The sequence below is a fragment of the Candidatus Regiella endosymbiont of Tuberolachnus salignus genome (assembly GCF_964020115.1).
GTDB classification, from domain to species: Bacteria; Pseudomonadota; Gammaproteobacteria; order Enterobacterales; family Enterobacteriaceae; genus Regiella; species Regiella insecticola.
This window is the reverse complement of sequence record NZ_OZ026542.1, coordinates 2,822,849-2,880,519: the sequence shown is the minus strand read 5'-3', so window position 1 is coordinate 2,880,519 and position 57,671 is coordinate 2,822,849. Positions and strand designations below refer to the sequence as shown.

The 57,671-nt window shown below is 43.4% G+C and carries 44 protein-coding genes and 5 pseudogenes (1 of these 49 cut by a window edge); 30 read left to right on the top strand and 19 right to left on the bottom strand.

The genetic code is table 11. The annotated features are described in order from the left end of the window. The 5 genes from AACL30_RS14340 to AACL30_RS14320 form a co-directional block, all read left to right on the top strand. A protein-coding gene (locus AACL30_RS14340) for a toxin TcdB middle/C-terminal domain-containing protein (protein ID WP_339057082.1) crosses the window boundary here: on the top strand, positions 1-236 show its 3' end. The gene continues 1,828 nt to the left of window position 1, outside the view; 236 of the gene's 2,064 nt are visible here — the last part of the coding sequence; the start codon falls outside the window, past its left edge; the stop codon is at positions 234-236. Further along, positions 233-3,142 carry an RHS repeat-associated core domain-containing protein gene (locus tag AACL30_RS14335; RefSeq protein WP_339057081.1) on the top strand — a complete coding sequence of 970 codons (2,910 nt, stop codon included), beginning with the start codon at positions 233-235 and terminating at the stop codon, positions 3,140-3,142. The genes AACL30_RS14340 and AACL30_RS14335 overlap by 4 nt, the downstream gene beginning before the upstream one ends. A gap of 248 nt (positions 3,143-3,390) precedes the next feature. Further along, positions 3,391-11,481, top strand: coding sequence for a neuraminidase-like domain-containing protein (locus AACL30_RS14330; protein ID WP_339057080.1), 8,091 nt, complete (start codon positions 3,391-3,393; stop codon positions 11,479-11,481). Positions 11,482-11,617: 136 nt separating this feature from the next. Beyond that, positions 11,618-13,480, top strand: coding sequence for an ankyrin repeat domain-containing protein (locus AACL30_RS14325; RefSeq protein WP_339057079.1), 1,863 nt, complete (start codon positions 11,618-11,620; stop codon positions 13,478-13,480). A gap of 101 nt (positions 13,481-13,581) precedes the next feature. Further along, entirely contained in the window at positions 13,582-14,091 is a 510-nt protein-coding gene (locus tag AACL30_RS14320; RefSeq protein ID WP_339057078.1) for a DNA-3-methyladenine glycosylase, read from the top strand. Between the two features lie 150 nt (positions 14,092-14,241). Here AACL30_RS14320 and AACL30_RS14315 read toward each other — a convergent pair whose 3' ends face one another. Continuing rightward, complete coding sequence (locus AACL30_RS14315; protein ID WP_339057077.1) at positions 14,242-14,916, bottom strand: helix-turn-helix transcriptional regulator; 675 nt, start codon at positions 14,914-14,916, stop codon at positions 14,242-14,244. A gap of 143 nt (positions 14,917-15,059) precedes the next feature. Here AACL30_RS14315 and AACL30_RS14310 point away from each other — a divergent pair, with 143 nt between their 5' ends. Further along, positions 15,060-16,364, top strand: a complete 1,305-nt coding sequence (locus AACL30_RS14310) for a cytosine permease (RefSeq protein WP_339057076.1) — start codon at positions 15,060-15,062, stop codon at positions 16,362-16,364. A gap of 26 nt (positions 16,365-16,390) precedes the next feature. On the opposite strand, the gene AACL30_RS14305 is transcribed toward AACL30_RS14310, so the two are convergent. The 3 genes and pseudogenes from AACL30_RS14305 to AACL30_RS14295 form a co-directional block, all read right to left on the bottom strand. Then, positions 16,391-17,278: a nitrilase-related carbon-nitrogen hydrolase gene (locus AACL30_RS14305; RefSeq protein ID WP_339057075.1), complete on the bottom strand. Its 888-nt coding sequence runs from the start codon at positions 17,276-17,278 to the stop codon at positions 16,391-16,393. A gap of 268 nt (positions 17,279-17,546) precedes the next feature. Further along, positions 17,547-18,435, bottom strand: a pseudogene (locus AACL30_RS14300) (tyrosine-type recombinase/integrase). A 113-nt stretch (positions 18,436-18,548) separates the two neighbouring features. After that, complete coding sequence (locus AACL30_RS14295; RefSeq protein WP_339057073.1) at positions 18,549-18,830, bottom strand: hypothetical protein; 282 nt, start codon at positions 18,828-18,830, stop codon at positions 18,549-18,551. A 58-nt stretch (positions 18,831-18,888) separates the two neighbouring features. On the opposite strand from AACL30_RS14295, the gene AACL30_RS14290 reads away from it, so the two are divergent. From AACL30_RS14290 to AACL30_RS14275, 4 genes and pseudogenes are all read left to right on the top strand, one after another. Beyond that, the gene (locus AACL30_RS14290) at positions 18,889-19,353 is read left to right on the top strand and encodes a hypothetical protein (RefSeq protein ID WP_339057072.1); all 465 of its coding nucleotides are present in this window, start codon (positions 18,889-18,891) and stop codon (positions 19,351-19,353) included. 36 nt (positions 19,354-19,389) lie between these two features. Continuing rightward, positions 19,390-19,725, top strand: a pseudogene (locus tag AACL30_RS14285) (ATP-binding cassette domain-containing protein); the annotation flags it as partial. Positions 19,726-19,817: 92 nt separating this feature from the next. Further along, on the top strand, positions 19,818-20,063 hold the full coding sequence (locus tag AACL30_RS14280; protein ID WP_339057071.1) for a type II toxin-antitoxin system Phd/YefM family antitoxin: 246 nt from the start codon (positions 19,818-19,820) through the stop codon (positions 20,061-20,063). Further along, entirely contained in the window at positions 20,060-20,446 is a 387-nt protein-coding gene (locus AACL30_RS14275) for a type II toxin-antitoxin system VapC family toxin (protein ID WP_339057070.1), read from the top strand. The genes AACL30_RS14280 and AACL30_RS14275 overlap by 4 nt, the downstream gene beginning before the upstream one ends. 158 nt (positions 20,447-20,604) lie before the next feature. Here AACL30_RS14275 and AACL30_RS14270 read toward each other — a convergent pair. The 3 genes and pseudogenes from AACL30_RS14270 to AACL30_RS14260 form a co-directional block, all read right to left on the bottom strand. Next, positions 20,605-21,417 (bottom strand): annotated as a pseudogene (locus AACL30_RS14270) (IS5 family transposase); the annotation flags it as partial. Positions 21,418-21,440: 23 nt separating this feature from the next. Next, entirely contained in the window at positions 21,441-22,403 is a 963-nt protein-coding gene (locus AACL30_RS14265; RefSeq protein WP_339056657.1) for an IS110 family transposase, read from the bottom strand. A gap of 187 nt (positions 22,404-22,590) precedes the next feature. Continuing rightward, positions 22,591-22,746 carry a hypothetical protein gene (locus tag AACL30_RS14260; protein WP_339057069.1) on the bottom strand — a complete coding sequence of 52 codons (156 nt, stop codon included), beginning with the start codon at positions 22,744-22,746 and terminating at the stop codon, positions 22,591-22,593. Between the two features lie 241 nt (positions 22,747-22,987). Between AACL30_RS14260 and AACL30_RS14255 the strand changes: the two genes are divergently transcribed. Next, positions 22,988-27,265, top strand: a complete 4,278-nt coding sequence (locus AACL30_RS14255; RefSeq protein ID WP_339057068.1) for a hypothetical protein — start codon at positions 22,988-22,990, stop codon at positions 27,263-27,265. Here the strand turns inward: AACL30_RS14255 and AACL30_RS14250 are convergent. Further along, positions 27,262-27,525: a hypothetical protein gene (locus AACL30_RS14250; protein WP_339057067.1), complete on the bottom strand. Its 264-nt coding sequence runs from the start codon at positions 27,523-27,525 to the stop codon at positions 27,262-27,264. The two genes, AACL30_RS14255 and AACL30_RS14250, sit on opposite strands and share 4 nt — an antisense overlap. A gap of 4 nt (positions 27,526-27,529) precedes the next feature. After that, positions 27,530-27,721, bottom strand: a complete 192-nt coding sequence (locus AACL30_RS14245; RefSeq protein ID WP_339057066.1) for a hypothetical protein — start codon at positions 27,719-27,721, stop codon at positions 27,530-27,532. On the opposite strand from AACL30_RS14245, the gene istA (AACL30_RS14240) reads away from it, so the two are divergent. From istA (AACL30_RS14240) to AACL30_RS14230, 3 genes are all read left to right on the top strand, one after another. Continuing rightward, a complete protein-coding gene (istA, locus tag AACL30_RS14240; protein WP_339056344.1) occupies positions 27,720-28,898 on the top strand; it encodes an IS21 family transposase in 1,179 nt (392 codons plus the stop codon). The genes AACL30_RS14245 and istA (AACL30_RS14240) overlap by 2 nt on opposite strands. Beyond that, positions 28,895-29,692 (top strand): IS21-like element helper ATPase IstB, encoded by a 798-nt coding sequence (gene istB / locus AACL30_RS14235; RefSeq protein WP_339058365.1) that lies wholly within the window; start codon positions 28,895-28,897, stop codon positions 29,690-29,692. The genes istA (AACL30_RS14240) and istB (AACL30_RS14235) overlap by 4 nt, the downstream gene beginning before the upstream one ends. Positions 29,693-30,301: 609 nt before the next feature. Then, complete coding sequence (locus AACL30_RS14230) at positions 30,302-31,552, top strand: inositol phosphate phosphatase SopB (RefSeq protein WP_339057065.1); 1,251 nt, start codon at positions 30,302-30,304, stop codon at positions 31,550-31,552. Here AACL30_RS14230 and istB (AACL30_RS14225) read toward each other — a convergent pair. Beyond that, entirely contained in the window at positions 31,549-32,346 is a 798-nt protein-coding gene (istB, locus tag AACL30_RS14225) for an IS21-like element helper ATPase IstB (RefSeq protein WP_339058365.1), read from the bottom strand. The two genes, AACL30_RS14230 and istB (AACL30_RS14225), sit on opposite strands and share 4 nt — an antisense overlap. Then, a complete protein-coding gene (gene istA, locus AACL30_RS14220) occupies positions 32,343-33,521 on the bottom strand; it encodes an IS21 family transposase (protein ID WP_339056344.1) in 1,179 nt (392 codons plus the stop codon). Before istA (AACL30_RS14220) ends, istB (AACL30_RS14225) begins: the two co-directional genes overlap by 4 nt. On the opposite strand from istA (AACL30_RS14220), the gene AACL30_RS14215 reads away from it, so the two are divergent. The 4 genes from AACL30_RS14215 (at position 33,520) to AACL30_RS14200 (ending at position 35,521) form a co-directional block, all read left to right on the top strand. Continuing rightward, positions 33,520-33,642 (top strand): hypothetical protein, encoded by a 123-nt coding sequence (locus tag AACL30_RS14215; RefSeq protein ID WP_339057064.1) that lies wholly within the window; start codon positions 33,520-33,522, stop codon positions 33,640-33,642. The genes istA (AACL30_RS14220) and AACL30_RS14215 overlap by 2 nt on opposite strands. Beyond that, entirely contained in the window at positions 33,588-34,073 is a 486-nt protein-coding gene (locus AACL30_RS14210) for an inositol phosphate phosphatase SopB (RefSeq protein WP_339058491.1), read from the top strand. The genes AACL30_RS14215 and AACL30_RS14210 overlap by 55 nt, the downstream gene beginning before the upstream one ends. Positions 34,074-34,162: 89 nt before the next feature. After that, entirely contained in the window at positions 34,163-34,291 is a 129-nt protein-coding gene (locus AACL30_RS14205) for a hypothetical protein (RefSeq protein ID WP_339057063.1), read from the top strand. A 192-nt stretch (positions 34,292-34,483) separates the two neighbouring features. Continuing rightward, positions 34,484-35,521 (top strand): hypothetical protein, encoded by a 1,038-nt coding sequence (locus tag AACL30_RS14200; RefSeq protein ID WP_339057062.1) that lies wholly within the window; start codon positions 34,484-34,486, stop codon positions 35,519-35,521. Positions 35,522-35,540: 19 nt separating this feature from the next. Here the strand turns inward: AACL30_RS14200 and AACL30_RS14195 are convergent, their stop codons facing one another. Beyond that, on the bottom strand, positions 35,541-42,311 hold the full coding sequence (locus AACL30_RS14195) for a TcdA/TcdB catalytic glycosyltransferase domain-containing protein (protein WP_339057061.1): 6,771 nt from the start codon (positions 42,309-42,311) through the stop codon (positions 35,541-35,543). Positions 42,312-42,881: 570 nt separating this feature from the next. Between AACL30_RS14195 and AACL30_RS14190 the strand changes: the two genes are divergently transcribed. The 3 genes from AACL30_RS14190 to AACL30_RS14180 all read left to right on the top strand — a co-directional run bounded on the left by AACL30_RS14190 (position 42,882) and on the right by AACL30_RS14180 (position 44,618). Then, positions 42,882-43,295: a type III secretion system chaperone gene (locus AACL30_RS14190; RefSeq protein ID WP_339057060.1), complete on the top strand. Its 414-nt coding sequence runs from the start codon at positions 42,882-42,884 to the stop codon at positions 43,293-43,295. Further along, a complete protein-coding gene (locus AACL30_RS14185; RefSeq protein WP_339057059.1) occupies positions 43,292-43,732 on the top strand; it encodes a hypothetical protein in 441 nt (146 codons plus the stop codon). The genes AACL30_RS14190 and AACL30_RS14185 overlap by 4 nt, the downstream gene beginning before the upstream one ends. A 133-nt stretch (positions 43,733-43,865) precedes the next feature. Beyond that, positions 43,866-44,618 (top strand): hypothetical protein, encoded by a 753-nt coding sequence (locus tag AACL30_RS14180; RefSeq protein ID WP_339057058.1) that lies wholly within the window; start codon positions 43,866-43,868, stop codon positions 44,616-44,618. A gap of 247 nt (positions 44,619-44,865) precedes the next feature. Here AACL30_RS14180 and AACL30_RS14175 read toward each other — a convergent pair whose 3' ends face one another. Then, a complete protein-coding gene (locus AACL30_RS14175; RefSeq protein WP_339057057.1) occupies positions 44,866-47,940 on the bottom strand; it encodes an FG-GAP-like repeat-containing protein in 3,075 nt (1,024 codons plus the stop codon). Between the two features lie 50 nt (positions 47,941-47,990). Beyond that, the gene (locus AACL30_RS14170) at positions 47,991-48,164 is read right to left on the bottom strand and encodes a hypothetical protein (protein ID WP_339057056.1); all 174 of its coding nucleotides are present in this window, start codon (positions 48,162-48,164) and stop codon (positions 47,991-47,993) included. Between AACL30_RS14170 and istA (AACL30_RS14165) the strand changes: the two genes are divergently transcribed. From istA (AACL30_RS14165) to istB (AACL30_RS14150), 4 genes are all read left to right on the top strand, one after another. Continuing rightward, positions 48,163-49,341 carry an IS21 family transposase gene (gene istA / locus AACL30_RS14165; protein ID WP_339056344.1) on the top strand — a complete coding sequence of 393 codons (1,179 nt, stop codon included), beginning with the start codon at positions 48,163-48,165 and terminating at the stop codon, positions 49,339-49,341. The genes AACL30_RS14170 and istA (AACL30_RS14165) overlap by 2 nt on opposite strands. Next, positions 49,338-50,135, top strand: coding sequence for an IS21-like element helper ATPase IstB (istB, locus tag AACL30_RS14160; RefSeq protein ID WP_339058365.1), 798 nt, complete (start codon positions 49,338-49,340; stop codon positions 50,133-50,135). The genes istA (AACL30_RS14165) and istB (AACL30_RS14160) overlap by 4 nt, the downstream gene beginning before the upstream one ends. A gap of 64 nt (positions 50,136-50,199) precedes the next feature. Further along, entirely contained in the window at positions 50,200-50,997 is a 798-nt protein-coding gene (gene istA, locus AACL30_RS14155; protein ID WP_339057055.1) for an IS21 family transposase, read from the top strand. Continuing rightward, entirely contained in the window at positions 50,994-51,767 is a 774-nt protein-coding gene (gene istB, locus AACL30_RS14150) for an IS21-like element helper ATPase IstB (protein WP_339057054.1), read from the top strand. Before istA (AACL30_RS14155) ends, istB (AACL30_RS14150) begins: the two co-directional genes overlap by 4 nt. Before the next feature lie 34 nt (positions 51,768-51,801). Here the strand turns inward: istB (AACL30_RS14150) and AACL30_RS14145 are convergent, their stop codons facing one another. The 5 genes from AACL30_RS14145 to AACL30_RS14125 all read right to left on the bottom strand — a co-directional run bounded on the left by AACL30_RS14145 (position 51,802) and on the right by AACL30_RS14125 (position 55,667). Then, complete coding sequence (locus tag AACL30_RS14145) at positions 51,802-54,069, bottom strand: phage tail length tape measure family protein (RefSeq protein WP_339057053.1); 2,268 nt, start codon at positions 54,067-54,069, stop codon at positions 51,802-51,804. Continuing rightward, entirely contained in the window at positions 54,066-54,371 is a 306-nt protein-coding gene (locus tag AACL30_RS14140) for a DUF1799 domain-containing protein (protein WP_339057052.1), read from the bottom strand. The genes AACL30_RS14145 and AACL30_RS14140 overlap by 4 nt, the downstream gene beginning before the upstream one ends. A 5-nt stretch (positions 54,372-54,376) precedes the next feature. Next, positions 54,377-54,688, bottom strand: a complete 312-nt coding sequence (locus tag AACL30_RS14135; RefSeq protein WP_339057051.1) for a phage tail assembly chaperone — start codon at positions 54,686-54,688, stop codon at positions 54,377-54,379. A gap of 9 nt (positions 54,689-54,697) precedes the next feature. Then, positions 54,698-55,360 (bottom strand): phage tail protein, encoded by a 663-nt coding sequence (locus tag AACL30_RS14130; RefSeq protein ID WP_339057050.1) that lies wholly within the window; start codon positions 55,358-55,360, stop codon positions 54,698-54,700. Between the two features lie 67 nt (positions 55,361-55,427). Beyond that, on the bottom strand, positions 55,428-55,667 hold the full coding sequence (locus AACL30_RS14125; protein WP_339057049.1) for a phage tail terminator-like protein: 240 nt from the start codon (positions 55,665-55,667) through the stop codon (positions 55,428-55,430). A gap of 16 nt (positions 55,668-55,683) precedes the next feature. Between AACL30_RS14125 and AACL30_RS14120 the strand changes: the two are divergent. From AACL30_RS14120 to AACL30_RS14105, 5 genes and pseudogenes are all read left to right on the top strand, one after another. Further along, positions 55,684-56,223, top strand: a pseudogene (locus AACL30_RS14120) (type I restriction enzyme subunit R domain-containing protein); the annotation flags it as partial. Positions 56,224-56,474: 251 nt separating this feature from the next. Beyond that, complete coding sequence (locus AACL30_RS14115) at positions 56,475-56,597, top strand: hypothetical protein (RefSeq protein ID WP_339057048.1); 123 nt, start codon at positions 56,475-56,477, stop codon at positions 56,595-56,597. Positions 56,598-56,612: 15 nt separating this feature from the next. Then, positions 56,613-57,224: an IS3 family transposase gene (locus AACL30_RS14110; RefSeq protein WP_339057047.1), complete on the top strand. Its 612-nt coding sequence runs from the start codon at positions 56,613-56,615 to the stop codon at positions 57,222-57,224. A 49-nt stretch (positions 57,225-57,273) separates the two neighbouring features. After that, positions 57,274-57,378, top strand: a pseudogene (locus AACL30_RS16600) (IS5/IS1182 family transposase); the annotation flags it as partial. After that, positions 57,365-57,646, top strand: a complete 282-nt coding sequence (locus tag AACL30_RS14105) for a transposase (protein ID WP_339057046.1) — start codon at positions 57,365-57,367, stop codon at positions 57,644-57,646. The pseudogene AACL30_RS16600 and the gene AACL30_RS14105, both read left to right, overlap by 14 nt. Positions 57,647-57,671 lie beyond the last annotated feature (25 nt).

Genomic DNA, 57,671 nt, shown 5'->3' with positions numbered 1-57,671 from the left:
CCTATTTTCTCAATACACACCGTTATATAAAAGATGAAATATTGCGTGAACTCGGTTTATACCAAACGCATTACTACGACGCGCTTGGACGGATGATAAAAACGCAAAACGCCAAGGGCGATTTTAACCGCACCACTTTTTTCGCTTGGTTTGTGATACAAGAAGATGAAAACGACACCTGGCATGAAATGGCGGCAGAAAACACCGTACAGACAACAGCCGGAGTCACATCATGAATAATGCTCAAAATAGCAATGACAAACCGGCGGTATTTAAAGATACGCCTCAATTAACCGTATTCGACAACAGCGGGCGAGTGGTACGCAGGGTTGATTACTACCGTGCCCAAACGACAGAAACCCTGCGAACCGATATTACTCACACCCATTACGATGCCTTTAAGCGTACCGCCCTGCAACGGGATCCACGTTTGTTCGCCGCTTGGCAGCAAGATGCAAACAGCCCTGCTAACATCCGCACGCATTTTTCTTTAAGTCAGCGCGAATTGGCGCATGATAGCCTCGATGCCGGACAGCAGATCCAATTATTTAATGATCATGGGCAACTGCATTGCAGTTGGGATAGTAACCAAATGAAGCGCCGCATGAGCTATGATCGCCTCGCGCGCCCTGAGGCGATTTTTGAAACCCAATCAGCAATAGCCGGATCCACGACGGCAACAGAAAAATGTGTAGAACGCTTTGTTTATCAAGACCATTGTCAATACAGTCATAAAGCCGATGAATTGAAAAACGCGCAAAATACCAATCAAATCGGCCAACTGATCCGTCATCACGACAGTGCGGGTGTGATAAAACGCGAAAAATTTACCCTCACCGGTCTGCCTAAAAAAGTAGTGCGACAATTTATCACGGCGACAGAATCGCCCTCTTGGCCAGCGATCCACACCGAGCCAAGCCCTTTAGTCGAAACCGAAAGTTATGTTACCGAGCGTAGTTACAATGCTCTGGGTGAGCTCATCGAACAAATCGACGCCAAAGGCCATAAGCAACGGTTTACATACAATAATAGCGGTCAGCTTATCAGCAGCACCCTCACCTTAACCGGTAATACGCTCAGCAAACTGCTGGTCAGCGATCTGGATTACAGCCCTTTTGGTCAACGGATCACTGAAAAAATGGGCAATGGGGTGATCACCCGTTTTGAATTTGAGCCTGAGACCCAACGCCTATTACGAACCTACAGCACACGAACAACAGACAACAAGCGGTTACAAGATCTGCATTATCGTTATGATCCGGTCGGTAATATTATTTCAATCGAAGATCAAGCACAGCTCAATCAATTTCATAACAATCAACAGCTGGTGCCGATACGTCACTATGGTTACGACAGTCACTATCAATTAACACAAGCCAGTGGTCGTGAAAGCAGCGCTAATCAGCGCCAAAATGCCCACTTACCCAATGCGATTCCATTCAACAGTAGCCCGGATAAAGTGAGCAATTATCAACGTCGTTACCACTACGATAGTGCCGGTAATCTTATCCGCTGGCATCACCAAGGCGCCGGATCTTACACCAACAAGCTGATCATCGCTCCTCACAGTAATCGTGCGCTGTTACAAAACGAGCAGGTCAGCATTGAGGCGCAGCAAGTTGATAATCAGTTTGATGCCAACGGCAATGCCAAACAATTGTGCTCACCAAGCTTGAGCGCGCCAACTCTTCATTGGGATCAGCGCAATCAGCTAAAAAAAATCACCTTACTGGCACGTAAAGAGCAGGCCGATGATGAAGAAATTTATCATTATGACAGTGCGGGGCAGAGGGTGAGTAAAATACATTCTTATCATCAAAGCAGCACGATCACTCACACCGATAAAGTGCGTTACTTGCCGGGCATTGAACTGAGAACACACAGTGCTAACAGCATACAACAAGTATTGCAGGTACTGACGTTATCCGCAGGAGAGCGTCAAATCAGATTGTTGCATTGGGAAAATGATAAAAATAAAACCGATCAACTACGTTATAGCCTCAGTGATCAACTCAATTCAAGCACGCTGGAATTAGATGAGAACGCACAACTGCTGACACGTGAAGAATATTATCCCTATGGCGGCACGGCGTTATGGGCAGCAAAAAATGACATCGAAGCGAAATATAAATTTGTACGTTACTCGGGTAAAGAACGTGATACCAGTGGACTTTACTACCATGGACGCCGTTATTATGCGCCTTGGCTAGGACGTTGGATTAATCCTGATCCGGCAGGAACCATTGACGGACTCAATTTATATCGCATGGCAAGCAATAATCCTATCCGTTATCGTGATCCTTCCGGTTTAAATACTAACAACGCTGTCCAAGAGATAAGCAAAGATTATTCCATTATCAACACTGGCACCGCCAATATGACGACAGCCAAAAGGGATAAAATTATTAACGCTTATCACGGAGCAAATCAGGTGGTGCAGAACGCACTCAATACCTTAAATGATGCCAGCCGAGAAAGCAGAGTGAATGCGGTATTTAACAGTTTTTTTGGCGCGCGCAGTAATCAGCAGCATGACAGTATAAAACAAGATTTAATTAAAAAATTAACCCCTCTCGGTAATATTAATATTACGACGGCACAGAATAACGCGGTAGAAATTGCTTCGAAGACCCGCTTCTTTGGCCTACAGAGAAATAATGATCATGTTGTTGCTATCGTACATGCTGATGATATAAAAGATAAAACCCATCGAATTTTTTTCAACCAATCCTTTTTTACCCGAACCAAGATTGACGCCAGTTCGACGATTATTCATGAAAATAGTCACTTAGTTTTAAAGACGCATGACTATTTTTACAACGCCGCCGCGGATCAAGGCGCACCTGATCTGAAGCCCGCGTTACAAAACCACTCAGTCACCCCAACCATTCAACAATGGGCAGAGGATATTAAATCACAAGGCCCTGCCATTACAGGAAACGGCGCGGCAAGATTTATCGCCCTCGCGCTTCCAGTGGGGCAAAATCCCGCAACCTACTCATTAGCCGACGCCATTGGGCGCTTTAAGAACGATTTTGATTTTAGACGCTTTATACATCTGAATAACGCGGAAAGCATAGCGCTCTTAGCGATGTCGCTAGCACCTGATCTTACATCGTATTTTTATCCCCTTCGCCCTTGAAGCCGCCGAGTTGTTGGCGGCGAGCCCTCATCCTCTGTCATGTGCTATCTGTACACTCCTGAAATTCGCTTGATTGCCGCCTTGCCGTAACTCGAAATTCATTGGGTATAGACTTCTTGCATATTAAAAATTGGAAATAAAGCAATAATCATGCCAAAATAAAATATCATCCAACTTATTGGTAATTATTAGACTTTTTTCAATACCTCATCGGTTTTGCCAAAAGTCTATTTTAACAAGGTACCATTGTGAAACGCTCACCTCCCCAACCAACAATAACCACTACCCTCAAAAATATTTACTTAAACTATGTGCCAGACTCCTTTATTTCTTTTTTACCGCCTTACCATTCTATTTTTGATAACACAATAACCAGCGATAACATTTTTAATGCGCTGGTGGATAATCAAGAATTTAAAAAAATCTGTACGGCAGGAGCCTGGCATCAAAAAGCCGAAAATATTTATCAAGATATCCTCAACGCACGAACACTTTTGCTACGTCATTATTTAGATGCTCCGACTCAAACAGGAGCGCGTCGATTAAAGCGTGCTGCGGCAACCCAACAGCGCCCATTAACCTATCAAGACTATTTTAATGAAGCGTCGAACCCATATTGCGATGCGGATGGCTTGGCGGCCAAAACCTCACCTTTTGCTTATTTAGTCGAAATTTATCGTTTTGCCATGCAAAAAATAGACGCTAAAAAAAGCACGGAAACCCTGTTAAGCCGCCGCCCTGATTTGGCTGATTTATCATTAGATCCGGCAAATGCCTACACCGAAATACCGCTGTTACAGTTAGCCAACGAAATAATAGAAAACAAAATTGCCCAACATTTAACACTGGCAAAAACGGATATTGCCTTCATAGAAAAAAAATTGGCAGAAACACAGTATCCCTTTGATTTACCTTTTCATCGTCCTTGGCAACAAATCACTGATCGCTTGGCGCATACCCCATCTCCACAAGGGGGGCACTTTTCATTTAGTCAACTGATCTATCAGATTGATCTTTGTTTTAACAACAGCAATATCACCAATGTATTACAAGCCTATACCGCTTTAAGCCCAGCACAATTACAACTATTGCGCGAGCCAGAATCAACAAAAGCGAGAGCAGATACGCAAAAAAAATATGGTGTGGAAGGGCTGCGGTTATTAAAAAATAGTGCGACCTTATATGCTCAAACCCACTTAAACGCCGATAAGCTGACCCAAATATTTTGCTTAGCCCCTTTCACTCCCAAGCGCTCAGCCTTATTAACCGCCACAGAAGCACTCACGCCTGAGCAATATGGGGCGGTGTATATTAATGCCGGTGAAAGAGAAGCTATGTCATTTAATAATGATAAAACCTCGATAGAACTTTTATCACTCACCCGCTCTGATCGCCTGAGCCGTTTTATTCGTTTACAAAAATGGAGCGGGTTAGCTTATGACAAATTAGATTGTTTGATTAGATTAACCGCCGCCGATAAATCAGCACCGGCGACCATAATCGCTGAAGATACCATGCGAGCGCTGGGACTTTTTCGCTATTTACAACAAACTTATGCCATCGATATAGATGTTTTTTTAGCCTTGATCGGGGAGATCAATGCCTATGCTATCGGTGAGGAAAGTTCACTGCTCGATCGTCTTTTGATCTCTCGACAGCCTTTAGATGATAAGCAAATATTCAACTACAGCGCCACCGATGGCACTGATGCAAAAATAATCCAACAACTGGCTACCGCATTCGCGCTGACAGAGCAGGAGTTACGTCTGCTCGCTGAGCAAGTACACAGGATCCAGGGAGCGCAGCAAATACCGGTTTTAGCCGACAATACGCTTAATTACTCGCTAGCGGTTATTTCTGCGCTCTATCGGCTGAGCATCGTTTCACGCTGGATGAACTATAGCCTTCCTCAGGGCTTACTATTAATGAAGCACATTAAAGTGCAGCAATCTACCTTGCTAGACATCATGGCTCGTGCAGTACCTGGCACTGAAGCCATTGAAGCGATTTTTAGCTATATAAAAACCGCCGAACAATTACAGCACTTACAACTGCCAGTAGAAACCGTGCATGTATTGGCGGTATTGCGCGGTGAAGCACAAGACACATTAGAAGCGCCGGTGACAGAAAAAATTATCGCCTTGGCTCGCGAGCTGGCATCAATAGATCCTCAGCGTAGTAGCGGCACACAGGAAAATGCCATCATCACTGTATTGAATAAATATTTAGCCCTGACGCCCGAGATGTTACGCCCCCTACTGCTGCTGATCGGCAGTAATAGCGCCACTTTATCGCTATTAGCACATCAAGCTCAGGCTGAAACCCCACCCACCACAAAAAATTGGCTCACTTTTGCGCAATGGATCTACAAGCTAACGCTAGCCAATTTATTGATCCAGCAACAACAAATTGATGCGAGCACATTAACCCTATTAGCGCAGACACTCCGCCAAAAAACCGAGTGGTTGCAATTGGCAAACTTAGTCGCGCTACAAAATTATATGAAGTGGCGTGCTGAGCGTGCTAAAAGTGATGACGATCTGCGCGCTTATTTCGATCCACAAAATCCCGCCAAAAATAAAAAAACCTTGCTTGCACGCTTGCTAGAGTGGGATGAACAAGAGCTCACGCAGGCGATAAAGGCACAATCCATCGACACAACAGAAACTTCTACACTGACATTGCTTACCTTCTCACAGCTGCTATCCGTGCGTAATCTGTTACAAAAAACAAAACTCTCGATCAACACCTTGCAAAAAATAGCCACTGTCTATGATCCAATGCGCTTTGAAGATCACCAAGCGCTGGCCGATAGGGTACTGAGCGCCGTGCCTCCAAACGCGATGATGGACGATCACGCACAGGAAAAATGGCGCGACGCCTTGGTGACTTATTATCTCGGTCAAAGGGTTGCTCAGCCTGCCACTGAAGGCGCTACCGCTGTCTCAACGCCAAAAGATCCGGATCAGTTATATCAGCATTTATTAATTGATAATCAAGTCTCTCATCAAATTAAAACCAGCCGGATAGCACAGGCCATCGCCAGTGTGCAGCAATACATTAATAGCAGTCTAGCTGAGCCTAGAGTGAGCACGAGCCTGTTATCTCATGCCGATCAAACCTATTGGCGCACCATTTTAAGTGAATATGCCCTCTGGGTTGCCAATATAGAGATACAAATTTATCCGCAAAATTACCTTGATCCGCATTTACGATCCAACAAATCGCGTTTATTTTCTGCTTTAGAGACACAACTTAATCAAAGTGAAATTAATGATCTTAGCGTACAGGAAGCGATACTAGGCTATTTAAATGAATTTGAACAAATCGCCAATTTAAAAGTGATCAGCGGTTATCTCTCTTCAGAGAGCGCTGAAAAAGCTGATTGTTATTTAATCGGTAAAACCCGCCTTGATCCGGCACAATATTATTGGCGTACTTTTCGGCTGGCCGATCTCAATCAACAGAACAACACCCTTAATCCCACCGCTTGGTGTGAGTGGCAAAAAATAGCGTTACCACTGAGCAGTGCGGTCAGTCAAAGTATCCGCCCGGTATTTTTTAATAATCGTTTGCATATCGCTTGGCTAGAAACGGATGAAGTGAAAGAAGCCGATGAAGACAATGGCAATACACTGCTAACGAAACAACGTTTGAGTATTAAAACCGCTTACAAACGCTATGATGACAGCTGGAGTGCACCCCATACTTGGCTCAGCGAAACCAAAGAGCACTTAAAACCATTGAAAGTGGGTGATACCTTTTATTATCAACTGACTTATCAGGCGACACAGGACATTAACGCTTTACAATTTACTTTGGGTACCCTACCTCAGGGAGTCACAAAAGATCCGCAAAAAGGGATTGAATATAATGATGAACATAGCACCCTTGATAGCAGTCGTAGCGATCTGGTGAAAAATAATTTTCATCCCTATTGGAAAAAAAACGAGGGAGACGAATCGGAGCAGGGTAACGAAAGGATTATTTTTTTAACAAAAGAACCCACCCAGCACACAGTAATAGAAATAAAAAAGGGTGAGAGGATGGTATTAAAAATACCGGTGATCCTCAACCAAGTAATCACCTTTGATAAATTAAATGCAGTAACAGTGGTGGTTACTGGGGAAAACTTTTTTATGAATGGGATGAAAATGGTGCCTCATTTTAAAAATCCCGAATTTCATTCTATTGTCTTTCATGATAATGCCAGTAAACCGAAAAATGTGTTTATCGGTATTTTTTTATCTGATAAGGGTAAAGCCGATTACCAAATTATGTTCGATAGCACTTATAACCTGATTAAAATAGACAATGATCACAGCGCTAATTATGCTAAAGCCAGTCATCAACTATTTAAAGACCATAAAATTTTACAGCATCAAATAAATTTCTATCGTTTTTTTATTCTCGCTGAAAAAATTACTGCTCAGACAAATAATGATGCTGTATTAGCAGCATTGATTAATATTAGTAAAGTCGAAATGATAGAAAATGAACAGGGAGAAACCGAAGCGCAGTTTTCATCACATGTTAATCAAGCAGCTAAACCCAATTCAACTTATACCCAACGCATTCGAATTTATCACGATGATAATAGTCAACCCTATTGGGAAACCGTCAGTGAAGAGACTGATAAAGAAAGTATTGGTTATCAATTTAAATTAATCCCCAATCAAAAAATATATCAATTTTTAATTGAACTGCAAGCAGATGGAAAACACGCAGAAAAAAAACTGCGTATCGAAGTCAATACAATTTTAGCCTCCGGCCAGACGCGGCTATCTAATATTTATATTGATGAAAATTATAATCCTGATTTTGGCACTACGGAATATCTTAATTTTGCGCATTCTGGATTACAAAAAAGCTATCAACCTATTCGGCTCAATACATTATTTGTTGAACAACTGATCAATCGAGCTAATATAAGTATTGATCATCTGCTTAATATGACCATTCAAACGGCACTATTAGAAGCGCCGTTATCATCAGGAAAACGTTTTGAAATTGAAAAAATAGAGATACTCCCGACTAAAAATAAAACCGGAGTCGGCGGTATCATCGCAAAATACATATTAATAAATCAAATTAAAATTTTGCCCAATGGACGTACCGGAAGTTTTTCTGTTAGGCTTATTCCTATTAATGCAGAATATTATGAAATAGATTCTATTATTGAATTAGAACTGCATTTTTTTGAAATAATAAGTTATTTCACTAGTTTTGAGCGCCTGTATGATGAAAAACTACGCTGGAGAATTAAAAAAATAAAAAACGACAGTTATCAAATCCTCTCTGGTAAAATTCCGGGTCATTTTCTACGACAAGATAAATTTTTTATTATGTTTAGTGGATTAGTGGTTTTAGAAAAACCCATTGAACCGGGTGATCGATTTACTAATTCCGAGAGAGTGAGTAAAAATTTAACAGCGGATGGGTATCAAGATCTGGCTGGTCTTTATTTGATAAAAGGGGATTCGACAGACATTGATCCCAATGTAAAAACATTAAATCAATACAGAATAAAAATAAGCTCAGGTCAAATACTTATCGATTATGGCAATAATGATAATCACGAAAAATATTTAAAAGTGGGAAAGATCAGCAATGAAAATAATACCAATTACAGCTGTAAAATTAAACGTTATTCTGATATTAACCATATTTGGGAGGTGGTAAAAGAAGAAACAGGTAACACCGCCCTAAATTACCACTTTCCTTTAAATCCTCATCAAAAAATATATCAATTTCAAGTAGAGATTTCGGATGGAAAAAATAGCGGATATCGACAACTTGATCTGCAAATTGATACCGTTTTAAAATCTGCCAAAGAACGCCTTTCTTATCTTAGTCTCCCTAAAAAGAGTAATATTATTCAGGACACACAAAGAAATCACTATATTAAAAATATACTCGCCAATATAGATAAATCGCTCCAAGATCCATCATCAACCTCTGATGAAACCGGTAGCATCGTTGAGCAAAAAAATGATCCGCAACCGATCGATTTTGATGGCGCCAATGGGCTCTATTTTTGGGAATTATTTTTTTATATTCCGTGGTTGATCGCCCAGCGCCTTAATGCTGAACAACATTATCAACAGGCTGAAAAGTGGCTGTGGTATATTTTTGATCCTTTAGCCATCGAACAAGAAATATCGCCTGCTAGCGCCTATTGGCGTGTACGACCTTTGGATAACGCCATCAATCAAGTTGATCACCAAATTATCAAGCCTTGTTATCTCAGCGATACCTCTGATCCTCATCGGCTGGCGCTAAATAACCCCCGCCATTATTGTAAGGCGCTTTTTTTAGCTTATATTAAAAACCTGATTGATCAGGCCGATGGATGCTATCGGCAATTAACGCGAGAAAGTTTAGAAAGGGCTAAACAGCTTTATTTTCAAGCCTTGAATTTGTTAGGTCAGCGGCCGAAAGCGCTTGAGGGGAACCACTGGCAAACTATCTTATTAAAAGATACCCTCACCCCAGCGGTGACACCCAGGTTATTACAATTAGAACAACAAGAAAGCCATCTTATTACCCCAAACCTAACATCGTCACCGCAGCCTTGTAGCACCACGTTAAGCGCTGCTTTGTTTAAATTGCCATTAAACAAGCAGCTGCTAAATCAATATTGGGATCCCATCGAAAATCGTCTGTACAATTTACGTCATAATTTAACGCTGGATGGTAAACCCTTATATTTACCGTTGTTCACTCGCACATTAGACAGCAGATCACCATTAGCATGGTGTGAAGAACAAAACCTGGGATCCACTTCCACCCAAGATTTGAGCAGCATCCCACATTATCGCTTTCAATTTGTGTTATCCCATGCTCAGCAAGGGGTAGAAATGTTAATACAATACGGCCATAGCTTATTGTCTATATTGGAGCGTCAAGATCAAAATGGGCTAGAACAGCTGCAACACACGCAATTATTAGCATTATCAGATTTCGCTTTAACCTTGCAGCAACAGGCGATTAACAGTGCCGAAGAGGCATTAGCCAATTTACAACTGAGTCGTCAAAGCGCGCAAAAACGTTACCAACACTATAAAAAGTTATACGAACAAAATATTTCTGCACTGGAAATGGCCAGTTTGACCGCCCGCGGGGCGGCAAGCGCCCTAGAGTTGACGACTATCCCTGTCACTCTCTCCGCCGCCATTGTTAAGATGCTACCCAGGATATATGGAGCGGCAGTAGGGGGCGGCGATCCGGCAGCATCGATAGAAGCGGTTGCTATTAATGCGACGAAAACATCACAGATGTTAATTCAAGGGGCGACGCTCAGTGAACTGTCGGCGGGATACCAACGACGCCGTGAAGAATGGCAGTTACTTTATCAGCTGGCGGAGAAAGAAGATCAGCAGATCAGCGGCCAGATAGCAATGCAAAAAATACACATTGAATCCGCTAAAACACAGCTCCAACAGGTTAAATTACAACAACAGCATATTCAGGCTACCTTGCGGTGGCTTAGCACCCGCTTTAATAACAGCAATTTATATCAATGGCTCAGCGGCCAACTCGCTACGCTTTTTTTACAAGTTTACGATGCCGTGATCGCGCTTTGTCTCACCACTCAGGCGGCTTGTCGCTATGAAATCGGCGATGACAGTATTGACCTTATTCAACCCGAGGTTTGGCATGATCGTTATCGTGGTTTGCTCGCTGGTGAAACGTTAAAATTGAATTTACTGCATCTTGAACAGCTTTATTTAAGTCGTAATGAACGCAGTATGGCGATCAGCAAAACCATTTCTTTGCAAACCTTGCTGGGCGATGAGTGGCAAACTCAGCTGACGGCACTTAAAGAAACAGGTGAGATCACTTTTTCGCTCAACCAAGCTTCGTTTGATAAGGATTATCCCGGTCATTATTTACGGCAAATTGCCTGGGTTTCCGTTTCGCTACCGGCGATAATCGGCCCTTATCAGGATATCCGTGCCATCCTGATGCAAACGGCTAACAGCTTGATGATCGAAGCCGATCCGAGTGCGGTTAAACAGTTACTGACCCCTACTCCTGGAACCCATCATGTTAAGATCAAGCAAGATCGCCGTGTTAACCAACAAATCGCACTCTCGAGCAGTTTAGATGATAGCGGTCTGTTTACCTTAAATTTTAACGATGATCGTTATTTACCTTTTGAAGGCACCGGCGCGATTTCAACCTGGATCTTAACCTTTCCTCTCCATGACAGTGATGAGCAACAAGCCATGTTAGCCAACCTCACTGATGTCATTATCCATCTGCGTTACACAGCTAAAGACGGCGGCCTGACATTTAGACAGGAGGTGATTTCTCAACTCAACGCATTACAATAAAAAAATGGGCGTCAATGGTTATCAACATTGGCGCTTTTCATCCTAACTCGGTGAAATAAACAGCAGTATTCTTTACCTATTGCCGGTCAGCAGGTTCGCTTCTACGCTTTTCATTAAACCCCCACTGAGGATTAAAATGATGAACAAGAATTTGGCTGATCATTACATTACTTTGTTTGACGATATTCGGGCGGGTAAAACAGATGCATTAGCAACACATTATGCTGGTGGGGGCAAAGGAGTGCAGAGAAAAGGCCAGACCCTGTTAATGTGTGCTATCGAGGCGAATAACAGTGCCGCGGTTGATATGATATTAGCCACTTCCGCCGGTCAATGGGGATTAAATAATCTGGTTGACCGGCAGGGTAATACCGCGCTGCATTACGCCTATGCTGCCAGTAATCAACAGTTCGTCGAGCGTCTGCTGGCCAAAGTGAGCGAAGCTACCCTCCAGCGCCGTAATATCGCCGGTCAATTGCCGGAAGACGGTGCAGTCATACAGACGCCGGTTATTGCTCAGGAGATTGCTACAGTCACTCCCCCTGCTTTGCCCACTTCACCGGCCAGTGGATTGAACTTTTTACTGGCACAAGATGATCTTAGCAATCGTATTAGTCATCTTTATCACGACCATAATTTATCTCCTGTAAGTTCTCGAAACTTTTTTAACGGACTCAAAAAACGCTATAAATTTGAAGTAGATAGAAATGCTGCAACAACTCAATGGATAGAGGATTTTATGTGGTTCTCCGCTGACGGCAAGTATGCTTTTCGCCCTCAGACATCCTTTGTTGATGAAGCTGGTATCAGGCCATTCTGGAATTTTATATCTGCACTAAGCCCGGACATCCCTGGGGCGGAAGAAGAAGGGCATCATTCTTTTAATGTTCATCCCAATCATCATGATCAAGGTAAAAAGTCAAATTCACAGTGGACGGCGCTGACTCCGGGTAAACTGGAAAAAGCCGATGAAATGGCAGCGGAATTAGGCATGGAAATAATCAAAACATTATCCGTCATTGAGGGAGGAAATATGCTGACGGGTCATCGCGCTGATGGTCGACCTTACGTAATCATCGGACGGGATGCAGTATTGCAAACAACCTTTATCAATAAACAGACTTATAGTGACGCTTTAGTCGATGATAAACTGAAAACATTTACACCCAAAGACGATGCCATCCATCGTATGAGTATCATGCTGAAAGCAGGAGGTTTCATCGATAAATCTCTTACTGAAGACGAAATAAAGAAAACTACCCGCCGTTTCCTGGCGATGAATGAAATTTCTAAGGATATCATCGCTGATGAATTGAATGTAAAAATTGAAGATTTAATCATTATTAGCCAGCCAGATTTCCATATTGACATGTATTTGCGCCCGCTGAAAGATGGGCGTGTACTGGTACACGATGATGAAGAAAGTCAAAAATTCATACGGCAGGTATTAGATGGTGATCAGAGTGGCCAATTAACCGAGTATCAAAAAGAAGGGTTGGAACGAACCTGGCTTGATTTGGGATCATTAAAGCAAGAAAGTAAAAAAGTGACTGAATTAATTCATCATCAGCTGGAAAAGGCTGGTTTGCAGGCAGTCAAAACCCCCGGTGTTTTTATGATACTAGGGGGACCAGGGCTGCCAATAAATTTTTTAAATGGCATCATGGGTACCAGTCCATCAGGTGAAATGTTCTATCTCACCAACGGCTCCAGTATTGAGCCGTTAAATCAGGCTTTTTCTGCATGGATACAAGAGAAGCAACCCGGACTCGAGACCCATTTTATTGACTCGGGGAATGCAGAAAGTATGTTGAGAAGTAAAGGTGGTCTTGACTGTATCACCCTTCATCATGGCACAGAAAATCTGGCTCAACAGATGGCGGCCTTTCCTGAGGGGCGTGTAAGTGTATCCTCTACATCGGCTCCAATAGCAGAAAAAACAGTAGCGCAATTGGCATCATACAGTAATAGTCTAGACAGCTCTGTGCGTGTTGCTTAATGATGACTGAAGTTTTTATAGCTAGAGTATAAGAAAGGGATGGCTTCATTTTCGAACGCCATCCCTTTTAGGCTTATAGCCAAATCAACCGGCGCTAAATAATGAACAATATTATTTTACCCAGACTTTTCTATGCACGTGACACGCTTCATGTTGCAAAAGCGTTATTAGGAAAAAGATTAAAGTTCCATGATTATCACGGCATCATTACTGAAGTAGAAGCCTATATTGGACAGGACGATCCTGCCTGTCATGCCGCCAAAGGCTATACTCCTCGTACCGCTGTTATGTTTGGCGCGCCAGGATTTTCCTATGTTTATCTTATCTATGGTATGTACCACTGTCTAAACATTGTCACGGAAGAAGAAGGGTTTCCCGCCGCAGTGTTAATTCGTGGTCTGGATTTAGTGGAACCGTTTTATCGTGCTATCGATGGACCTGGTAAATTATGCAAAACATTAAATATTTCAAAGAAAAATAATCATTATGATCTCACTGAAAATCATGAATTTTGTATTTACCATTCTGATTCCTGTCCCCCCTATATCGAAACAGCAAGGATCGGTATCAAAAAAGGGCTTGATAAGCTCTGGCGGTTTAAAGTTATATAATTGAATATTAAAAAGTAACACTGAATGTTTTCCCCGATTGATACTGAAAAAACGCGCAGAGTTTAAACTATAGCCAAATCAGTTTAATTTGATTCTGCTATATTGAATCGGCAGGTAATGAAAAACACAGTAATGTCGTGATAATGCTCTCTAACTGAGAAATTTTACTTCAGGAAACAAAAATTGAGGGGGAACATAACAATCAAGCCCTTCGTGATGGCAGTATTCTCTTAAGTGTTTTATTGAATGGCATTTTATTTTCTCGTATATATCCTGCAATTTGTTTTCTATCGTCCTCGGAGAACGATACATTTTTCTCGCGACTTCTTTGCTAGTAAGCCCCTGTAATGTGAAAAATATCACCATCAATTCTTTTTTTGTAAACAACTCGTTAGGGGGTTCCAGCATCAACACCGAAGGGGTCAAGCCCGTAATATATCGCTGGAGGGAAAAAAGACTGAGTTTTTTTCCATGATAAATCGTCCCTATCAGTTCATCCCGCTCATTATAGTAAGGACGTTTTTCAAATAAATAGGGTTGGAGTTTATGTTCGCTATGATAAAAATGCGTTTGAATGACCGGTATCAATTTTTGGCCTTGCATAACGCGTTTATCATGTTCTTGCAGTTTTGGTGCGAGCTCTGCAACGGGGTGAGGCAACTGACTGTCCAACAGCCCTTCAATCTTAAAATTTTTGGGAAGATTTAAATAATCCAAATTATTTGCATAGATAAACTCTGATTTTAGATCTTTTATTCCCCAGGGATCTTCTTCGTGTTCTAAAAATGAAATCAGTGAACCTAACTCTTTTTTTACATCACCCACAAACCCCCCATCCATCTCAATATTATTAGAGAGAGCCTTATACTTTATGCGCCTCTTCTTAAGAACTGTGGGTATAGTACATAATTTTTAACTATAATTCATAATAAATAATAAATATTAAAAATGGATGGAGACAATAATAAATGAATAAAAAAAGTACAGCCGATGATGACTACGCGACTACCCGTGTACCTATGACAGCACGTTTCAGTTTTATGACGGTTACCTTGATCCGTATAGGGCAATGGACTTCATTATCTCAATTTATGTTAGGGGCAATGTTAGGGCATGCGATGACTTTTGAGCAGGCCATGTTGGCGACGGTGTTAGGGAGCTTATTGTTAGAGTTTCTTAGTTTTGGACTGGGATTGGCGGGGGCGCGTGAAGGGTTATCTATCAGTTTGTTATCACGTTGGTGTGGGTTTGGACGATGTGGATCGGCGTTGATCGGGATCATGATAGCCATCAGTCTGCTGGGTTGGTTTGGTATACAGAATGCTATTTTAGCTAACAGCCTAGATTACGCGCTGAATAAACGGCTAGGCTTTGGTTGGTCTGCCGCCTTGGCCGGTATAACACTAACTTTGCTGGTCGCTCTTGGCTTTCGTGCCTTAAACTGGACAGCAAAAGTGTCCGTCCCTCTCTTTTCTTTAGTGATTGGTTGGATCTCGCTGGAATTAATGCAAAACCACAATATGTCCGATCTAATGACCAGTGTTCCTACTGGTGTAGCACTTAGCTTGGGGGCGGCAGTAACCGCTGTTACAGGCGGCTGCATGACAGGGGCATTTACCACCCCAGACATCAGTCGCTATTGCCAAAATGGAAGGCATGTCTTCTGGATGACGGTGATTTCTATTATCGTCGGAGAATTTATTGTTAACGGTATCGCAATCTTGATTGCCCATGCACTTAATACCTCTGATGTGGTCACCATTATGGGACAAACCGCAGGCTGGATTGGGTTGCTTACCGTTATTCTTTCGGCGGTTAAAATTAATGATATAAATTTATATTCTTCTACACTGGGCATCGCCAGCGCAGTGGAAGGAGTGACGGGGAAGAAATGGCGCTACACCTGGCTAACCATTCTACTGGGCATAACGGGCACCACCCTCTCTGTTATGGGGATCCTGGAACAATTTACCCCGTTTCTTATTCTGCTAGGGGTCGTTTTCCCCCCAATTATCGGTGTAATGTTGGTTGATTATTATATTTTACGCACGAGCCGCGCCCTGCTTGATACCACACGTATTACTGAGACACTACCCGCCGCCGGATCCACACCATGGGTAAATTGGCTTGCCATTGCAGCCTGGATAATAGGCAGTCTAGTTGGACTCACTGTTGAATGGGGCATTCCATCGCTGAATTCATTATTGGTTGCCAGTGTTTTTTATTGGATCACCGGCAGCGTCAAAAAAATCTGCCATGATAAAAATCAATGAGCCGATAGCACAGGTACTAAATAAAATCATTCACATCCACCTGCATTAACAGGCCAGCAAGGACAGATTATATTTATTTTTGGCGGATTTGTTTTTTCTGCTGTACTTTCAGAGAGAGAATATAGGTCTTTTCTTCGTTCCCTTAAATAAGGCACCTGTAATCTTGCTTTAGCCTGTAAATCAAGATCAACATCGACAAACATAAGCGCTTCACCCTTTTCTGAAGCTAATTTCAATTGTTGTCCACGGGGACCCATCAGCTGACTTCCCCCAAATAAGGTTATATCGCCTTCCTGCCCCCAACGATTGACCGCAATTAAATGAATACCATTTTCTAATGCACGGCTGGCACAATTGATATGCCAGATATCTTTGCTTTTTAAAGGCCATGCAGACGGGACAAAAATCAATTCTGCTTCTTTTAGCACAAAAAGCCGAGCCAGTTCAGGAAATCCGGCATCATGACAAATCATCACACCAATACGGCAAGTGGGTGTCTTAAATAGGGGGCAATGATTACCAGGGCTAAACCATTTTTTTTCATCTCCAGCTAAATGAACTTTACGAAATGTGCCCTCCCAGGTTCCCGTGTTATCAGGTAGCCAAACACCCGCAGAATTGTAAATTTTTCCCGCTGCCTCTCCACGTTCAACAAACCCACAAATAATTGTTAAATCCAGTTTTTTTGCTAACTCGCTGAACAGCTTATCGGTTACTCCCCCTTGTAATTCACTCAGTGTCCATAATTCTGTACCTAGTACATCAGGAGAATATCCAGTGGTGGCTAATTCTGGAAAACAAATAAACTTAGCCTGACCCTGTGCCGCCTTGAAACATAACTGCTCAAGATGCCGCAAATTTTCTTCTTTTTTACCCATTAATGCATTGGTTTGTGCCAAGGCTATAGTGATCATTATGAATAATCTTATTCCTGTAGTAAGCGTCAATTACCGCAATTGGATCCGACGTGCCAAAAGTACGAAAATCAGCGTTAAACCATTTTCAACAAATATAACAGCTTTTGCTTTGGTAGATTTTGTATAGCTACTGTGTTTTATTTACAATAAAAATCAATAAATTAAAATACAGAAGTCACAATCAATCGAAATCAGGTCAAAATGCCGAGCAAAGTATTTCGTATCCTAACATCTTACTTGATAACCTAAAAACCATAAATTGATATTAGATTTCATCCCACTCACTCCCTCTGCTATCACGGTATTTATCTGTCATAGTGGAGGATTTATGCCCCAGCAATTTTTGTGCAAAGTCCTTACCTCTGGCTTTACTGTGTAGCCTCGCGGATAAACTTCTTATTTCGTGAAATGAGGGCGGTGTACCTTGCCATGTCAAGCCTGATTTTTTTCTTGAATTTGTAAAACCTATCGAGAGAGAGCGGACTGAAGCAGGTTTTATTCTTTCCCACAAAGATATAATTTTCACTCTTTATTTGTCGCCGGCATTCATTAAGAACACCTTCAAGGCTCTTACCAATCACTTCCAGACTCAAGGTTAAGGGTATCGCCAATTTCATTCCTGTTTTTTGTTGCTTTATCCACCATTTACCATCATAAATATCGTGCCACCGCATCCGTTGGATATCTCCCACTCTTTGACCTGTGAGCAAGGCTAAATCCATACTCAGCGCTACCCACGGCTGCCGTTTGTTTGCCATCCCTAAATCTTCAAGTGATAAGCGTTCACGCTGTACCTGTACACGAGGGCTTTTTGTCGCTGTAGCCGGATTGGTCGCCAAATGCCCTTCTGCAATAGCCTCGTTAAACATATCGATCAACAAGCTGCGGATTAATTTGGCGGTGGAGGTTTTACCTTGATCGCTGTAACTGTTTATAAATTCAGCAATCTCTTTGGTGGTAAGAGTATTCAGCGTTTTATCAGCAAAAGCATGGGTAATGGCTGCTAATCTTGATTGGTAGTCTGCAAGTGTCTTAGGACGAAGGCCACGTTGATGCAATTTTTCTTTAAATCGGGTTATCCATTCTATCACTGACAGCGTGTTAACCTTGTTGATTCTGTCTACCAGGCTATGGCGCTGGTCAAAAATCTGCATATTCATTGCAACGGCTTCGTTGTTTGTGAAAACTGACATTCTCCATCACAATAACGGCATTATGGGGTATCTTAGGCAACAAATCCTGATTAATCCAGGCATGAAAAATATCGCTATCGATATTGCACTGGAAAGCAGGTGAGTAGAACGGCACCTTGCACTACGCGGTCTCGAATAGTGGGAATACTTAACATCCTGGATTGCCCTCCAGCTTTCGGTATCGCCCGTTTCCGATTCCTCAATGGGTAGTAGGTCTTGGAGAGTAAATCCTTCCTGATGGATTCAAGAAAGTTGTCTACCCCTGCGGATTCAATTTCTTCAAAGGTCACACCATCTACTCCTGGTGCCCCCTTGTTTTCTTTCGCCAGCTTATAGGAGGTACGCAACGTTTCCATCTTACCAACATGAACATAAATCCCCCAAAACCGCCAAGACTTATCAGCCTTCGCTTTGATGTATATCTTCCTTCTCAGGTTTATCTATGTATTTGGTAGTGGCAGTGCATTGTTTTCTATTTGGCAAGCATCGCAAAGTAAAAATATTATCCATAATAAAAATGGCGATAGCGAAAATAGTTTGTTATTGAGCATGAATAAAATCATCTTTAAAAAAAATGCTCCTCATCAGCCTAATTTATTAGATGAACTTTCTACTGACATTACCGGGACTCGCACTCAACGCCTTTCATTTATTATGAGCTGTAGTAATGTTGCTACATTAATTGGATTATTAGGAACCTTTGCCGGTTTATCAGTAACTATCGGCTCTACAGAGCGACCTCATTCAGGCAGGTATTGTTATGGCAAAACCCCCTGGGAAACTTGGATTGCATCAACAGAGTTAGTAAAAGAAAAACAACTCGATAATTTATTTAAACCATCGGACAGTCAGATTCATCTGACAAATTCCATGGCTTAGCTTGTGTCTGTCAGGTTAAGTTTGAGCTACTACAGTTTAACTAACTGTAATTTTGTCTTACAGCATCCGATGGGACTGCGTTTCCCGGTCAATTTTATGGCGCGAAATCTCTCTTCAGGGCAGCAACAGCAGCTCTTACTCGCACGTAGCCTCAGTAGCAGTGCCAGTATTTTTTTATGGGATGAGCCCACCTCAAACATTGACGAAAATACCGAGCGAAAAATTTTTGAAAACCTGGATGCTTTTATTAATGCTAAAACGCTGCTGATGGTGACGCATAGACGCAACCTAATAAAATATTTTGATCGGGTACTGGTGATGAAAAATGGGCGCGTTATCCGTGATTGTTCGCCAGAGAAATTGCTGTCGTAGTTAACTCGCTTGATAAGTAATAGGCTTATGGCGCTTGATTTTTTATTTTAGCCAGACTAGACTAAGCACTTATTTTTATAAGGAGATTTGTTATGCATACTGTCAATATGCTAGAAGCCAAATCAAATTTATCTCGTTTGATTAAAATCTTAGAGTACAGAAAGGAACGTGAAATCATCATTGCTCGAAATGGTAGACCTGTGGCAAAGCTCGTATCAATGGAAACATTAACTCATGATCAGCGTATTGGTGTAGCAAAAGGCGCCTTTGAAGTTCCGGATAATATTGATGCCTATGATGAAGAGGTTGCTAAATTGTTTCTTGGTGGCACATTTTGAATTTGCTGCTTGATACTCACATAGCGTTATGGGCGATTACCGATAACCCTAAACTTTCAACCAAAGCGCGTGAGATGCTTTTGGCACCACGTAGTATTGTATGGGTTAGTACAGTGAATATATGGGAAATTGCCATCAAACATAGCCTTGGCAGAGAAATGATGCCGATATCAGGCCAAGAAGCCGTACAATATTTTCGACGAGCAGGTTATCAATTTCTTTCTATTCATCCAGAACATGCTGCACTTGTGGAAAATTTAACAAATCATCATCAAGATCCATTTGATCGTCTCTTAGTCGCTCAAGCACTTGCTGAACCGATGCGACTGTTAACACATGATGCAACGGTAGCACGGTACAGTGATACTATTATTTTGGTTTGATGAATTATATGGAAACCCTGAAGAACCGATAATGAATGCTATATTTTGAGCTAATAGCGTTAATTCTTGACGTCATGTAATAAAAAAGGAAATTAATGCACTCTTTTTTTACGGTATAAGAGACGGCGGATACACTTTTTTTCAGTATCAATGGAAAATCAGGGGTTACAGAGCAGGATTTTTCTAGCGAGAAAGAGATTGGTCAAAGCAAATAAGCTGAATAACTGCGCGGTATTTTTTGCCAAGCCTTTGTAACGCACTTTTCTAAAGTTGAACTGGCATTTTAATACACGGAAGGGGTGTTCTACTTTAGCCCGGATTTTCGCGTTGAGACTTTGCTGATGCCGATGTTTTTCCCATCCCTGCTGCTCCTGCTCGGGCAAGGCCAATACCCTCCGTCGGGGGATGTGCCAGGTGACCACGCGATGTTGATGTTCGCGGCGTCGCATCACGCCTTTATAACCGGCATCACCATGAACAACCTCTTCTTGGCCGTGAAGAAGGTGATGAACTTGCGTCACATCGGCTACATTCGCCGAGGTTCCCACCAGGGAATGCACCAGCCCCGTCTGTGCATCCACGCCAATATGCGCTTTCATGCCAAAGTAGCACTGATTGCCTTTACGGGTGGCTTTCATGTCTGGCTCACGAGTATTTTGCCGGTTTTGAGTTGAACTGGGTGCATCAATAATCGTAGCATCGACAATGCTACCCCGTTTGATAAATAGCTGAAGCGAAGCTAAATGCGTATTAATTTCTTCAAACAGCGCTTCGCTTAAATGATGTTTTTCCAACCAATGACGAAAATGCAGGATAGTGGGATCGGAGGGAATCGCATCGACGGAGACACCGGTAAATTGACGTAATAAGGGGATGTCGTATAACGCTTCTTCCATCGATAAATCAGCATAATTAAACCCATTCTGTAAAAAATAAATCCGCAGCATCACTTCTAACGGTTTCGCCGGTCTGCCGCCTTTAGATACCGTCTTGCCTACGTCTTTGCAAGCGCTATTTTTTCATCAAAAGGGACGCCTGATTTCAGCACGCCATACGCCAGTTGAAGTAATTTGCGCATTGCAGCACAGACGCCTATTTTTCCTCCTTTATTGCGTTTTACCAACCGTTCCCATTGAGACTTTATTATTGGGTTATAAGTGATTGAGGTAAGGGCTGGCATGTATAGTGCTTTTCTGAGTTCTGTACACCCGATTTTTGAGAGACGGCTTCGTCCTTTAAATACGCCTGATTCGCACAGTTTCGGATTAAGCCCTGCGTAGGCTACCACTTGCTTGCTGCTAGTGAATTTTGATACATCACCGACAAACGCCAATAAAGTGGCACTCAATATTTCGCCTATACCGGGAATACTTTCCAAGAGCTGCTTATTTTTTTTCAGCTCGGGGGAGTCATTGATATGCTGTTTAATTTTTTGTTTTATCTCGCGTATTTGCTTTTCTAATGCACAGATACTTTCTGTCAAAAAAGGCTGGACGATTTCATCTGCGCCCTCTTTTCGGTTATATTCCATCTGTTTCATTTCGACTAAATGATTAAGACGACGTATCAGTGCAGTAAGCTGACGTTCATTTAACGGGGCGGGAAACCAGCGTGCGGGTGAATAAAGCGCGCAATAACGGGCAATCATCTTCGCATCCCCTTGGTCCGTTTTATTACGACTCAGCTCACTTTGAGCAAAGGCATGAATGCGGGCGGGGTTTTCCACACTGACCTCAACCCCGTTATCCACCAAAAAAGTGGCCAGTGGCAGACTGTAATGGCTGGTTGCTTCCAGACAAATGTGGCAGTCACCGTAAGGAAGTAGCCACTTCAGCAAGTCGCTAAAACCGGAGGGGGTATTATCAAACACTTTTGTTTTGTATTTTTTTCTTTCAATCCAGACAGCCACATCGAACTTTAATTTTGCTATATCAATACCGACGGGGGTTTTGTCCATCAGAGACACTCCAGACATGACAGTAAAAATCAGAGAATTCGCCAAGATCATCCTTATAAATAGGTGCTCGAAGCACAAGATACCGTTCGGTCTTGAAGGCGATGATGAATATGTCACCGGGGTTTTATCTATTCAACAAGCTTTAAGCTTAAGGACTTACCCAAACTCACCGGTGACATCGCGATGATCAGTCGGGGAGCATCAACCTTTGAAAGCTAATGATCAAGATATAAGGACTTGCCTTGGGGTAATGACGACTGAGTTTGGCCAGAATCTTTTCCCAGGGAACTATCCTATTCATTTGCGCTAAAAAGTCGCCTCGTCTCGTCGATTTCGTTTTCATTTCACTATTAACCTAAAAAAATTATTGCTAACAGAATAGACTACTTTTAGCGGTTTTTCAGGGTTTCCATATAGCCGAATCAGTTTAATTTGATTCAAGACGGAGGAGCGCAGACAGTACAAATAGTACGGCAAGCGACGACAACACAGAATCAAATTAAACTGATTTGGCTATACACATTTTTTACAGGTATATTCCGTGAGGTATCATGTAATATCAATCTTTGGGAAGGAACCCGAAAATGAACCCGACAATACCTCATTCGTCAGATCGCAGTCAAAGCGCTGACCCTATACAGCGCGCCGAAAAACTAAGCTCTGATCATAATAAAGACATTCAGCCAGATGAAACCCCTCTCCCCATTGTTATCGACAGTGCGCTGTTATGGGCGCAGTACTGTTTATTTTTTGATGCCACTAAATTAGCGCTATGTCCTATCGATAGCGCAGAAAGGAAAGCCTCAGTTGAGTTGGCGATCAAAAAACAGATTAAGCATTGGTTAGGTCTAGAGGATAAAACCTTAAATGAAATGGCATTGGAGCAATTATACGATGAAGCATTGCATTCAGTGGAAACCCTTTTTGACTGGGGCGATGATACGCCGGTCGCACGCTGGAACAAATGGAATACTCGGTTAAAAACCCTGATTGCGCTCCGTGCCGCTTTGCTAAAATTTTATGGTCATCATTGCCCGGTTGTCCGGCAAAGGGTAGCCGATGAAGGGGGTTTGGCAACCGATGCCGACAAAACACTACAAGAAAATTTTTTCCGCGCCCTGTCTCACGCCAGTTTTGATTTGGTTTATATTCAGTTTGCCAGGCGCGCTGTAATCGATCATTTTGATCTCACACTGACAAAGAAAAAACTGACCGGCGCTATGCAAATTTTTGCCGTGGTGAATCAAGCTGGAGGATTAGTGATCCCATGCGATTTTTTTCGTCATCTTGAGATGGCTAATCTCAGTGCATTACAACAACGGTATTTTGATTTTGCCGCGTTACTGGATTATTACCTATTAAAAAGGGATTGGTTCCTAGCAGATTTTTATAGCACCGCCGCAGTGGTACCGCTGCAAGATTTGCGTCAGCATTTTTTATCGCGTTTAGCAGAAGAAATCACCCTGCAACAAATTTTTGATAGCCTGTTACATCCCTTAGCCCCCGATATCGCTAAAATCAGGTACGACACCTTCGCTTTTGTTAACGCTAAGGGAAAAGATTTTAGCTATTTTACTCACCAGGCGATGGCAATAGCACAACAGCGAGGAATAAAACTCGCCCCTGAAGTGATTATTAATGCGCTAAAAAAATATTTCCATTCACTCGGCGAGTCCTGTCAGTTCCCTATCGGCAGTGTGGCACAGTCTTTACATTCTATTTGTCTGCGTTATGACGGTGTCTTTGGCCAGGACGCCTTGACGCCGCCTCTGACGTTAAAAAAACTCAAGCAACGCCTCGATGAGCATGAGCGTCGTTGGGCGCAGCATGGCGCTGAAATGATGAAGCCTTCGATTATGGCGGGACTGCATTTAATGCATTCACGCGCTGTACATTTTGTTGATCGCCTTTGGGGCGCGCGTTTGTGGGATGAGAAAATAAAAACACAAATGGCGGAAATTATCGCTGAGGATGGCGAAGAATGGGGCGCCTGCCAGCTGCCGTTTGCCGATCCACAACAACCTGCCGCCGACGCTTTTCATGATTTTTTATCATTTCAACCGATTGATATAGAAAAAACCGCCTGTGTAAAAAATGTTGTGATCTACGGCGAAGGCAGCACACGTTTAGCAGCAAAACGTCAAAAAATACGGCTAATAAACCGAAAAATACAAAGCCTGCGGCAAAAATATTTGGCAGAAGAGTGGCTCATTAGCACCGGTGATTTGAAAAAAGATTTGACGGCAGCGGAGGGGTATTTTAAACAATCATTGCTCGCGGTACTTGAACCCACGCCTGCTGTTAATGCTGAACAGGTGGCATTAATCGCGCTGCAACGAATGCATCCCAAAGAGCCCATTACCTTTTTTACGGAAAGAACACAAACCTTAGCAAACTATATATATAAACCGGGAACACTCCATATTACTCATAGTGTTAATCGTATCGAGGTATTTTTAAATGATGCTAAATTTCCCCGTAGATTGAATTATTATCCGGAGGCGCAAAAAAAATTTAATCAGGTGATCGATGATTTTATTAAACATCATCAGGCGTGGATCCTGGCGCGCGCTTATGAAAATTTACGTCTTAAAGGTGGCCCCTTTGGTCTCTCTGATCATCAAGCTGAAATTCATCAGCTGATCAAAAGGATACTCGCCAATAAAATTCATCAAGAGCATCATTATGATGCTACGCAAATGGTGATAAGTTTTCTGCCTTTTATCGGCGCTGGTACTCTACTGCTGGAGGGGATCCGGCAGGATAATGTCATCAGCTTTTTATTGGGCGGCCTTTTTCTTTCTCTCGATACCATTGCTTTTTTTGCCAGTCCGCTACGTGCCACTCTGGGGGCGGGAGAGTTGATATCAGAGGCGGCTAGTCGCACAGAAGGTTTACAATCTCTGTATGAACAAACGCAGTTAAAAGCGGTAAGTCATGTGGTTCAACAACTGCATGTTGAAGATCAGGTTATTGAAAACATCATCAAAACCAATCAATTGCATCCTGATACCTTCAATATAGCACCAAGTCAGGATTTTTTGCGACACTCCCAGAGCAATACCGAATTAGCAAAAAACATCATTAGCCCCCCGCGTGCCGATTTTTTTTCCGAACCTTTGGAGCACCCCCCTCATTTCACTACCAACCCCTCTGCCGTTAATCCAGGGTCTGATGGCCATCAATTTAATATCGTCGATGACATTGACCGTCAATTCGAGCCTACTGTTATCAATGAAGATCCTGTGGTCAACTTCACCAAAAAAGTGATGGATATAGAAGATCTGGCAGTGAGAGATGTACAAAATCGGATCAAAACGGTTTTCCATTATCACAGTGATCTACCGGTGTTAGTAGCCGATACCCTGCGTGCCAATATCGCCCAGCTGTTAGAGCTGGCGGCGCAACATAGCAGTATTTTTCGGCGGTTATTGCGAATAAAAGAAAGATCAGGTTCACCTGCTATTTTATTTAACTTATCCGATAGTCACCTGTATCCACGTGCTTATCCTAAATTGCCTTCTAGCGAAGCGTTGACAGTAATAGCGCTAGAAGACTGTAAACAAAAGAGAAAAAACGCTTATATTGCTGCGTTAAAAGCCGCTAATAGCGGCATCAGTAATGATGAAATCACTCAGGCGCTGCTCACGCCTGCCGCCCAAGCCCAAATAAATCAACTACCCGAATCGGATCTGATTAGAGCACAAGTCAAATTATTACAAGAAAAACATCAAGCCTTCACGATTGATATGTTACCTAACGATAGAATTAGTGCACTCAGTTATTTTTCAGCCGAGGGTGAACAGCCTTTTACCTTGTCTCAAGCGGTTTTTCATGAAGTTATTCATATGATGACGGGAATAAAAGATATTAGCAGTCAGGTTATTTCAGGTTTATCACCTGCGGCAAGAGGGGTTGGTCCGGTCGATCATTTGACCGATCTTATTTTGTTTGAGATAGGTGAAGATCTCCCTATTCGCGTTCTCTATGCTAGCGAAGAGTTGAGACAAAGCAGCCAAGATGCCAGAGCACGTTTAACTTTAATCAAACAAGCGGCTCAGCAAACTGAAGCGCAACAACGTGCCATTGCAACCGCCTTTAAAAATAGCTTGGAGCAAGCGACCATCGATAGCATTATTTTAGGTCAACCGATCCAACAAAGGACGACAGTAAAACAAGCCATCAACTTAACAAAGCAAAAAACCAGCATCTTAAGGCGCTACTACAGTGAGAGTACGAATAGGTTAGCCAAAGAAACTGATTTACAAGAAGTGCTCAACGGGCGGGTAGGGCTATTAAAAAATCTCAATCTGGGGGGATTGCCTGATCACTTGCGGCTCGCCTACCAAACTGACTTTAAATCGCTGTTGACAAAAAGTGAAATGATGATAAGTGACGCGCTGGTTTGGTGGAATAAAAGTAGGCTCGCCAGAATTCCATGGAAAATTCGTGTGGAACGAGTAGAAAATGCCATGGGAGAAAATTTTGAACCCATATCGATAAACCTGATTGATCAAGTGGTCGACGTACGCCATCATGACCAGCTAGTTTATTTATCCGAACGCGGCATAAAACCGTTAGAAACGTCAAGATTGGCGGCGTTAACCCTGCAAAAACTTTTTAATCACCCCTTTAATGAAACAATCAGCCAGATCCGGTACGACGAACGAGGCTGGGACGTTTTTCGCGTCAATCAAATATTCGCCCAGCTCGGGCGTCACAAACTCACTCCCCAGGTTTCATACCGTTTAATCAGTCATGAGCATCAATCAATTAAAGAACAGCTATTAGCCGTTAATCACCACGCCCGTCTTGCGGCTTGGAAGGAAGATGCGTTCTTAAATGGTCTCTTGTTGGATTAAGCCGTAAGCGCGGCCACAACGCGATTTTGATCCAATACGCTATCGTGTCGATTTTGGCTCAGAAGTTCATCATTTCCTTCACCAAATGCACCGATTGCCTGCCCAAGGAGCGCGGTATCAGGCGTTTTGTTTATACCCTTCGCCGTTGAAGCTGCCGTGTTGTTGATTAAAGGCGCGGCGACATCAAACATTCCGTCTGTCTGGCCACCCTGACTATCGCCTATAGATAATGGGATGGATAAACCGATGTCCCATGACAAAGCGTTATTTTTGTGGTTTTGTAAGATATGGATTATTTTTGCGCGGCTCTCGCCTTGCAAGGCTTGCTGATTTTCGGCGTACAGTGATACCTGTCAGCGCTAATGATAAAAGACCGTAAATTGCTAATTTAATTTGTCCACTCAAGCCAGAATGCAGTTTCCTTTGTGGTGACAAAGCCATGAGGGAAATAAGCATGCTAAGAAGAGAGGACCACTACATGATAAAACAACGCCATCAACAGGGGGCATTTATTGTTGATATTGCCCATCAGATAGGGTGTTCAGAAAAGACGGTGAGACGGCACATTAGCTATCCTGCGCCGCCAACAGCAAAACGCGGTAAAAAACAGGTTGCTAAACTCGAGCCCTTTAAAGACTACATCGATTCAAGGTTGAGTGAACAGGTTTGGAATGCGGCGGTTATTTTTGAGGAAATCCGTGAAAAAGGCTACCGGGGTGGGAGTGCGATGCTCCGACGTTATATACATCCCAAACGTCCGCTCAGGGCCTCGAAAAACACGGTACGCTTTGAAACCCTCCCCGGTTATCAACTTCAACACGATTGGGGAGAAATCATCGTTGAGGTGGCAGGCTCTGCCTGTACGGTTAATTTTGCCGTTAATACGCTCGGTTTTTCGCGTCGCTTTCATGTCTTTGCTGCCCCTAAGCAAGATGCTGAGCACACGTATGAATCGCTGGTTCGCAGCTTCAATTACTTCGGTGGCAGCGTAAAAAATGTCTTGGTAGATAACCAAAAAGCCGCTGTTATCAAACATGGACAAAATGGCCACATCGAGTTCAATGCGGGCTTCCTGCAACTGGCTAATCACTATGGGTTTAGCCCTCGCGCCTGTAAGCCTTATCGACCGCAAACGAAAGGCAAAACCGAACGGATGGTGGGCTATGTTAAACACAATTTTTTCACTCGCTACCGTCAGTTTGAGAGTTTCGCTCATGTTAATCAACTGCTAGCGATGTGGCTGGCGAAAGTGGCAGACCAGCGTCATCTTCGTCAATTCAAGCAGACACCGGAAAATCGTTTTGCTGAGGAAAAAATAGCCTTGATGCCACTCCCTGCGACTGATTTCGATACCAGCTACTTCGACCTACGACAAGTGGCATGGGACAGCTATATCGATGTCAGAGGTAATCGCTATAGCGTGCCTTCATTCTGGTGTGGTCGTGCGGTTAATATTCGTATCGGTTTAGATAATACGCTACGTATTTACGGCGATGAGCAACTGCTCGCGACGCATCTCTTGCAGGAGGTAACGCAGGGCTGGCAAAAGGTGCCAGAACATCATCAAGCCCTTTGGCAACAGGTCAATCGAGTAGCGTCTCGTTCGCTCAGTGTGTATGAGGAGCTACTCTGATGGAAATGGAAAACTTGTTGATACGGTTAAAAATGGATTACCTGGGCGATGCGTTGGAGAGTTTATGTGAAGAAGCCACCAAGAAAGCACTGAACTACCGTGAATTTCTCCAGCAGGCATTAGCCCAGGAATGGAACGGGCGTCACCAAAAAGGCTTGGAATCGCGGTTAAAACAAGCACGTTTGCCGTGGATAAAAACCTTGGAGCAATTTGACTTTACTTTCCAACCAAGTATAGACAGGAAAATTATCCGCGAGCTGGCGGGGCTGAGGTTTGTCGAACATCATGAAAACGTCATTTTGTTAGGCCCACCTGGGGTAGGGAAAACGCATTTGGCGATAGCGCTGGCTGTCAAGGCAGCTACAGCTGGGCATCGGGTATTGTTTATGCCTCTGGATAGACTCTGCTGTACCTTAATGAAGGCAAAGCAAGAAAACCGTCTGGAACGCCAACTTCAGCAACTGTGCTATGCCAGGGTATTAATACTGGATGAAATCGGGTATTTACCGATGAATCGCGAAGAAGCTAGCCTATTTTTCAGGTTATTGAGCCGTCGTTATGAAAAGGCGAGCATCATTCTCACATCAAATAAAAGTTTTACTGATTGGGGGGACGTATTCGGTGATCACATTTTAGCAACTGCGATTTTAGACAGGCTTTTACATCATTCAACCACATTGAATATTAAAGGAGAAAGCTATCGACTCAAAAATAAACGCAAAGCAGGCATGTTGCCTATAAAAACGACTGATATTATCCAGGCGCCTGGAATAGAAACCCAACAGGAAAATTAGCAAAAACTGGACATTTTAAAGTAGCAAAAAGTGGTCAATCTAAAGTAGCGTTGACATCCTGGTGATATTTATAGACAAAAACCTTGCGTCCCGAAGGATATATTCTTAATCCGAGTCGTCCTGCCCCCCTGGCCGCGGAAGCTTGCCATACATAATAGCTCTGCGTCTTAGATTTAATACCTTTAATTTTACTATCAGTGAGTAACATACTAGCCATAAATAGGTGCTCTAACAGGTGTCTTAGTGATGAAATACTATGAGATAATATGAAATTAAATAATATACGGTTGTTTTATAATATAAAATTAACACAATATTAACATAGAGTTGATATTTACTGTCATGGAGTAAAATCACTTATTTACGGCCTTCTAAGCCGTAGGCCGCAGGTTCGAATCCTGCAGGGCGCACCAAGGTTATCAATTTTTTCCTGCTCACCATTGTCTGTCATGACATGGTTAATAACTATCCCTTGCTTATCATATTATTATATTTTAAAATAAATTAATTTATTAATAATTAGTTTGTTATCTATTTATTTGTGTGTATTTGATATTTTTGATGATGAACAATTTTTGCTACCGACTGAATAATAAAAAAGGAATACGGATGTTTACATCATTAATAAACCAGATTTCAGATTTGGTTCCAAGCTGTTTCAGCCCAAATAGAGTTAACTTGGGCGTTGAGACAGTGACAGGCGTTGGGACAGTGACAAGTGTCGGGAATGTTGACGAATCAATGTCAAAACCAGGATTAGACTCTTATGGCGGGCTTACTAAGGATGATATGCAGTGGAGCCTAGATCTTTTGCGAGAAACCGCTGAGGCTCTCTTCTCTAAGGGTTTTTTCTCTGAGAGAGATAGGGACGTTATAGTAAACAAATGTTCATTAAATGATGTTGTTCAAAACTCTGTTATTAGTAGAAAAGACAGTGAGAGAGTCTCGGCTTTGGAAAAAAAAATGATGGGGCTTATAGCAAAGCAACTAATGGCTAAGGGGGATTCAAAAACAGACGCGACAAAAACAGCGAAAAAAACTTTTGCAGCGGTAAAAACGGCGGTATTGAATAAACGCCCATGGAACGTGGTAAAAGATTCTTTTAGTTTTAAAGGTATCAAATGTGAAACGGAAGTGATCCCCGCGAAGGAAATGAAATCTGTGCTAAGTCAGGAACCTCTTCTACAGGGTTATTCTAGCGAAGGTATCAGTCATAACACAGAAGAGATCCCTGATCATGTCCGTAATCTTTGGCTTCAAAAATTACAAATCAATGGCAAACCAATAATGCAGATTACTCGCCATGCTGTCGTAAGCCATAAAACACCTCAGACGGCTGCAGAAGCTGCAAAAGAAATTCTCACCGCGGCACTCAATTGTTATCCGGAAAAAATGAAAGAAGCCCTTAGTGGTGAACCCGTTAATTTAACATTAGTTTCAGTCAATTTGCTCAGTCCAGTTGATGAAAAAATTTTATATCAATCGAACGAAAAAACACTACTAGGACGGCAAATGGACGCTTGGGAGTATTTACGCAAACAATCACCGATAACGTTCACTATTCCTAATGAAAATAGGGAATTAACAACAGTAACAGTTGAGCCAACTATTGCGGCATTTAATTTTGGCGTGACTGACGATGCGGTGGGTCATTGGAAAAGAGGGCATGCAGAGTCGAATAAATACAATGAAAAAGCGGCGAAAATATTATTAGGTGATATTCCAAAAAATTTTCCAGAGCAAGAAATAGGCGGATTGGTTGGGGACTATTTGAAGACAAAGCCTGCAAATGAAGACAGTTGTCAACGCTACTTTAGATTGACCACTTTTTGCTACTTTAAAATGTCCAGTTTTTGCTAATTTTCCTGTTGGGTTTCTATTCCAGGCGCCTGGATAATATCAGTCGTTTTTATAGGCAACATGCCTGCTTTGCGTTTATTTTTGAGTCGATAGCTTTCTCCTTTAATATTCAATGTGGTTGAATGATGTAAAAGCCTGTCTAAAATCGCAGTTGCTAAAATGTGATCACCGAATACGTCCCCCCAATCAGTAAAACTTTTATTTGATGTGAGAATGATGCTCGCCTTTTCATAACGACGGCTCAATAACCTGAAAAATAGGCTAGCTTCTTCGCGATTCATCGGTAAATACCCGATTTCATCCAGTATTAATACCCTGGCATAGCACAGTTGCTGAAGTTGGCGTTCCAGACGGTTTTCTTGCTTTGCCTTCATTAAGGTACAGCAGAGTCTATCCAGAGGCATAAACAATACCCGATGCCCAGCTGTAGCTGCCTTGACAGCCAGCGCTATCGCCAAATGCGTTTTCCCTACCCCAGGTGGGCCTAACAAAATGACGTTTTCATGATGTTCGACAAACCTCAGCCCCGCCAGCTCGCGGATAATTTTCCTGTCTATACTTGGTTGGAAAGTAAAGTCAAATTGCTCCAAGGTTTTTATCCACGGCAAACGTGCTTGTTTTAACCGCGATTCCAAGCCTTTTTGGTGACGCCCGTTCCATTCCTGGGCTAATGCCTGCTGGAGAAATTCACGGTAGTTCAGTGCTTTCTTGGTGGCTTCTTCACATAAACTCTCCAACGCATCGCCCAGGTAATCCATTTTTAACCGTATCAACAAGTTTTCCATTTCCATCAGAGTAGCTCCTCATACACACTGAGCGAACGAGACGCTACTCGATTGACCTGTTGCCAAAGGGCTTGATGATGTTCTGGCACCTTTTGCCAGCCCTGCGTTACCTCCTGCAAGAGATGCGTCGCGAGCAGTTGCTCATCGCCGTAAATACGTAGCGTATTATCTAAACCGATACGAATATTAACCGCACGACCACACCAGAATGAAGGCACGCTATAGCGATTACCTCTGACATCGATATAGCTGTCCCATGCCACTTGTCGTAGGTCGAAGTAGCTGGTATCGAAATCAGTCGCAGGGAGTGGCATCAAGGCTATTTTTTCCTCAGCAAAACGATTTTCCGGTGTCTGCTTGAATTGACGAAGATGACGCTGGTCTGCCACTTTCGCCAGCCACATCGCTAGCAGTTGATTAACATGAGCGAAACTCTCAAACTGACGGTAGCGAGTGAAAAAATTGTGTTTAACATAGCCCACCATCCGTTCGGTTTTGCCTTTCGTTTGCGGTCGATAAGGCTTACAGGCGCGAGGGCTAAACCCATAGTGATTAGCCAGTTGCAGGAAGCCCGCATTGAACTCGATGTGGCCATTTTGTCCATGTTTGATAACAGCGGCTTTTTGGTTATCTACCAAGACATTTTTTACGCTGCCACCGAAGTAATTGAAGCTGCGAACCAGCGATTCATACGTGTGCTCAGCATCTTGCTTAGGGGCAGCAAAGACATGAAAGCGACGCGAAAAACCGAGCGTATTAACGGCAAAATTAACCGTACAGGCAGAGCCTGCCACCTCAACGATGATTTCTCCCCAATCGTGTTGAAGTTGATAACCGGGGAGGGTTTCAAAGCGTACCGTGTTTTTCGAGGCCCTGAGCGGACGTTTGGGATGTATATAACGTCGGAGCATCGCACTCCCACCCCGGTAGCCTTTTTCACGGATTTCCTCAAAAATAACCGCCGCATTCCAAACCTGTTCACTCAACCTTGAATCGATGTAGTCTTTAAAGGGCTCGAGTTTAGCAACCTGTTTTTTACCGCGTTTTGCTGTTGGCGGCGCAGGATAGCTAATGTGCCGTCTCACCGTTTTTTCTGAACACCCTATCTGATGGGCAATATCAACAATAAATGCCCCCTGTTGATGGCGTTGTTTTATCATGTAGTGGTCCTCTCTTCTTAGCATGCTTATTTCCCTCATGGCTTTGTCACCACAAAGGAAACTGCATTCTGGCTTGAGTGGACAAATTAAATTAGCAATTTACGGTCTTTTATCATTAGCGCTGACAACAGTGTCAGAAAATTAGCTAATGCTGTTATAGGTGCATTAAAAGAGAATGAAAAAACCCCACAACGGGGTAAGACGCTTTATCAATTACCTGCTCTTCTTTTAAGATTATCTTATGAAATAGGATTGGTTCCGGATATTAATTGTAAAAGTGGTAAAGATCGAACAGCGATTGCTATTCCACTTGCGATAGCGGGGATGATCGAATCTTTTCTAGCACAAGAATACGGCATTGAATTATCTGACCCAGAGCGTCAAAAATTGTTCGAACAATGCTTATTGCATACAGGGCAAGGTGAAGTTCAACGACAAAACACCGGGAAGCGTGGTAATAAAACGGTACTGCGAAGTGGGCTAAGAGAATTGGTCATGGGTATAACAGGTCTACGTGGACTTATTAATCATCCTGATGTGGTGGAAGAACTGAAGGGAGGTGCAAGATTCGCGTAATAAAACGTATCGCCTTATGGCGTCGCCTTGGAAAACGGCAAGCGACGACAACACACGAATCAAATTAAACTGATTCAGCTATATACCCAATGAATTTCGAGTTACGGCAAGGCGGCAAGGGCGACCGACCGATGAGCGTAGACCTACTACGTGATTCGGCGAGCACCCGCAGACAACAAAGCCGTAACTTGAAAGGCGAAGGCTATATAACGCGGTAATGGTAGGTTTGGTGTATCCGGTTGCTACTTGTACTTCTCAACGTATAAGGTGAAAGCGCTCTGCTAAGGCGTGGCTTTAGCTTTTAGTTTCACATGATGTTTGATTAATAAAATAAACAAACCCCATTAAATTTTTAATTTAATGGGGTGAAACATTATTGCTTAATTTAGTTAAAGATAGAGAAAAATAAAATGCCATTAGCATCAACACCCGTTGGATTAATATTCCAATCGGTGTCTTCTTCCGCGACTTCAGCAGAAGCGGGTCATTCAGGGAAATTCCAAGGCGAATTCACGGGAGTAGGCAACAATAGCGTAAAAGTAAGAAAGGATCGGACTGTCGCTCGCCGTCAGGTTGCTAAGAAAGGTTTATTGACACACCAGAATCGCCGTGGTTATCGGGATAGAAGACAATTAATGGTAGTAAACAGAGGCGGTGAATTCTCAGAAATATCCATTCATCACATCATTCCTTACGCTGCTATTTCAAAGCTTTTTGCGTTACTTGCCGAAGAAAACATTCCTGGGTGTTCCAAAACTCTTATTCGAAGTGTTGTAGACAGTTATATGCGCGCTGCTGGAGTAGAAGTCGCCGATATACGGAAGCAACTGATTGTTTTAGCCGAAAAAGGAAATAGCTTTGACCAAGATAAGTGCCGTTCACAGCCATTGCTAAAGGCGTTCTATATGATTACTTGGCCAGCATGGAATTGTGTCATTGGTCCGCTCAACACTCAACGTTGGGATGATCCACATTCAGGTGAAGCGCTTGATCTTTTTCAAATGCCAGGGGCTCACCCTGATTTGATAAAAACATCGAGTTATCTAAAAAACATCGGTAAATTAATGCAGCCGTTATTAAAAAAGAAACCGACGGCTGAAGTTTTAACAGAACTAAAAAAAGCGCTTGATATATTTTCTTCAACTAATTACGCCAAAAGAAAGGTATTTTTTCCAGCAACTGCGGCAGTATGGAAATGTAAATTAGTTCGTGTGCATACCGCTGATGGAGTACAACTTCAAAGAAAATATCAAAAATCGGGCGAAGGCGGTCGTTTCCCAGTCAAGGAGTTTCATAGTTTTATGAATGAAGACTGGGTGAGCATGCGAGCAGAAAAACCCCAAAAAGGATCTTTTGTTTCAAAAGATTGCTTGAAGGAAAGAGAGCTTCTCCGAGTAGCGAAAAAAAGAGCGAAAGAAAAACATCAACAAAAAGGAAAGCGTAATTAGTTCAAATAAAGAAGGAAAATTAATACAAATCTATATCGGGTATCGGAATAACAATAGATCCATCATTAATTTCATTGCCTATCGTTTTAATATAGTGGTCAACCAATTGCTTAACCGAAATAGTACCCCGATGGCTAAATACAAACTTTATTTTATTGTGATTAGTCTGGTGTTGATATATCGGATGAGTCGTTTTCCCAGGCTTGAAAGCATCATTAATCACCAGTAATTTATTGTTAATAAATACCACCAGGAAACCCGATTTTCGGGTGATAGTCATGTCTTCTGGCTCAATTTCAGGCGATAATGTTGCGTACAATAAACCTTTACCCAAATGAAAAAGGTAGATGATTGAATAAGTAAACAAGGTAAGATCAAAACGAAATGTATCTATTATCGATTGATCAATCGATGTCATTATGGCTAAAGCCGGGACATCAATATTGATATGTGCATCCACATCTAGTGTGACCAGCGAGCCGCTATTTAATAGCAAAATGTTATTACTACGCCGATAACGATAGCTTGAATTATCGATGTAGTGCCGAGTACCGCCCTGGTTAACACTGAATACGCCGGACTGATTATTGACAAAATAAGCCAGGCGCCGATCACTATTAAACCCAAGGCAATTGTCTCCTTGTATTAAGCCCGTCAATAATATGTTTTTGCTCGGAAAATACCAGCCCACCTGATTATTTTGTAGCACTACCTCGATCATCTCAGCATAGCGATAATTTTGACTAAGGTTGTCACACAGATTTTTTAATGCGATTTTTAAGCGTGGCATGTCAGTACCATACTGATAAGTAAAAAGAGGAGTAACTTTACCTAAGGTAACGCTAAATTGATTATCGGCGGTTTTGCCGACGGTAATTACCATCCCTCTGGCTGTCAGACCCTGTATATTGCCCTGTATTTTTTTTCTTTGTTTCATTACTTTCGCGTTGATAAAACCGGCTCCGAATGCGGCGTCTAATTTCAGCATACTGATAGTGGGGAGCTGATCTTCATGCTGTAAAATAGAGCCAATAAAAAGCGTGGAGATAAAAGCCTTATCTATCACTGGCAGGTAACCGATTTCCTTGTTGTTCTCGCCTTTATCATTGAGGAGCCAGGCTCCTTTGCGATCTTCGGATAGTCCCTGAAAAATCATATTTTGATCGGGATCAGATTTGCAAAAAATAAATTGCTGACTGTCTTTATCATACCAGGCGTGAAGGGGTAGCAGTCGTTGCTCATCACATTGTAATAAACCTAAAATAGTTAAGTGAGGGGCAATGTTAATCGCTTTTTTTTGACCCTCCGGGAGTAAAGTAGCATCGCCTAGCCTTGCCTGAAGCTGCATTATCTGGATGGTTAACGCGGATGACCAGTCGGAATAATTGCTGAAAAAGGCTTCATCTATCCCTGCTAACGTCAGGGTTTTATCATCGGACAAACGGTAAATAAGCCCTTGTTTAGTGGTGATGAATGCATCCTTGAGATGAATGATATCCGCTTGATTCAGTCCAAATTCGGTCAAATCCATCACCTTGGCTTCATTATTGCTTTTTTGCACGTACAGGGTATCAAATGGATTGTTATGGGTTGTCACCAGGCTCCAGAAAAAATAGTGATTTTTATTCGGGTGGCGGGCTTTAACTATTCCAGCGGGTTTCAACTGCCGACTAAAAAAATGGCGATTATTAATGTTGGCCACTATTTTTCCCTTCACTGCCATGCTGTTTTTAAGCGGCCATAGTAGCCGGTTACGAATAGAGAGGGTGGTATCTGTCTGGCCGTTACGTAATGGCTTGATATTGTTTCCTGATCTTTTCCAAGGATCAATATTATTGAGTTGACTGAAAAGCAGTCTATTTTGTACTTGGTTTTTCATAAACAGCACTAAATTTTCCAAATTCCCGGATTGAATTAATTGATCGCTGATACCACCGGGTAAATCAGTGAGCTCGGTTAAGGCTAATCCTTTTTCTGGGCTTGAAAGATCAATACAGTATTTCAGTTTAATTATCTGGTTATCGTAGGTGTATTGTTGTGTAAAGATAATGGCTTGTGACATCACACGAGGAGCGGTAACTGTTGACGGTGATGTAAATACCTGCTTCTCCCTTTCCTGAATATTTGGCAGATGGCCGAGAGGGAGGTAAATCTGCAACAACCGATGGCTTTTGATCTCAGAGACCCAAATGATATTTTCATAAATATGTACTCTATTAGAAACACCATCCATGGGGATTATCCAATCTCCCTGGTACCACGCATATTCTTGGTTAATAAACAACAACTGGCAATTTTTACGCAATGTACCTGAAAAAACACTTTCTGGATCACTGGCAGTATAGAGAAACAATTCTCGCTGTAAGTCATAAAGACTGAAATCGCGTTGCTCATCACTCGGGTTAAAGCCAACGATACGGATATATTTAACCGTTTCTTTGAAGTTGACGGTGTGATTTTGGATATAGCGTTTTAGCGCACCGATTTTGTGTATTTGCTGATCGCTGCCGGGGATAGGTGTGATACTGATAACCAGAGGAACAAGACGAAATGCTTGCAAATCGACAGTAAATCCGCCTTCCGGTAGTTGAACGATAAGCTTGGTGGTCGCCCGATGGGCAATTGTCAAAATACTGATGGTCTGTTGTTGGGATTGATTATTACCGATATTGACTACACGTTCGAAATAAATCTTAACCTCGCCTTCCTGTTTCACTTCGAAACGACTCTGAATACCACTCAGGTGGTAAGCATCGATGATCCATTGTGTGTCCTTATTTTCGCATTCAATTTTCATGTTTGCTTGGGCGTTATTGAGCACTAACACCACAGTCGCTGCTTGGGTTGGGGGGGCATAAAAGACGTAGTAAAGCTGCTCTTGATAGATGTGATGACTGACGGGCTGATTTTCTGCCACCCCTGGCGCTATCAATTTATAGTGATCATTCCCTAAGAAAATTTTTACTTCAGTGTATTGGTAGTGAATATCAAGCCCAATCAGCGCGTGGTAGTAAGCATTATTCCAGATCCATGAGGTATCGTCGGCAAACTTTCTACCTTTTCCCGAATCTGTCACTGTTGACCCTAGGCTATCCCGTTCTACCTCTTCTCTGCGCTGAGTAAATGCGGATAGATCGTATACCGCTTCAATGTTAGCCTTAGGTGTACCAGGTAGGATTAATGTCTTCACGCCCGGTCTTTTTTGCTGAACCGCGATGTTTTTTGTCAGGGGGCACTTAGCGAGTTCACGAAGATTAATGTCAGTACCGCTATCCGGCCGGTTACCTATTTGTTGCCCCTCGTTATCAAAAGTGACCTGCCACTGTTTATTAGCTAAATTTATTTGTCTGATCACTACCCCCTGATAGGGTATTAACACGTTTTTAACGCTCAAAAAGCCGCCCTGATCCCAACCTTTTTTCATCTGATTAAAATAAAGGTCAATGATTTTGGCATTGGCTGTTCTGTCTCGTGTCGATCCCCCCATTTTCGGCAAAAAATAACGCATCACTGCCAATGCAATACCGTCAGTAAAGCGCCCTCCATTGGCAAAGGGAGAAGCAACAGGCTCACTGAAAATACCTAACATAATACCCAAGATATTGAAACGTTCTCTGCTGAGCGGAGTACTTGGTTGTGCCGGGTTAGCTTGCAAAAAATCATCCCGCTCTGGGGTGACCACAATGGGTAAGCTAGTGTTGTACTGTTGCTCGCTAATAAATTTGAGATGAATCTGCAATTGTGTGAAGGTTAAACTGTTAGCACGATGTATCGCGTTGATATGAGAATATCGCTCTATTAATTGCGTATTTTTATTGTCACAGCGTTCTACACTAGCTGCTGATTTATCTTTGAGAGGGTGTAAAGCATAATAATAAAGCGGAATGGCAGACTGCGGATGTAAACTGTACATGGCAGTATTGAGCTGATCAATGGCAGTTTTCACCTTGTTGAGTTTACTTTGGTTATCATCTAAATCTGTGACATTTGCCAGTAAAAAATGATGAATATTACCTAAATAAATAGCATTAAAGGGCGCTTTACTGTGCTTGGTTTCCAAAATACGCCGAACTTTATTGGGCTTACTGAGATTAAACTGATAAAAAGTAAATTGATTCCGCATGACACGTCTTTGCAAACGTTGAAAGGCGGCTTGTGGATTGCTAAGCAGTGGCTGGATCCGCAGGTTAAATTCGAATTTTCCGCCAATAAAATCAATATCGTCATACCACGCCTGGTATGTTTGCTTTTCCAAACTGTGTTGCAATATTTTTATCAGAGCAGCCATCCTGAAATAGCGGTTGTCGACGATAACGATCTCATGGTTACCTTCCCCCATCGCCGCGAGCAATGCCATACTGTCCGCATTGACCAACACCGGCGCGTGCGCCACTGCGCTCTGAAGCGCGTGAGCACTGCTATTACCTATCCATTCATCGAATTTTTCAGGTTTATTGCTCCCTAAGAAAATATTTTTTTCGGGATTAATCTGGGGCGTTTGCATCACATCCCCTACGCTAAAATGCTCTCGGTTAAATTTAGTCACTGTGCGCAAAGCCAGAGCAATATTATGTTCAATAGGTTGGTATTGCTTATTGATGCCGCGACTCGTTTGGCTAAATTCAATCTTAGTCTCTTCTTTTGTAACAGGAGCCCAATCGATTTTTAATGCGGAATTTTTCGAGGGGGGAATGAAGTTGCCGATCCATTGATGCCCCATCATATCGACGGTCAGGAGTTTTTCTTGCACGATAATACGATTAATCTTGATACGATTTTCATGTAATGATGGGTAGAGATCGTTAATAAAATTCTGGAGCAATACTTGGCTATCATCAGGATCATTAGTCCTATTATTGCTCAATCTACACCCCAAAAAGGTCAGTTGTTCTCGGATCACCTGACCATTATCTACTGCCAGTAGGCTAGCTATTTCATTAGGGTTAAGCGTTAGTCGGGTTCCATTACCCACCAGCGTGATATGGGTTTCGTATTGATGCTGATTATCCAAAGTGGCCGCTATTTTTATTAACCGATGGTTTATACCATCGTATCGGTACCAGGTCGTCAGCTGGCGGTTTTTGTTGTATAAAAACTGTGCCGCCGCCTTTGAAGTAGAATTATCGTCACCTAGTTGTATAATTTGTTGCCTATAATACTGGGGGCTAGGGATAAAATTACCACGGTAGCGCATTGCGCCTAGTAGCCGTGATTGATCCGCTTCCTCTGTGAGGAAAGACGCCTTAATGGTAAAGGGGATCATCAGTGTAGGGAGTAAATCGCGATTATTAACGGATAGGGCATGTATTTCATCCAGTAACTGAATACTGACACCTTGATAGCCCCCCATACCATACAATTCTGCGGAAGCGTGGTCATCTCGGCTGGCAAACGCTTTTCGGTAACTTATCAGGGCTTGAGCATTGGTTTTGCATGATAGTCCAGAAAGAGTTTGCTGCAATGTAGGGCTGACGCTCTCTGATAACAATAAAGGATCGCTCAAGCCATTAATATGGTGCTCTGGCGTATCAATAATTTGGTGTATATGCGATAAATTTAGCAATAATCTATCGATAAAAGGGCTATTTTTTTTAGCAAGCGTGATTTTATTATTGCTGCCAATATAACTAAATTGAAAATAGGGATCGACCTTGGGCTCTTCCAGTGGCATAAACAACGATATGCCATTTTTTTGTGTCTGCTTTATCAATTGTTCAATTTCTTGTTTTAACTCAGGACTGATGGCGGCTAACTGATAACTATCAATAAGTTTAGCGCGTCCTGGCATCGATCCTTCTTTCATCAAACTATTGAGAATGAGTGAGAGAATAGCGGCTTGACTGCACATGCCATCAGGATCATGGCTGGTTTTTTTTATAAATTTACTAAATAATTTTTTATTAATTTCGGGTAGTAGATCGTTATCGATACATATCCCTCCCTGTTTTTTTAGTATCAATAAGCGGAATATATCACTAGCCGCGGTGAGATTATTGCGTAGTGCCAGTTCCTTTATATACAATTCTTTTATCAGTAATAGGGATTTTTCATTGGGATCAAAAATAGTGTCCATATATTCTATACTGATATCAGTATGAGGGTTTTCTTTTTTTAACTTAGCCAAAGCCTGACGAAAACTATTATGACAGTCGTTCCAATACTCTGATAATTCTTTGTTTTCACCTAAGGAATTTTTAACTAAAAAGTCAAGTATTGCTTTGTCGAACGTCACTTTTTTGTTTGACAGCATATGCTGATAGATTTTATTTTGCCACTTAATTATCTCCGTGTTAAATAGCGAATAAAAATCATTATGATCCGTGTCAATATTATTTAATATATCCCAGCTGGTTTTTTTTCGTATACGTGAAAATAACTCGCGGGCATAATAGGCATTATTATCTGTCCAAATTTTTATTTTATAATGAGGATTATTGGCTATCCATAAGTTAATATATTCTTGCTGGATAAGCTCTATCTTACCTAAGCAGATAAAATGTAGCGTTTCATCAACCAATTGCATTATTACTTCAAAACGAGATAGCAGTAATTTTCGCAATTCATTATTATCTATTCTTTCTTTATTTTTATTAAAAACAACGATATTTTGATAAAGATTATTTATCATTCTTAATAATAACGTCATTTCTTTTTTGGGAGGAATAGCAGGTATTATTTTTTCGTATGCTATTTTTGAATCAATAAAAATTTTATACATACCATTAATATGATAATACTTACTGTCGATCATGATGCTCGTCAATTTTTTAATAATGTCTATAGGTTTCATTATATTGATATCCTTTTATTATTTATTACATTAATTTTAAATTTTTTGATTCTCTGTATAGGGCGGGATTTAATTTATTTGTGAAAAAGAAAAAGCCCTGGCAATTAACCAGGGCTCTTAGAATAATGTCGAAATGACAGGATATATCTTATTATCGCGATATTCTAAGCCAACTTTATGCACAATGCAAAGAGGAATAATCGCCAATATGATGCGGAGATTCCTATCAGTCAGCTGTTACCGCGAGGTGGATCATTAAGGTTAACCGTAGCGATCCCCGCCATCTGAACGATAAGCCTGAGAAAAATTTTTTTAAAAATTTAGCATTAACCTATTTGAATATATGCATACATGCATTATTATTTCGCCATCTATTTGTTTTATTGATTATTAGCTTTAAAATGATTCATTTGCTAAATATTGTTCAATTTTGACCAGTGAGCAATAGAGTATATACCCATAGCCCTTGAAGTTGCCTTCTGTTGCCAGGGCGTGAAACCTGATTCGGCTATACCATGAGGGCGAAGGGTATAATTTACTTGTAATTTATGACGACATTAATGGTTAACAATGACCCCAGAAAGCAGACTTGATTATCTTAAAGATGTATTACAACTACCGAGCTTAGTGTTTGATGAAGAAGGCTGTTGCATCGTCACTTTTGATGATATCCCTATTAATTTTCAAACGATCGAGGATCGTTTGGTGATGACGATTTATATCGCTGAGTTGCCAGAAAATACTGAGGCTAATTTTTTCGCTAAATTACTGGCGGCTAATCTTTATTGGAAAGCGACTCAAGGCTGTACCTTGGCGTTTGATTCAGAGAGTCGATCACTGGTTGCCCAGGTGGTTGATGATGAAAATAAAGACATTAAACAAGTATTGGAATCACTACTAAAAGTTACCGAGGGTTGGCGTACTTATATGGATAACCCTCCCATTCCACATAAACGACAAGATATTAGAGGAATAAGGTTATGAGTATTAATGGAGTTATAGGTCTGTTATTTTGGGAAAATTCTGCAGAGCTAAAAAATGGTTCTGACTTGAACCATTCTAGTGCAGTCTTATCTCCAGATGGATCTCAGATAGAAGTGATCCATCATCAGAAGACAACGTCAGCTGGCGGAGAAAGACTGACAGAGGTGGGGAGACGAGTTCATGAGGGTTCTTTGTCAGTATTTGATCCTACATCCGGCAATGTGAACCCTTCTGCTGAGGGTAGGAGAATGGGGGATGTTTTCCCAATTACGTATTTAGAGAAACGTCAATATGACAAACTTGCTACGAAATCCTCTAAACCTATACAGGCATCTGAATTTAATGAAAAGAAATTTTTAAGTCGTCAGGAAATAATGTGTTTAGCAAGAATACCAAGCGGCAAGGAAGGATACGATTCCCACAATTGGCAAAATTAAAAAATAGCAGAATCTTATATGATTGCTTATCGGTAATCATGTGATTTCTAGGTAACAACAAGTTATCACTGTATTTTTCAATAGATAGATAGTTTATTGATTTCCATCCCATACAAACGATAAGGTATTAATTATGGAATCCCCAGCAATAGGAATAGGTTCTACAGCATCAACTTCCTACACAGTTTCTCGTAATTGCCAATCAGCTCCAGTATCGCGCACGACTAGCCTAACACATCTTTCTGGAGATTCTGGAAGAGAAGTCTCTCATGTACCGACTTCATCTAGGAATAAACAAGCTAGTGGCTTACATGGTTTATCGAAAGCTGCAAAAAGTGATTCTACGGGATCAATTTCTTCCAGAGTTCTTGAGAACGGGCAATTACTGGCAGCATCGACAGCATCGGACAAGAGTAACTGTGTATACATCTCTCAAGGAAGTCTTGAAAGAACAGTCTCTGATGTAACTTTACTTGAGAATGAACACAGTAGCAGCTCAGATGATTTATCGAGAGCTGTAGCTCTTTCGGATAATGAACTTACTCTAAGCCTTCCTGCAGGAAATGCTGTAAAAGTTCGTCATGTGAATCAACAAAAAGTTACGCCAAAAATTGGCAATGTAGTTGGTTTATTGAAAAATATAGGAAAAGCTGCAGGAACAGCACTCTTGTGTACTGTAAAAGGAGGTTTTACAGTAGTACACTTTTTTTTCGGTGATGCTGAGGTTTTCCCTTCCAAGGGTGCGAGGAGAGTGACAGGCAGCTCTTCCGGGGCTTCGTGGAGGGATAGCGGCGACGCTAGCACGGTTTTGCAGAGAGGCAGCGGCGGCGCTAGCACGGGATTTATCAAAGCAGGATTAAAAATAGCCGGTCATGGAGAAGTTTGAGCTACTACATATAAAGACGCTGGTATGATGTAAGATCATGAGTGACACAATATCTTATAAACTTAGTAATATCATTTCCAACGTTTTAAATAGCGATGAATCTAGATGCTTGTATAAATAACAGGCATTTCATAATCTCAAGAGAAAAGGGTGTCGCGTACATTTTTTTACGGCACGGGGCACCCTTCCACTTGTTTTAATTAACGTACACCATCGTGTTCTAGATTAAAAGGATTTGGCTATAAAATCAGGAAACAGCTACCCACAAGGTACTAATCTGCGTTCGCACATGATGATCCTGCAATGACGGCATCCCCCCTGGCACCGAAGAAAAAGCAGACATCAGATTGACCATTTGAGCAATCTTCTCTCCGCTCAGCTGGTATCCGCCGGCTGTTATGGTTTCTATTGCGTATTCTGGATTTTGGTAATGATTTTTAATCAGCACGCTTCCGTTCACTGCGCCGTCATCGGCTCTCCTAATCAGCACCTTGAGAGCGTTATCTTGTTTTTCCAACCATATCTTTTCGATGTCGACAGAGGTCAATGCTAGCCTGTCATTGCCGCCACTTTCGCTGATGATATCGTGGCCATCACCATCGGCAAACTGATAAATATCGTCGCCGATGCCTGCTTCAAGGGTATCGTTGTCTTGCCCACCGGACAGAATATCGTCTCCGCTGCCACCATAAAGAAAATCGCTCCCTGTGCCGCCGTCAAGAATATTATTACCTTCTTCAACCCATAATATATCGTTGCCTTCACCGCCTTTGAGCGTATGATTTCTGCCGCTATAGTCTGCTACCATGTCGTCCCCAGCGAGTACATCCAGCTGGTTGTTGCTAAGAGCCGTCCCATTATAAATCACCACGCGGTCATTACCGGAGGTCAGGTTTACCCGTCCCAGCGAAACTTCATTCGCTTCATTAACGTATAATTCGATTATATGGTTACTTTCGCTGAGCAGTGATAAATGCCGGTGCCACTCATTTTTCATAAAATTGCGAATACGTATTGTAGGATGTTGTGTTGGTTGATCACGATGACTGATCACCACATCGTCACCTGCTATTGTTAAATGGATGTACTTAACGGGAAACGGCACCGATAGACTATCCCGCCGTACATTTTTAACCTCCTTTTCCGAGCTATCGTAATTGTCGATAACGATTTCACGTTGAGGGGTTTCTCCCTTGATAAGATAAAGATCAGTTCCGCCTTTCCCCATCAAAATATCGTTGCCTTCCTCACTTAAAAATTGGTTTTTGCCATTATCTCCTTCTCGTCGATCATGATAGAGGGTATCTGCGGTAAACAGCTGGATGAATTTGGGGAGCAAAATGACACTGTCACGACTTTTGCCACTCACGGTAATCTGTCCCTGATCTTGCTTATTACGTGTCACCTGATGAAGCTGTATCTTGTTTTTCTTCACCCCTAAGGTTCGATTTTGCCAACCGCGATCCAGATTGGGTTCATATTTCGCTACCAGTGTTGTGATCAACTGCCAGCTATTTTTTGCATCCTTAGTCATCCTCGACGGCCAGCCTTTTATCAAAAAACCATCACGGGTATACAGGAGAAAATTGTGTTGTAGTTCCGTCTTTTTACCGTTTGCCGTCGTAGCATACATATGGCGTAACTCTAGCGTCGTCAGTGTATGATTATCATTACGTAAGCTGATAACAATATGCTCCCCACGCAGCGTCACAGATTCTATTTTATCGGCTTGATAATCAATCAAAATATTGCTGATGTCTTCTGTATTTCCTGTTTCCTGTAAACTGATTAAAACAGAATGCGCTTGCTGGTTTTGTAAAATACGATAGCTATCAGTACCTGTTCCGCCCCTGGCCGTTCCCTCGGATAAAATCAACACATCATTGCCGCCATTACCGATAAGTACATCTCGGGCTCCCGCCCCGTTGAGCACATTATCTCGATGATTGCCGATCAGAATATCGCAGGTTTTACTGTGTCCTTGCGCATTTTCGATATTGCGTAAAATGGCAAGCCGTTTATTTTCGTCTAGGGCTATTTCCGTTTCTTTTATTTCATTGTGCTGCGTTTTACTTTTCTCTATATAGCCGACATAGTTAGCGGCAAGATTGATCACATACCCCAATCCATCATCAGGCTCAGCCGTTGCCATCACGACATCATAGTCATTAAGAGGGAGATGAGAGGCAGGATCGGCACCCCCGTCGAGCACACTAGGTTGACCCGATACCGGGCTTCCCATCAGTAAAAAACTGTCGGCATAGCGTCCACCAGTAAAGGTTTTTTTGCCGGAGCCTACCTCAAAATAGTTTCGTTGTTCCCAGGCGCCGGTCGCCGTATCATTACCTTCATTCAGCTTGAACCAAACTATCTTATCTTGCTTGCGCAAAGCGATAAAAGAATGCGCGTTAACCTCTCCGGCAGTATTGAGTGACAATAATACTTTTTGGCCGGTTTCTCCTCGCGTGATGCCCAAAATATGTTGCTGCTCTGGTATCGCTAACATATTGGGCTGATCATCGCCACTTTCCCTCTGTTCTTGACGGCTATCGCCATCAATCATCGCGCCAAACTGCCCATCCGCTTGCCCCTGGGCGAAGGTATAGCTGCCATCGTCGTTGATAATCACCAAATCCGCGCGATCATCTTGATCTAGGTCATCTAGCTGTATCTGTGAAGCTTTAATCCCCGTCAGATTGTTGAACATGTCGCCGAGTAGTTCACAAGACTGTGTGTTCAAGGCAGTCAGTTTTTTCTGTCGATTACTGCTGCCCAATAAGGTGTGGATTTTCCCTTCGTCAGTGAATGAAACAATATCGTCACAGCCATCGCCATTGATATCAGCCACGCCTTGGTGAGTATAACGACTGGTAAAAGCCTGTAGAGGAATGGTCGGCAATATAGCCGAATTGACTGTTTTCGCCTGTATCCGCTGATAGATACGCATTTGTCTTTCACTGAATGGCGTACTAAAAGGGGACAGCGTAGTTAACGAAAGGGCGTCAGCAGGAACCGCTGTCGAGGGGGTTGGTGTAATGAGCGTATTATAAACACTAAATCTTCCGGAGCGGGTGCCGTAATAAAGCCAAATCTTTCCGCCACTGAACGACACCAAATCAGCATGGCCATCACCATCAATATCGCCGCATATTGCCCCGGGGTTGGCTAAATCTTCTAAGATATTTTGTGGCAATCGTTGTCTGATAGGGAAAAAACTACCGTTCTCTTGTGCCAACATAATTTTCAGCGTGGTTTCCCCCTCGGTGCGGATCGCGGGGAAAAGAATAATATCATCACGGCCATCACGGTTAATATCACCCACCAGACGCCGGGGGTGAGCAAAATTGTGTGCCAGGAAGGGAATATTTTTAATTAATTTTGCTTGATGATAAGCGCCATTTTCAGCCGCAGTGAGCAGATAAAATCCCTGAGGAGAAAAGTTGTCAGCGCTAATGATAAAAGACCGTAAATTGCTAATTTAATTTGTCCACTCAAGCCAGAATGCAGTTTCCTTTGTGGTGACAAAGCCATGAGGGAAATAAGCATGCTAAGAAGAGAGGACCACTACATGATAAAACAACGCCATCAACAGGGGGCATTTATTGTTGATATTGCCCATCAGATAGGGTGTTCAGAAAAGACGGTGAGACGGCACATTAGCTATCCTGCGCCGCCAACAGCAAAACGCGGTAAAAAACAGGTTGCTAAACTCGAGCCCTTTAAAGACTACATCGATTCAAGGTTGAGTGAACAGGTTTGGAATGCGGCGGTTATTTTTGAGGAAATCCGTGAAAAAGGCTACCGGGGTGGGAGTGCGATGCTCCGACGTTATATACATCCCAAACGTCCGCTCAGGGCCTCGAAAAACACGGTACGCTTTGAAACCCTCCCCGGTTATCAACTTCAACACGATTGGGGAGAAATCATCGTTGAGGTGGCAGGCTCTGCCTGTACGGTTAATTTTGCCGTTAATACGCTCGGTTTTTCGCGTCGCTTTCATGTCTTTGCTGCCCCTAAGCAAGATGCTGAGCACACGTATGAATCGCTGGTTCGCAGCTTCAATTACTTCGGTGGCAGCGTAAAAAATGTCTTGGTAGATAACCAAAAAGCCGCTGTTATCAAACATGGACAAAATGGCCACATCGAGTTCAATGCGGGCTTCCTGCAACTGGCTAATCACTATGGGTTTAGCCCTCGCGCCTGTAAGCCTTATCGACCGCAAACGAAAGGCAAAACCGAACGGATGGTGGGCTATGTTAAACACAATTTTTTCACTCGCTACCGTCAGTTTGAGAGTTTCGCTCATGTTAATCAACTGCTAGCGATGTGGCTGGCGAAAGTGGCAGACCAGCGTCATCTTCGTCAATTCAAGCAGACACCGGAAAATCGTTTTGCTGAGGAAAAAATAGCCTTGATGCCACTCCCTGCGACTGATTTCGATACCAGCTACTTCGACCTACGACAAGTGGCATGGGACAGCTATATCGATGTCAGAGGTAATCGCTATAGCGTGCCTTCATTCTGGTGTGGTCGTGCGGTTAATATTCGTATCGGTTTAGATAATACGCTACGTATTTACGGCGATGAGCAACTGCTCGCGACGCATCTCTTGCAGGAGGTAACGCAGGGCTGGCAAAAGGTGCCAGAACATCATCAAGCCCTTTGGCAACAGGTCAATCGAGTAGCGTCTCGTTCGCTCAGTGTGTATGAGGAGCTACTCTGATGGAAATGGAAAACTTGTTGATACGGTTAAAAATGGATTACCTGGGCGATGCGTTGGAGAGTTTATGTGAAGAAGCCACCAAGAAAGCACTGAACTACCGTGAATTTCTCCAGCAGGCATTAGCCCAGGAATGGAACGGGCGTCACCAAAAAGGCTTGGAATCGCGGTTAAAACAAGCACGTTTGCCGTGGATAAAAACCTTGGAGCAATTTGACTTTACTTTCCAACCAAGTATAGACAGGAAAATTATCCGCGAGCTGGCGGGGCTGAGGTTTGTCGAACATCATGAAAACGTCATTTTGTTAGGCCCACCTGGGGTAGGGAAAACGCATTTGGCGATAGCGCTGGCTGTCAAGGCAGCTACAGCTGGGCATCGGGTATTGTTTATGCCTCTGGATAGACTCTGCTGTACCTTAATGAAGGCAAAGCAAGAAAACCGTCTGGAACGCCAACTTCAGCAACTGTGCTATGCCAGGGTATTAATACTGGATGAAATCGGGTATTTACCGATGAATCGCGAAGAAGCTAGCCTATTTTTCAGGTTATTGAGCCGTCGTTATGAAAAGGCGAGCATCATTCTCACATCAAATAAAAGTTTTACTGATTGGGGGGACGTATTCGGTGATCACATTTTAGCAACTGCGATTTTAGACAGGCTTTTACATCATTCAACCACATTGAATATTAAAGGAGAAAGCTATCGACTCAAAAATAAACGCAAAGCAGGCATGTTGCCTATAAAAACGACTGATATTATCCAGGCGCCTGGAATAGAAACCCAACAGGAAAATTAGCAAAAACTGGACATTTTAAAGTAGCAAAAAGTGGTCAATCTAAAGTAGCGTTGACACCGGTGTCGTGTTATTCAGAGAACTCAAAGAGTTAGGCTATACAGGTAGCCTGTCGTTGTTACGTCAGTATTTGTATCTGTACCGTGGCAAACCTACGCCAGAGCCCATCGTGCGTTTTGAAACCGAAGCCGGCAAGCAAATGCAAGTCGACTGGGGTCAAATGCGGGGGGGTAAATCTCCCCTTCATGCCTTTATCGCTGTCTTGGGGTATAGCCGGGCGATGATGGTGATATTCACTGATAACATGCGATACGACACACTTGAGCACTGTCATCGACTCACCTTGGATTACTTCCAGGGCGTGCCCCGTGAAGTCTGGTACGACAATATGAAAACGGTGGTGGTGGAGCGTGATGCTTATGGTGAAGGCAAGCATAAGCTTAATCAGGCGTTTTACCCGTTTGCCAAAAGTATGGGGTTTATCCCGAAGCTTTGCCATACCTATCGGCCACAAACCAAAGGCAAGGTTGAACGAATGGTACGCTATGTCCGGGATAATTTCTTTCGTCCGCTCAATACCAAGTTATTGGCGTTGGGCCTGACACTCGATACTGACACTGCCAATGAGCACGTCACGCTATGGCTGGAAACGGTGGCACACCAGCGGATCCATGACACCACCAGAGAAAAACCTGCACTGCGGCTTATCGATGAACGTAAAGCACTACAGGCATTACCTCCCGAAATAGTACCGATAAGCTCTTCTCTGGCCAGCGAGCGCTCATTACCTTCGGTCAATGAGTTGAGTCAGCAACCACTGCATCATGCTCTTAGCGTGTATGACCAACTGATGGAGGCGATATGAACCTGCAATTATCCCGTATTGGCGAACTTACCTCAGCGCTGCAACTGCCGGGGATTGATGCAAATGCCTGCGATTTAGCCCAGCAGGCGGCGCAACAAGAGTGGGATTATCTGACCTTCCTGGAGCAGATTCTGCAGTGTGAGAAACGTTCACGTCATCAGCGGAAGCAGCATATATTCACCCGAATGGCTGGATTCCCTGGCCTAAAAACGCTGGAAAACTTTGATTTTACCTTCGCCGCGGGGGTGCCCAAAAAACAGGTCATCGAGTTAGCGTCGTTGTCATTTATTGAGCGCCAGGAGAATGTGGTGATGCTGGGGCCGTCAGGGGTGGGCAAGACCCATATCGCAATAGCCCTAGGTTACAAGGCCGTGCAGGCAGGAATCAAAACCCGTTTTATCAGTGCATCTGACTTAATTCTGCAACTAGCCACAGCGCAGCGACAAGACAACTATAAACAGGTCATGCAGCGCGCCGTACAGGCACCCAGGTTGCTAATTATTGATGAAATCGGCTATCTGCCCTTTACCGTACATGAGGCAAAATTGCTGTTTGATGTTATTGCCAAACGCTATGAAAAAGCTTCAGTGATATTAACAAGCAACTTGCCTTTTGGTCAGTGGGGACAAGTCTTTGCAAACGATACAGCACTCACCTCGGCCATGTTAGACCGGGTACTACACCACTCACATATCTTGCAAATCAAAGGAGAAAGCTATCGGATCAAAGAAAAAAAACAAGCCGGATTAATGGACAAACCCAAAGTGTAGTGGATCACTTTTAGATTGTTGCTGTGGATCAGTTTTAGGCTGTTGTTGACAGTTGCTGGTCTTCTTGCGCCCATCCGGCCTGTAAGGCGTGTTTCGCGCGCTGATAAGCCGCGGTGATTTTTTCTAATTGCTCAGTATCAGTAACCCCTTCTTTTTGTTTCAGGTAGTGGTTATCCAGCTGAAAGGTTTGAGCAACCCGCTGCGCCTGTTGCGGTGTTAAGCCCCATTTGGCTTGCTGCTGAGCCTGACGACGAGCAAGCGACTGGCCGTAGTCTTCCATTTGTTTGAGGGCAGTGAGTCCTTTTTGCCGCTGCACGTTCTCACGGGATAGTTGGGCTTCTAGTTGCAGACTAGCATTGATTTCTTTAGCCCGCGCCAACAGGGATTTTTGGTCAGCGGTTAATCGCGATTTAGTTTTTAAATCCGCTATCTGTTGCGTGAACCTCACCTGCTGTTTTTCTTGCTCGCTCATGGCCGTGGTGAGGGTAGCCTGTTGACGTAACATTGCCAGCCGTTGACGGCTTTGCAGTAAGGCGCGGGTGGCGGCATTATCACGATTCACACCCGGTTTTTTATTTTTTGGCGGAGCTTTATTCGCGTATCGGACGGCGATTTCTGCTCGAATGCGCCGCTGCTCCTGGGGACTGAATCGCGCGGCAATTTCATCAAATTTTTTCAGTTCTCGGCTACGCCGCTGGGCGTTGCTTGCATACTGCTCACGCCAGGCATCGCGTCGTCGCAGTGCCCTTTTTTCGTTTTCTTCCGCCTGAAGATAGGCTGTTTGGCGAGCGGCAGCGAGGTCTTGTTGAAATTGCTTTTCTGTTAGCAATGCTTTTTGCCGTTCTAGCCCCTGAATTATGGTGCGATTAAAGTACCCTTTTTTGAGGTCATTTAATTGCGCATTCACCCGGGCGATTTGATCGCGCAGGCTTTGCGCTCTGCCGACATTCAGCATGGCATTCCAAGCGCCGGCCGCCCCTTTTTTTACGTTGACCCAGGCTTTTTCTATTTCAGCACGGTTTTTCAAGGCGCTGGCATAGGCTTCCATCGCCAAGCGTGCTGCCCCCAACGTATTGCCCGACCGTTCCAGTGCTGCTATCTGTTGATACTCGGATGCGGTCAAAAAATGTAATTGCTTGTCTAAGGCGCTCGCGGCAGTCAGGGGCTCCTGCTGTAAACGTTTGAAATGTTGCACCATTTCATCAATGGATTGCCCGGTAGCGGCCGCCATTTTTGCCGCGGCAACACTGATTTGTGCAATTTGTGTACGGTCAAAGGCACCGCTGCCGACCACCTGTGCCATGACAGCGGATAAGGCGGATTGCGTTAACCCATCGCCTGATAATCTTTTCGCTAAGATTTGTAATTGAGCCGCAGTTTTGCCGGCATACTGGCCGGTTAAAATAAGCTGTTTATGAAAAGTACGACTTTCTTGCGCTCCCCGGTAATAGGCCATGCCTATCCCTGCCAGCGCGGTCGCGACCCCGCCGAGCAGCAGTTTGGTGGGGGTGAGCAAACGCCCCATCGCCTTTAATGCATTGCCGATGCCACCAAAACTGTCTCTAATCTGCCCGCCTTGCTGAATAGCAATCATATACAGTGGCATCCCCCCTACCATCGAGGTGGCAATATCAGTAAACTGCATCGGCAATTGACGCAGTGCCTGACGGTATTGCCCCGCGGAGAGCGTGCCTTTTTTCCACGCCGCTTCTTGTGCTTTCAGGGTGGCGATAAAGGGCGCGGCCTGCTGTGTCACCCCGAGCTGAGCGGCTTTATACGCCAACATATCCGCGGTGGTTTTGCCCTGACATTCACTTTGTTCACGCAATGTGGCAATAAAGGCCATTTTCGCTTGAGTGGCGCGTTTGTCTGCCTGGGCTTGTGCCCTCGCCGCTTGCCCTTCCGCGGTTCTTGCTTGTGCCGCTTTCGCCAGTGTCTCCCGTGCTTGATGAATCGCCTGTGCGGCGTGGTCAAAGGTATCGCGGTCAATCAGAGGCGAGTTCTTATACCGCCTAAGCTGCGCTTCCATCGCATCGAGTTTGCTAAAAGCCGCGGTGACAGGATGGATTTTACTCAGTAAATGATGCAGTTCATCACGCTGTTGTTGTAAGCACCGCGTCGCTTGATGGGTTTGCTGGCCGACATGATTCAACGTAGTGGCAGTCGGTTTAAACGCTGCATTGACCGCTGCTGCCTTGCTGGCGGTACACGCAGCGGTTTTGCCCACGTTTTCCAGGGCGTGGATACCTTTTTCTAGGCCAGAGGTATCAACACGGAGTGAAATAGTCGCAATATTCGTCATGTTGAACTCCGCTGATGCATCAGTGACAAGGCAATGCGCTCCATGTGTCTAATATCGTCAAAAACGGTGGCAATGTTTTCTACCCCTAACAGCGCCATCACCTGCGGCAAGCAGCCGTAATCCAGCCCGGTGGGCGCTGTCATCCCCGTGCGCCATTGGGTTGACATCGCTTGCATTACCCTGAACGCAGGCCAAATATCTGGCCAGACCTCGAGGGGGGTGGGGGAAAAGTCCTCTGGGCGTAAGCCCGCACAGGCTAATGCTTCCACACTGGGCGCAGGGGTGTAGAGCGCGGTTGCCACCGCCCTCAGTTTTTTTCGCGCTGTCCCAGGAGCTCGCGGTAAAAGGTGGTGATGATGGCTTCCAGCGCTTGCGGGTAATTATTCGCCAAGCGGGTCAAATTGTCGCGGGTGAAGTCATCGGGAAGCGCCCAGGCGTCGGTAATGCTCTCGACAAAATCGAGTCCGGTTTGGTTTTTGCGTTTTTCCATCGCCGCTACCTCATTAAGGGGGAGGTGCTTGAAGGTAAAGGTGAGGATGCCCGCTTCCAATCCGGCGCGTGGAATTGCGACATCGGCCTTAAAGCGGGGTTGGGGTTGCAAGGTAAATTCAATTGACATGGGGGCTCCTTATGCTGTCACTTTGTAAAATGTCATGGCGGGGCTCTGCATATTCAGCACCAATGAGACGGTTTCCACCGCATTGGCTTCGGTCGTCGGTACCTCGTTAAAAGCCAGCGTCGCTGACCAGTAACGCTTTTCCTTGGCCAACGGCACTGACATGGCCATTGCTACTGTCTCTTGATGCTGATCGGCGGCACGTAATAGCGGATACACTGCTAATGAAGCATCGTGCCCCAAGGTGTAGGTCAGTGTGCGCGGGGCTTTCACGGTGTTGATATGGCGTTGCACGGTATCGGATAAGAATTGCAGGCTAACGGTTTGTTGCTCACCACCGGTACTGGACACGTCTTTGATTTGCGGGATTTCTGTCCAGGTTTTTATTTTGCGCAGCTGACCAATGCCACCCCCGGCTGGAAATTGAGCAGTCTGGCGGGTATCAATCGCTTCCAGTGTGATACTGGTCACGGTGGCGGCAGAAACACGCGCCACCCGTTCATTGAGTCCCGTCCAGTCCGATGCAAGATGAACGATGTCATCTTTTTTAATGTTGTTGTTGCCCACCACCGTGAGCACCGCAGGAGCAGCATTGCTGATAGCGGTAAACGGCAGCGCGGTTTCATACGCTGATGCCAGGTAAACCTGGGCACCATTGGGTAAAGCAAAGCCCATAAGGCGTCTCCGAGTGTTGAGATAATAAGAGGGTATTTAAAGATAAATTATTCAGGATGTGTTGCTTTTACATCCGCTGCGCCCGATAGCGCATACTGAGAGGCAAACTGTAGGTGGTACAATGGGTGATGCCGGCAAACAGCGTGGGCACGCTGACGATGGTGCAGCGGATAATGCTATCGCTTAAGGTGGTACCCAGATCAAACACACTGATGATATCGTCAGCGAGAGTCTGGATAGGCGATTGACCGCTGCCCGTCGGGGCACAGAGTGTGATTTGATAAATGCCCTGATAAATCCGTGACACTTGCGCCAAATCCAAGCATTCGGTCGTGGCGGGCAAACAGGTGATGCACAATGACGATGAAGCATTCAAAGACGATGTATTTATCGTTAATGAAGATGAGGAATTTACCGAACAAAGCATGAACCCTGCTGTTCAAGGTCAGGATTTACGCTTTGCCTTTGACCGCCCTGAATATCGGGTGATGCTGGTTGCCGACAAGTTCCAAACCGGATTTGACCAACCCAGGTTAGTCGCTATGTATGTGGATAAAAAAATTGCTAACCATGTCGAAATTGTTCAAACCTTTTCTCGCCTGAATCGCATGGCTCCAGGCAAGGACGAGGTCTTTATCATCGACTTTGTGAATGATCCGGCGAATGTTCGTCAAGCCTTTTCACTGTATGACGATGGAGCGCATATTGATGACGTACAAGATCTGAACGTGGTCTATCAAATCAAAGAGCGCCTGGATGAACACGGGCTTTATGGTGAGAAGGATTTAGCCATTTTCAAAGAGGCGAGGTTCAAGACCATCCGTGACATTACCCAGGCACAAACACCGCAGCACAAGGCATTGTGTAATGGTCTAATGTTTCCGGCCACTTTTGAAGAGCTGTAATAAACTGCAAATCAGAGGTGTATAAAATGAAAAGTAAAAAGAAGCCATTGACATTTACGCTGGAGTTTAAACAAGACGCAGCAAAGTGAGTCCTGTAAAAAGCGTATAGGTGCAAACAAGCGTCAGAGAGTTTAGGGGTTTCATTAAGAGCGATAAAAAGCTGGGTCAAGGCTGAAAGGGGGGGAGTTTCCCCGGTAGGCTCTGAACAGGTGAGTCTTAGTTTGGCCGAGCGTGAAGAATTACTTCGTCTGCGCAAAGAGCGCAATAACTTGTTAATGGAGCGTGAAATATTAAAAAAAGCGGCGGTCTTCTTTGCGAAAGAAAACGGATAAGATTTCAGTTTATTCGTGAGCAAAAGAAGACCTACCTTTGCCCGTTATCCAAAACGCCATAAGATAACAACGGACAGCGCTCATAATCATTCTATCGTACCCAACCTGTTGGCGCGGGAATTTACCGTTACTCAGAGAGAGGAGGTATGGACAACGGATATCACCTATGTTTGGACTTATGAAGGCTGGATGTATTTAGCGGTGGTGATGGACTTATACTCGCGCCAAATAATCGGTTGGGCAATGGCAGCCCACATGAAGACAGCACTGTGTGTACAAGCTCTCCAGATGGCTTACTGGCGCAGAAAACCTCCAAAAGGGTTGCTCCATCACTCAGATAGAGGCAGCCAATATACCCGCCATCAGTATCGTGCCCATTTGCAAGTGATGGGTGTGCAAGCCAGTATGAGTGGTAAAGGGCAAGGTTGGGATAACGCACCAACAGAACGTTTTTTTCGGAGCTTGAAATATGAATACTTGAATTATGAAATACTTAAAACCCGTAATGATGCCAAGTTAGAGGGGCTGGATTATTTAGCCTATTACAATAGTAGAAGACCACATAGTCTACTCGCTTATTTTTCACCCATCGAATTTGAGCTTATACCTGTAATCAATTTGTCTTAAAAATGTGTCTGGGTTTACTTGACCACTACATTGTATACGGCAACGGAAGGGGCTGGTGCATTCCCTGGTGGGAACCTCGGCGAATGTAGCCGATGTGACGCAAGTTCATCACCTTCTTCACGGCCAAGAAGAGGTTGTTCATGGTGATGCCGGTTAGCCAGGTCACTTGGCACATCCCCCGACGGAGGGTATTGCCCTTGCCCGGGCAGGAGCAGCAGGTATGGGAAAAACATCGGCATCAGCAAAGTCTCAACGCGAAAATCCGGGCTAAAGTAGAACACCCCTTCCGTGTATTAAAATGCCAGTTCAACTTTAGAAAAGTGCGTTACAAAGGCTTAGCTAAAAATACGGCGCAATTATTCAGCTTATTTGCTTTGACCAATCTCTTTCTCGCTAGAAAAATTTTGTTTTGTCGCCCCTAATTGACCCTTGATACTGAAAAATGTA

What these genes read in the sequence shown, in the direction of transcription:
- AACL30_RS14335 (WP_339057081.1), top strand. Translation starts at nt 233, where the DNA reads ATGAATAATGCTCAAAATAGCAATGACAAACCGGCGGTATTTAAAGAT.
- AACL30_RS14325 (WP_339057079.1), top strand. Translation starts at nt 11,618, where the DNA reads ATGATGAACAAGAATTTGGCTGATCATTACATTACTTTGTTTGACGAT.
- AACL30_RS14320 (WP_339057078.1), top strand. Translation starts at nt 13,582, where the DNA reads ATGAACAATATTATTTTACCCAGACTTTTCTATGCACGTGACACGCTT.
- AACL30_RS14310 (WP_339057076.1), top strand. Translation starts at nt 15,060, where the DNA reads ATGAATAAAAAAAGTACAGCCGATGATGACTACGCGACTACCCGTGTA.
- AACL30_RS14305 (WP_339057075.1), bottom strand. Translation starts at nt 17,278, where the DNA reads ATGATCACTATAGCCTTGGCACAAACCAATGCATTAATGGGTAAAAAA.
- AACL30_RS14295 (WP_339057073.1), bottom strand. Translation starts at nt 18,830, where the DNA reads ATGGAAACGTTGCGTACCTCCTATAAGCTGGCGAAAGAAAACAAGGGG.
- AACL30_RS14290 (WP_339057072.1), top strand. Translation starts at nt 18,889, where the DNA reads ATGTATATCTTCCTTCTCAGGTTTATCTATGTATTTGGTAGTGGCAGT.
- AACL30_RS14280 (WP_339057071.1), top strand. Translation starts at nt 19,818, where the DNA reads ATGCATACTGTCAATATGCTAGAAGCCAAATCAAATTTATCTCGTTTG.
- AACL30_RS14265 (WP_339056657.1), bottom strand. Translation starts at nt 22,403, where the DNA reads ATGGACAAAACCCCCGTCGGTATTGATATAGCAAAATTAAAGTTCGAT.
- AACL30_RS14260 (WP_339057069.1), bottom strand. Translation starts at nt 22,746, where the DNA reads ATGAAAACGAAATCGACGAGACGAGGCGACTTTTTAGCGCAAATGAAT.
- AACL30_RS14255 (WP_339057068.1), top strand. Translation starts at nt 22,988, where the DNA reads ATGAACCCGACAATACCTCATTCGTCAGATCGCAGTCAAAGCGCTGAC.
- istA (WP_339056344.1), top strand. Translation starts at nt 27,720, where the DNA reads ATGCTAAGAAGAGAGGACCACTACATGATAAAACAACGCCATCAACAG.
- AACL30_RS14245 (WP_339057066.1), bottom strand. Translation starts at nt 27,721, where the DNA reads ATGCTTATTTCCCTCATGGCTTTGTCACCACAAAGGAAACTGCATTCT.
- AACL30_RS14230 (WP_339057065.1), top strand. Translation starts at nt 30,302, where the DNA reads ATGTTTACATCATTAATAAACCAGATTTCAGATTTGGTTCCAAGCTGT.
- AACL30_RS14215 (WP_339057064.1), top strand. Translation starts at nt 33,520, where the DNA reads ATGCTTATTTCCCTCATGGCTTTGTCACCACAAAGGAAACTGCATTCT.
- istA (WP_339056344.1), bottom strand. Translation starts at nt 33,521, where the DNA reads ATGCTAAGAAGAGAGGACCACTACATGATAAAACAACGCCATCAACAG.
- AACL30_RS14205 (WP_339057063.1), top strand. Translation starts at nt 34,163, where the DNA reads ATGAATTTCGAGTTACGGCAAGGCGGCAAGGGCGACCGACCGATGAGC.
- AACL30_RS14200 (WP_339057062.1), top strand. Translation starts at nt 34,484, where the DNA reads ATGCCATTAGCATCAACACCCGTTGGATTAATATTCCAATCGGTGTCT.
- AACL30_RS14195 (WP_339057061.1), bottom strand. Translation starts at nt 42,311, where the DNA reads ATGAAACCTATAGACATTATTAAAAAATTGACGAGCATCATGATCGAC.
- AACL30_RS14190 (WP_339057060.1), top strand. Translation starts at nt 42,882, where the DNA reads ATGACCCCAGAAAGCAGACTTGATTATCTTAAAGATGTATTACAACTA.
- AACL30_RS14185 (WP_339057059.1), top strand. Translation starts at nt 43,292, where the DNA reads ATGAGTATTAATGGAGTTATAGGTCTGTTATTTTGGGAAAATTCTGCA.
- AACL30_RS14180 (WP_339057058.1), top strand. Translation starts at nt 43,866, where the DNA reads ATGGAATCCCCAGCAATAGGAATAGGTTCTACAGCATCAACTTCCTAC.
- istA (WP_339056344.1), top strand. Translation starts at nt 48,163, where the DNA reads ATGCTAAGAAGAGAGGACCACTACATGATAAAACAACGCCATCAACAG.
- AACL30_RS14170 (WP_339057056.1), bottom strand. Translation starts at nt 48,164, where the DNA reads ATGCTTATTTCCCTCATGGCTTTGTCACCACAAAGGAAACTGCATTCT.
- istB (WP_339057054.1), top strand. Translation starts at nt 50,994, where the DNA reads ATGAACCTGCAATTATCCCGTATTGGCGAACTTACCTCAGCGCTGCAA.
- AACL30_RS14145 (WP_339057053.1), bottom strand. Translation starts at nt 54,069, where the DNA reads ATGACGAATATTGCGACTATTTCACTCCGTGTTGATACCTCTGGCCTA.
- AACL30_RS14135 (WP_339057051.1), bottom strand. Translation starts at nt 54,688, where the DNA reads ATGTCAATTGAATTTACCTTGCAACCCCAACCCCGCTTTAAGGCCGAT.
- AACL30_RS14130 (WP_339057050.1), bottom strand. Translation starts at nt 55,360, where the DNA reads ATGGGCTTTGCTTTACCCAATGGTGCCCAGGTTTACCTGGCATCAGCG.
- AACL30_RS14105 (WP_339057046.1), top strand. Translation starts at nt 57,365, where the DNA reads ATGGTGATGCCGGTTAGCCAGGTCACTTGGCACATCCCCCGACGGAGG.